This window comes from Afifella sp. IM 167, assembly GCF_020144925.1.
GTDB lineage: Bacteria > Pseudomonadota > Alphaproteobacteria > Rhizobiales > Afifellaceae > Afifella.
The window spans coordinates 277,461-332,863 of the sequence record NZ_NSLC01000001.1; the positions used below are offsets into that span (position 1 = coordinate 277,461).

Genomic DNA, 55,403 nt, shown 5'->3' on the forward strand with positions numbered 1-55,403 from the left:
GGGCGCAAGGCCCTTGCCTTTTCGCTCGGCGAGCGGCGCTGGTTCCGCGGCCTTGCCGCCTCGCTGGCCTTCGTCGCGGGCTCCATGCTCTATTACGACCTCTACGCCGCCCAGCCGCCCGCCCTCTCGCCGGCCGAACCGGTCGAGGTCGCCGCCGACGGCTATCTGAGGATTCCGGTCGAGACGGTAAGCGACGGCACCCTTCACCGCTTCGCCTACGTCACCTCCGACGGCCACCGCGTCCGTTTCTTCCTCATCAACCGCTTCGATGCCGACCATGTCGCCATCGGCGTCGTCTTCGACGCCTGCATGATCTGCGGCGACGACGGCTATATCCAGCGCGGCAACGAGATCATCTGCATCGCCTGCAACGTGCGCATCTTCCAGCCCTCGATCGGCAAGCCAGGCGGCTGCAATCCGATCCCGATGAAGCATGCGGTGGAGGATGGCCGGATCGTCATCGCAAAGGCCGAGCTCGAAAAGGGCTCTCGCCTCTTCACCGAGCTCGTCGAAATCGAGGTGGCCGATCCGGTCACGGGCGAGACGCTGATCAACACCCGCGCCCCCTATTCGACCGAGTTCGAGGGCCGCACCTATTATTTCTCCGGCCGCGATTCCTACGATACGTTCCGCGCCGACCCGCAGAAATTCGCCGCCGAGCCGCTCGCGCCGGCCGCCGTCCACTGGGACCCGGAGGTCTAGACGATGTTTTCTCGCCTCCTCACCCAGTCCTTCCGCCGCGACTGGCGCCGCAAGCTCCTCGCGATCCTCACCATCGCGCTGGCGACGACGCTGATGACGGCGCTCGCCTCGCTCTCCATCGACGTCGGCGACAAGATGGCACGCGAGATGAAGGCCTACGGCTCCAACATCCATGTCGTGCCGAAATCGGAATCGATCCCGCTCGTCATCGGCGGCGTCGACTACAACCCCCTGACGGGCCGTGACTTCCTCCAGGAGGCGGACCTGCCGAAGATCAAGGACATCTTCTGGCGCAACAACATCACCGGCCTGTCGCCCTTCCTGCCGGTCAAGGTCGCCATGACCCGCGCCGGCGACGGCGGCGACACCGGGTCCGAAGTGCAGCTCCTCGGCACCTACTTCAAGAAGCCGATCAAGGTGGAGGGCTCGGAAGATTTCATGACGGGCGTCACCACCACCAACGCCTTCTGGCGCATCGACGGCGCCTGGCCCGCCGAAGGCGCGCTTGATGAGGTCGCGGTCGGCGAGGGCCTTGCCCGCAATCGCGCCATCGCGGCGGGCGACACGCTGAGCCTCGCCGCCCAGGATGGCGGCGCGCCGCGAAAGGTGACGGTGACCGGCATCGTGACGGCCGGCGGTGCCGAGGACGGCCAGATCCTCGCCCCGCTCGCTCTCGCCCAGGACCTTTCCGGCCATGTCGGCAAGGTCGCCTCCGTCGACGTCACGGCGCTCACCATCCCGGAAAACGACCTTTCCCGCCGCGCCCGCCACGACCCGTCCGGCCTCGACGCGGAGGAATACGACACCTGGTATTGCAGCGCCTATGTGAGCGCCATCGTCCACCAGATCGAAGAGGCGCTGCCCGACGCCTCGGCGCGGCCCATCTGGCAGGTCGCCGATTCGGAAGGCGTCGTCATCGGCAAGATCCAGCTCCTCATGCTTGTCGTCGCGCTCGCCGCCTTCGCCTCCTCGGCGATGGTGATTTCCTCGCTGCTCAACACGGCGGTGATGGAGCGCAGCCGCGAGATCGGCCTGATGAAGGCGCTCGGCGCCTCGCGCGCCGCCATCCTCGCCCTCTTCGTCGGCGAAGCGGTCGTCATCGGCATCATCGGCGGGCTGATCGGCGCGGCCATCGGCGCCGGCCTCGCCCAGGTGATCGGCGTCACCGTCTTCGGCTCGGCGATCGCCTTCCCGGCCATCGTCATCCTGGTCGTCGTCGTCGGCTCCGTCCTCATCGCACTGGCCGGCTCCATCCTGCCCTCGCGCACCATCGCCGGGCTCGCACCCGTGGAGACCCTCTATGGCCGCCGCTGAGAAGATGCCCCGGAGCGGGGGTATGGGCCTCCGCCTCCTCTTCAAGGCGCTGACCATGCGCCGCGGCCGGGTGCTGGCCGCCGTTGCGGCGATTGCCGTCGGCGCGGCCGTCATCTCGGCCCTGTCGAGCCTTTATTTCGACGTCAGCGCCAAGATGAGCCGCGAGCTGCGCGCCTACGGCGCCAACGTCATCCTCGCCCCGACGGACCCGACGGGCGACAAGACCTTCTCCGCCGAGACCTATCGCAAGGCGGTGGTCGCCCTGCCGGCGGACAAGCTCGTCGCCGCCTCGCCCTTCCTTTACGGCGTCGTCAGTACCGGCGAGCGCGAGGCGGTGCTGGCCGGGCTCGATTTTTCCGGCGCGCGCGCCCTTTCGCCCTACTGGCAGGTGGAAGGCGCCTGGATCGGCGTCGATTTCGACGACCGCAACGCCATGATCGGCACGCGCCTTGCTGCGGCCCTGGAGCTGGAGCCGGGCGATTCCCTCACCATCGCCGGCAAGGATACGGGCGAGAGCGTGGAACTGACGATCAAGGGCGTCGTGGAAACCGGCGAGGCGGAGGACGACCAGATCCTGGTCAACCGCTCGCTCGCCGAACGCCTCCTCGGCATGTCCGGCAAGGTCAATCTCGGCATGCTCTCCGTCGCTGCCGAGGGCGAGGAGGCCGACGCCATCGCTGCGCGCCTCTCTGCGGCCTTCCCGGAGCTGGCCGTCCGGCCCATTCGCCAGGTCTCGCAGTCGGACGGCGCCCTCCTCGACAAGATCAAGGTGCTGATGGCCTTCGTCGCGGGCATCATCCTCGTCATCACGGCACTCTGCGTGAACACCACGCTGACGGCGATGATCGTGGAGCGCAGCCGCGAGATCGGCCTTGAAAAGGCGCTCGGCGCCGATGACGGGGCGATCCTGCGCCAGTTTCTCGCCGAGACGCTGGCGCTCGCCCTCCTCGGCACGCTGATCGGCCTCGTCCTCGGCTTCGGCCTTGCCCAGCTTCTCGGCCAGGCGGTGTTCTCCACCGCCATTTCCTTCCGGGCCATTGTCCTGCCGGAGACGCTTCTCGTCTGCCTGGCAGCGGCGCTTCTGGCCGCCATCGTTCCCATCCGCCGTGCGGTGCGCATCGTCCCCGCACAGGTTCTCAAGGGAGAATAGCCATGCTCCAAGGATCGATCGAGACATACGAGGAGTTCGAGGTCTCCGACCCCGAAAAGCCCCGCGCCGTGATCGAGACGAAGGGGCTGACGAAGTCCTTCGGCGCCCTGAAGGCGCTCGACGGCATCGACCTCGTCATCCGCGAAGGTGAGTTCGTCTCCGTCATGGGCCCTTCCGGCTCGGGCAAGACGACCTTCCTCAACATCATTTCCTGCCTCGATCGCTCGAGCGCCGGCACTTACCTCCTCGACGGTATCGACGTCTCCACCATGCGCGAGAAGGAGCGGGCCGTGATCCGCCGCGAGCGCATCGGCCTCGTCTTCCAACAGTTCCACCTGATCCCGTATCTCTCGGCGCTGGAGAACGTCATGCTCGCCCAGCACTATCACAGCGTCGTCGATACCCATGGCGCGCGCGCGGCGCTGGCGCGGGTCGGTCTCGCCGAGCGCGAGGCGCATCTGCCCTCGCAGCTTTCCGGCGGTGAGCAGCAGCGCGTCTGCATCGCCCGCGCCCTCATCAACGAACCCTCGATGATCCTCGCCGACGAGCCGACCGGCAATCTGGACGCAGAGAACGAGCGCCTCGTCATGGAGCTTCTGGCGACCCTCCACCGCGAAGGCCGTACCATCGTCCTCGTCACCCACAATCCCGACCTTGCCGAAAGGACGGATCGCACCATCCGCTTCGAGCACGGCCGGCGCGTCGACAATTCCGGCAGGCTCTGAGATGCGCCCCTTCCTCCCGTTCCTCGCGCTCGCGCTTCTCCTCGGCCTTGCCGGCTGCAAGGAGACGGCGGCGACGGCCGAGAAGGGCGAGGCCGCCCCGGCGCTCGCCGCGCTCGACGAGGCCAAGGACGTGGTCGACCTCTCCGCCTATCGCGGCAAGGTCGTCCTCCTCAATTTCTGGCGCGCCGAATGCGGGCCGTGCCTGCGCGAAATGCCGGAGCACGAGGAGGTCTACCAGGCGCTGAAGGATCGCGGCTTTGAGATTCTCGCCATCAATGCCGGCCAGAGCGAGACGGTGGTGCGCGGCGCCGGCCGCCGCCTCGGCGTCACCTATCCACTGCTCTCCGACGAGCTGGAGATCACCGCAAGGCGCTACCGCGTCGTCGCCGTGCCGACTTTGGTGCTGATCGACCAGCAGGGCGTGGTGCGCGAATGGCGGCCCGGCCCGATGCCGGCGGACGAACTGGAGGAGAAGGTCGTGGCGCTCCTCGGCGAAGGCGCCAGCTCCTGAGCTCCCCCGTGGGAGCCTGATGCGGGTGTCGCGCGACCCCTGCAGCCATTGCCCTTCCCCGGCCCTGCAACAGGTTCAGCTCTGAACGGCAGCCGCAAAGCCGCCGCAAGGAGAACCCATGCAAGCCGAAGCCCCGACCTCACCTGCCGCAAAGCGCGCCTGGATCACCGGCGGCTCGACAGGCATCGGCCGCGCCCTGGCGCTCAGGCTCGCCCGGGATGGCTGGCAGGTCGCCGTCAGCGCCCGCAGCGCCGACAAGCTGGAGGCGCTGGCGAAAGAGGCGGAGCCGCTTTCCGGCGCGATCCGCGCCTTTCCGCTCGACGTGACGGATGCCGAAGCCACCGCGCGCGCCTTTGAGAGCGTCGAGGCCGCGCTCGGCCCGCTCGACCTCGTCTTCCTCAATGCCGGCACCTTTTCGCCCTTCTCCGGCAAGGAGTTTTCCGTCGAGGCCTTCCGCCACACGATGGAGGTCAACGTCATGGGCACCGTCCATGGCCTCGGCCCCGTCATCCCGCGCTTTCTGGAACGTGGCGCCGGCCATATCGCCGTCGTCGCCTCCGTCGCCGGCTATGCCGGCCTGCCGCGTGCCGCCGCCTACGGCGCTTCCAAGGCCGCCCTCATCAACATGTGCGAGGCGCTGCGCCCCGACCTCGGCAGCAGGGGCGTCACCCTCAGCCTCGTCAATCCTGGCTTCGTCGACACCCCGATGACGGAGAAGAACGATTTCCCGATGCCCTTCATCATCCCGGTCGACAAGGCGGTCGACGCCATCATGGACGGGCTGGACAAGAAGCATTTCGAGATCGTCTTCCCCTGGCAGATGCGGCTGTCGATGAAGCTCTTCCGCCTCCTGCCCTATCCGCTCTATTTTGCCCTCACCCGCCAGATGCTGCGCAAGCGATAACGGCCGCCGGAAGGCACCCTGAAGCCAGCGCAGAGCTGCCATCCATTGGAAGCCCCCGCCGCGCCGTCCTATGTGCCGGGGCGAGGCACCCGAAGAGATTTGAGAACGAGACAGGAGAAAAGATGAGCCATCCAGAAAGCTCCTCCCTCCCGACGCGGCCTTTCGGCCGCACCGATATGGAGATCACCCGCGTCGGCTTCGGCGCCTGGGCCATCGGCGGCCCGGACTGGGCCGTCGGCTGGGGCGCGCAGGACGATTCAGAATCCGTTGCCGCCATCCGCCACGCCGTCGAGCGCGGCATCAACTGGATCGATACCGCCGCCATCTATGGTCTCGGCCATTCCGAAGAGGTGGTGAGGAAGGCGCTGGCCGAGATTCCGCAGGCCGAGCGCCCCTACGTCTTCACCAAATGCGGCCTCACATGGGACGAGGAAAACCCGAAGGCCATGCCGCAGCGTATCGGCGCCGCGAAGAGCATTCGCGGCGAGGTCGAGGCATCCTTGAAGCGGCTCGGCGTGGAGCGCATCGACCTTTACCAGATGCATTGGCCGGCCGAGGACGGCACGCCCGTCGAGGAGTACTGGCAGACGCTGCTGGACCTCAAGGCCGAGGGCAAGGTGCGGGCCGTCGGCCTTTCCAACCACAACGCCGCCCAGCTCGAAACCGCCGAGAAGCTCGGCCATGTCGATACCCTGCAGCCGCCCTTCTCCGCCATCAAGCGCGAGGTCGCGGCGGCCGAGCTTCCCTGGTGCGAGGCGCATGGAACGGGCGTCATCGTCTATTCGCCGATGCAGTCCGGCCTCCTCACGGGCCGTTTCTCCAGGGAGCGGGCCGAGAAGCTGCCTTCCGACGACTGGCGCTCGCGCGCAGCCGAGTTCACCGGCGAAAATCTCGACCGCAACCTGAAGCTCGCCAGAGCGCTTGAGCCGATCGCCGAGCGCCACAGCACCAGCGTGCCCGCCGTCGCGGTCGCCTGGACGCTTGCCTGGCCGGCCGTCACCGGCGCCATCGTCGGCGCGCGCAATCCCGGTCAGGTCGATGGCTGGCTCGACGCGGCCACGCTCGAGCTCTCGCCGGCCGACATCGCCGAGATCGCCGGCGCCATCGTCGCGACGGGCGCGGGCAAGGGCCCGACGGCCCCGAGTGGGGAAATGCGGGCAACCGGCTGAACGCGGTCTTCGCGAAGGAAAGGGGCGCGGCGCGGCCGCGCCTTTTTTTGCGGCCGCCGCCAGGCTCGGCGCGCGACGAGGATCCGGCTCGCCGCCGCGCCGAAGCGAAGGGCGAGCACACCGATCATCTGCCCCGCCTTTGCCGGGCACGGCCAGATACGATGGCGCGGGGCGCCTGATCTAGCCGCGTTCCAGCACGAACTGGCCGACATCGACGCGGCCGGAGGAAAAGCCCGTCGCGCAATAATTGAGATAATAGCGCCACAGCCGGCGGAAGCGCGCATCGAAGCCGAGCTTCTCGATTTCCGGCCAGCGCGCCAGGAACGCCTTCTCCCAGCGCATCAGCGTCTCGGCATAGTCGTGGCCGAAGAAGAAGGCATCGGCGAGGAAGAAGCCCGTCGCCCTCGCCTTCGCCTCGAAGGCCTCGCGCGAGGGCAGCATGCCGCCCGGGAAGACGTAGCGCTGGATGAAGTCGGCCCGCCGCCGGTAGCGCTCGAAGCGCCCGTGGTCGAGCGTGATCGTCTGGATCAGAGCGCGCCCGCCCGCCTTCAGCCGGCGATCGAGCACGGCGAAATAATCCGGCCAGTGCGCCTCGCCGACCGCCTCGAACATCTCGATGGAGACGATCTTGTCGTAGTGCCCGCCCGCGTCGCGGTAGTCTTCGAGGCGGATCTCGGCGCGCTCGGCAAGGCCGGCATCGCCGAGCCGCGTACGGGCATATTCGGCCTGTCGCGCCGACAGGGTGAGACCGGTGACATGGCAGCCGATGCCGGCCGCGTATTCGGCAAAGCCGCCCCAGCCGCAGCCGATTTCGAGCACGCTCTCGCCCGCCTTCAGCTCCAGCATTTCGGCGATGCGGGCATATTTCGCCGTCTGCGCGGCCTGCAGCGACATGTCGGGCTGGGTAAACAGCGCCGCCGAATAGGTCATCGATGGATCGAGCCAGGCAGCGTAGAATTCGTTGCCGAGGTCGTAATGCGCCGCGATGTTGCGCCGGCTGCCGGCGCGGGTATTGGCGCGTCTGGCATGCCGGAGCCGGTCGGCGCCTTCCTTCAGCCGGGCGAGCGCCAGCGCCGCTCCACCTTCCGGCTCGTTGACCATGGCAAATTCCAGGAAGGCCGGAAGGTCGGGCGAGGACCACTCGCCGGCGATGTAGGATTCGGCAAGACCCATCCCGCCGCCGGCAATCAGCCGGGCGACGAGCCGGCCGCTGTGAATGTGGATCGCCGCCGATGGCCCGGCCTCGCGCCCGCAGCTGCGGAAGATTCGCCCGTCCGGAAAATGGACTGCGAGCTCGCCCTTGGCGATACCGGAAGCGATGAGCCGCGCCAGAGGCTGCCAGGCCGGCTCCAGGAGGCGCCGGCGCGCTGCGGTTCGTTCCCCGGCATGACTCATGACGCTTATTCCCCCTGTCCGGCCGACTTTGCGCCCACGGGCGTGACGATCGTCGTTGCAATCCGCTCCGCCGCCGGAAGGTGCCGGAACACCGGCACGCCCTTCCACCAAAGGCGCAGCGCTTCGAAATGGATCGCACCGATCACCTTCAGCGTCATCAGTGGATAACCGAAAAGCGCGCGCATCAGCACACCGTCGCGCATCTCCCGCCGCTCCCCGGAAAAGGCAGCGACGAGGAGCGGTCCTTCCGCGTCCTCCTCGCCGATGCGGATCGTCACGCGCTCGCCCGGCGGCTCGATGCGGAAGCGGTAGTGGCACTCCATCGGGATGAAGGGCGAGACGTAGAGGAGCTTGTCGCATTCCTGCTCGATCGCCGGCCCGGCCCCCTCCTCCACCGGGATGACGTAGGTGCGTCTTTCCCCGAAAGTGTTGGAGACCTCGTAGAGGATGCCGGAAAGCCGGCCCGAGGCCGCGTGGCAGAAATAGACCGTCAGCGGGTTGAAGACGAAGCCGAAGAGGCGCGGATAGGCGAGGACGCGCACCGGCCCGCCCCCTTCGATGCCGGCCTCGGCAAGGTTCGCGTCGACCCACGCCCGCAGCTCTCCGGGCCGGCCGTTGCCGTGGTCGCGGTCGAGGAAGCTGATCGCCGCGCGCCGGTTGTGGCCGAAGAGCCGGAGCTTGCGGTCGAGCTCCGGCAGCTCGTCGAGATCGAGCAGCAACGAGAAGACTCGGTAGCTCAGCCGGTGGCGGCGCGGCTTCAGCCGGCTGTGCACCACCTTGCCGGCATAAAGGGCGGAAGCGTGTTTCATTCCGCCGCCAGAAGATGCGGCGCAAGGCTGATCCGGCCGGATTCCTCGGCGACGCTCCACGGCCGGCGCACGCCGCCCGCCGCCTCGGCCGCCGCCAGCCCCGCCTGCAGCGCGTCCTCGTGAAAGCCATAGCCGAAATACGAACCGGCGAAGAAGGTCCGCCGCCTTCCCTGCAGACGCCACAGGCTCGCCTGCGCCCCGATCGCCGGCGCGTCGAAGATCGGATGCGTGTAGGTGAACTCGGCGATCGTCTTTTCCGCCTCCACCGGTTTCGGTGGATTGAGGCTGAGGAAGAGCGGGTGGCGCGGATCGATATTCTGCAGCCGGTTCATCCAGTAGGTGACGGAAAGCGGCTTGTCCTCGTGCCCGCCGGTATCGCCGATGACGTTCCAGCTCGACCAGACGCGCCGCCGCTTCGGCATCAGCCTCTCGTCGCTGTGCAGCACCGCCCGGTTCTGCGAATACCGGAAGGCGCTGAGCCCCGTCCATTCCGTGGCGTCGGCGTCGCCAAGCAGCGCCAGCGCCTGGTCGGCATGGGTGGCGATCACGACCTCCGAGAAGCGGTCGGCATGGCCCCCCGCATCGGTCACCGTCACCCCGTCCTCCTCGCGGGTGACGCGCGCCACCGGCGCCCCGGCGCGCAGCTCCGCGCTGCAATCGGCGAGCATACGCTCCACATAGCGCCGACTGCCCCCCGAAACCGTGCGCCAGCGCGGCCGCCGCGAAAGCAGCAGCAGGCCGTGGCTGTGAAAGAAGCGCACGAAGGCGAGGGCTGGAAAGGCCCGGATCTCCGCCGCGCTCGCCGACCAGATGGCGCCCGCCATCGGCAGGAGGTGATCCTCGATGAAGGCGGGGCCGTAGCCGCCCTCCTCGAGATACTCGCCGAGCGTCAGCGCCTCGCTGCGACCGGCGCCGAGGAGGGCAGGCGCCTCGCGGTAAAAGCGCATCAGATCCTTCACCATCCCCCAGAAGCGCGGGCTCACGACATTGCCGCGCCGGCCGATCAGGCCGTTGATCCCGGTGCCGGAATATTCCACACGTCCGTTGTCCAGCGATACGGCGAGCGACATGTCGGAGGCCTCGGTGGCGACGCCGAGATGGGAAAAGAGCGCCACGAGGTTCGGGTAATTCGTCTCGTTGTAGACGATGAAGCCGGTATCGACCGCGAGCCCCTTTTCGGGAACGTCGACGGTGTTGCTGTGCCCGCCCGGGCGCGGCTCGGCCTCGTAGAGCACAACCTCGTGCCGCCCGGAAAGCAGCCAGGCGGCCGAAAGGCCCGCAATGCCGGAGCCGATGACGGCGATCCTCCGTCCCGGTTCTTCCATACCCGCTTTATCCATTCCTCGATTGCCCCCTGGCAGACTAACTATCGCCCTTGATACGGAGGGAAAGCCGCTTCGGATTGCGGGGCGACCGATTTTTCGGTCCCCGGGCCCCGAGATCCGCGCTTTTGCCGCGCGCGGGCGCGTGGCGCCCCTCGCCGAATCGAATGCGCAACCTATAACCCGTCGGCATGCGATTGGCGCATGAGGAGGAAAGCCGGATGCCGCAGACGATCGTCGCCTATCTTTCGACCGCCATCGTCTTCTTCGGTCTCGACTTCGTCTGGCTGAGCGTGATGGGCGGCACCTTCTATCGCTCCGCCCTCGGCGAGATGATGGCCGACAAGCCGAACCTTCCCGTCGCCGGGGTCTTCTATCTCGTCTATGTCGCGGGCCTCGTCTATTTCGCCGTCTCGCCGGCGCTCGCCTCCGGCTCCTGGACGACGGCGCTCATCGCCGGCGCCGTCCTCGGCTTCGTCGCCTACGGCACCTACGACATCACCAATCTCGCCACTTTGCGCAACTGGCCCGTCTCCGTCACCGTGGTCGACCTTGCCTGGGGCACCTGCGTCACCGGCTTTTCGGCGACGATGGGCTATCTCATCACGCGCTGGATCAGCGGCTAGGCCGCGCCGCGGGGCACATCTGCCCAAAGGCCTCAAGCAGCGCCTCACGCAGCGCTCCGGATTCCGGAGGCCCGTCGAGCATCCGCCCGTCACGCATCCGGAGGACGACGCGCGTTGCCGGCAGCGCCGGCAGGCCCACCTCCGGCCCGAGGATCTCGCACCCCTGGGGCACGTTGCGCGCTTCCAGGCACGCCACGCCGAGACCGGCCGAGACCGCCGCCTGCACGGCCGCCACGCCCGTCCCGACGAAGGCAGTGCGCCAGGCAATCCCGGTCGCGGAGAGGGCGCCGATGGCGATCTCTCGGATATCGCAGGGCGCCGACAGCGCCACCAGCGGCAGGGACTCTCCCCGCGCCGGCACGAGGCCCGCTGACGAGGTCCAGACGAGCCGGTCGGCAAGGAGGAAGACGTCGCTCTCCTCCTCGGCATCCGGCCGCCCGATGACCGCCTCGAAGCGGCCGGCGGCGAAGTCGCGAAAAAGCCCGGCCGATCGTCCGACCGTCACGGAAGGAGCGATCTCCGGCAGCCGCTGGCGCATTCCGGCGAGGAGTTGCGGCAACAGCGCCCCGGCGGCATGGTCGCTGACGCCGAGATCGAAGGAGCGCGGTGCGCCGCCCCTCATCCGCAGCACCGCCTCGTCGTTGAGGACCAGAATGCGCCGCGCATCCTCCAGAAACTCCGCCCCGGCCTGCGTCAAGGCGACGGAGCGTGGCGTGCGCTCCATCAATCTCCTGCCGAGCCGCTCCTCCAGCTTCCGGATACGCACGCTGACCGTCGACTGCGTCGCACCGAGCGCGTTGCCGGCCGCCGTGAAGCTTTTCGTGTCGGCGGCAAGCACGAAGGCCCTCAGGCAGTCGAGGTCAAGAGCTGGCAGTCCGATCATTTGCAATCCAAATTTCAGAAATAGCACAAATTCATTTTGTAAATCATAGATCGCTGCCTAGCCTTCGCCAAGCTCGATGAAGCCGGAAGGAGAGGAACGATGCCGGTAACGCGGATCGCGATACGGGCGGGCAAGCCCGCCACCTACAGAAAGGCGCTGATGCACGAGGTTTACGAGGCGATGCGCGACGTCTTCGGCGTACCGGAGGACGATTTCTTCATGGCGCTGTCCGAGCACGAGGAGGACACGCTCCTGTTCGGCCGCTCCTATCTCGGCATCGAGCGCTCGGACGATTTCGTCCTCATCCAGATCACCGCCAGCAACACCCGCAGCGAGGAGGTGAAGAAGGCGCTCTACCGGCGCATCGCCGAGCGGCTTTCCGCCTCGCCCGGCATCCGCGGCGAGGACGTCTTCGTCAATCTGGTGGAAGTGACCAAGGCGAACTGGTCGTTCGGACGCGGCGAGGCGCAACTGATCTAGCCGGCGAGCACGTCGAAAACGAAGTCTGCCCGCTCCGCAGGGCTGCTTTTCGGCAGGAGGACGACCTCATAACCGAAGCGCGGATAGGCCGCGTGGAGCCTGCCGTATTCCTCCACCGCTTCTTTCAGCCCGTGGCGCCGCTCGGCATCGCCGACGAAGATCTCCGGCCAGGGCGGGGCGAGAAAGATGCGCCGGTGATAGCGGTGCGACTGCACGGCCGGCTCGGCGCCCTGCCTCCCTGTCGCCGCGGCAAGCGCTGCGGCGGCATCGACGATCCCACGATCGAAGAACACCCAGCCCTCGCCGCGCGGCGCAGCCTCATGGTCGGCACGGGCGAGCTCCAGCGCGCACCGGGCAAAGCCTTCTGGATCCTGCCAGGGAAGCGCGGAGCCGCCGCGGGCGAGCTCGGCCTGCACGACCCGTCGCCCAGGCTCCTCCACCACCGCGTGCCCGCGGCGCGCAAGCTCTGCAAGCAGGGTCGATTTCCCGCCTCCCGAACAGCCGGAGATGACGACGAAGGTTTCCATGGACGGCACAGCACACGAAAAGAACCGGAAAGGGCGGCGACATGCGCGCCGATCGGAGATGCAGCGGAATGTGTCCGCTCTTCTGAACCAAGCCTTGGTGACCCCGACAGGATTCGAACCTGTGACCCTCAGATTAGGAATCTGATGCTCTATCCTGCTGAGCTACGGGGCCGCACCGCGAAGGCGGCCTGAGCGCGGCGGCGCTCCGGCGGGGCATCCGTCCCGCCACGGCGAAAATACCTATCCGCTCGGGCGGGGTCGGGCAAGTCCCGCTGCGGTCGCGCCGCCCCCAAGCCGCGCGACAACCCCGCGCCCCTTTTCCGAGCCGGCCCCCTCGTCCGCATCTCTCTGCCGGCGATACCCCGGCAGGCCGGCAGGCAAGTTTCGGCCCGCCTGGCGCCGGCCTTCTTCCCGAAAGAACGCCGTGATCCGTTGAATATTCGCTCTCCCGCGCCTTGCCGAATTCTCCCCGATCACCGTCCCGTGAGCGTTCATCCGACTGTTTGCGCAGCGTTTTGCTTGTATTCTTTCCGACAAGCGGCTCAGATGGCGAGGCAACAAAAGAGCCCACAAAGAGGGGCGATAAAATCCACCGGGAGAAAACGAAATGTCCGAGACAAAGAATCCTGTATCGCGCCGCTCTTTCCTCAAGGTCGGCACGATTGCTGCCGGCTCTGCCGCCGGCGCGCTGGCTGCACCTGCGATCGTCTCCGCCCAGGATACGATGACGCTGAAGATGCAGTCTTCCTGGCCGGCTTCCGACATTTTCCAGGACATGGCCAAGCAATATGCCGACCGCGTCGAGGCGATGTCCGGCGGAAGACTGAAGATCGACCTTCTGCCCGCCGGCGCCGTCGTGCAAGCGTTCCAGGTCCAGGATGCGGTGGCCGACGGCGTCATCGACGCGGCCCATACGGTCACGGCCTACTGGTACGGCAAGAACAAGGCCGCCTCGCTCTTCGGCACGGGTCCCGTCTTCGGCGCCGATGCCGGCCAGATTCTCGCCTGGATCCATTTCGGCGGCGGCAAGGACCTTTATCGCGAGCTCGTCCAGGACATTCTCGGCCTCAACGTCGTCGGCTTCTTCGCCCTGCCGATGCCGACCCAGCCCCTCGGCTGGTTCAAGGAAGAGATCACCTCCGCCGATCAGATGAAGGGCCTCAAATACCGCACCGTCGGCCTTGCTACCGACATCATGCAGGGCATGGGACTTTCGGTGACCCAGCTTCCCGGCGGCGAGATCGTGCCGGCGCTGGAGCGCGGCGTCATCGAGGCCTTCGAGTTCAACAACCCGACCTCCGACAGCCGCTTCGGCGCCCAGGACGTCTCCAAGGTCTACATGCTCGGCTCCTACCACCAGGCCGCCGAGTTCTTCGAGATCATCGTCAACAAGGACCTCTATGACGGGCTCGATCCGGACCTGCAGGCGATCCTGGAATACGGGGCGGAAGCGGCGAACACGGCCAATTACGGCCTCGCCATGGACCAGTATTCCAAGGACCTGCAGAAGCTCATCAACGAGGACGGGGTCAACGTCTACCGCACGCCGCAATCGGTCATGGCCGCCCAGCTGGAATCCTGGGACACGGTGCTCGCCGACCTCACCCAGGATGAGTTCTTCGGCAAGGTGGTCGACAGCCAGAAGGCATGGTCGGAGCGCGTGGCCTTCTACGCCCTGACCAACCAGGCCGACTACAAGCTCGCCTACGAGCATTACTTCCCGGGCAAGCTCGCCTTCTGATCGCCACGCGGAGAGCGGCCGGGCGCATCCCCGGCCGTCCTCCCCCCTCCCCTCGGGCACCGGTTTTCTGATGGAAGCCTACATCCGCTTCGCCGACAAGGTTTCCGCCTGGTTCGGCAAGGCCTTTGCCTGGTCGATCCTCGTCATGACCTTCGGCGTCGGCTACGAGGTCTTCGTGCGCTATGTCCTGCGCGACCCGACCAGCTGGGCCTTCGACATCTCCTACATGATGTACGGCGCGCTCTTCATGATGGGCGGCGCCTACACGCTGTCGCGCGACGGGCATGTGCGCGGCGACGTCGTCTACCGCCTCTGGCGGCCGCGCACCCAGGCGACCGTCGAGCTCGTCCTTTATTTCCTCTTCTTCTTCCCCGGCATCCTCGCGCTGATCTTCTCGGGCTGGAAATACGCCTCGCGCTCCATCGGCTATCTGGAAGTCTCCGTCATGAGCCCGGCCAACGTGCCGATCTTCCAGTTCAAGCTGATCATCGTGGCGGCGGGCATCCTTCTCTTCATCCAGGGCATCGCGCAGGTGTTCCGCTGCATCCTGTGCATCAGGCGCGGTTACTGGCCGCAGGCCGAGAGCGACGTGGAGGAGCTGGAGACGCAGCTCATCAAGCAGCACGAGCGCGAGATCCTGCATCACGGCGGCGAGGCGATCGATATCGTCCTGCCCGCCCATCACACGGCCGGGGAGTTCACCGGGCGCGAGGAGGCCGCCGACAGGCCGCGCGGCGGCGGCACGGGCGAAAACCGATGACCGACCCGCAAGTCGCCGTCGCCATGCTCGGCATCTTCATCTTCACCATCATGCTGGGCTTTCCGATCGCCTTCACGCTGATGGCTCTGGGGGTCGGCTTCGGCTACTACGCCTACTTCGACGCCGACCGGCAATGGCGCGCCTTCAACCGTGCGGTGGAAAGCGGGGCCGACCTCTTCACCCAGGCCGAGACCTGGGTGGGCGGCTTCCTCAACAACCGGATCTTCGATCTTTTCGTCAACCAGACCTATTCGGTCATGTCGAACGACGTTTTGACCGCGGTGCCGCTCTTTCTCTTCATGGGCTACATCGTGGAGCGGGCGAACATCGTCGACCGGCTCTTCTCCACCCTGCAGATCGCCGCGCGCCGCGTGCCGGGCTCCATGGCCGTGGCCGCGCTCATTACCTGCGCGCTCTTTGCCACCGCCACCGGCATCGTCGGCGCGGTCGTCACGCTGATGGGCCTCCTCGCCTTTCCGGCGATGCTGAACGCCCGCTACAATACGAGCTTCGCCTCGGGCGTCATCTGCGCCGGCGGCACGCTCGGCATCCTGATCCCGCCCTCCATCATGCTGATCGTCTATGCGGCGACCTCGGGCGTCTCCATCGTGCGCCTTTACGCCGGCGCGCTGTTGCCCGGCTTGATGCTGGCGGGCCTTTACGTCGTCTACGTCATCGGCCGCGCCTGGTTAAACCCGAAGATCGCCCCGCGCCCGCCGCGCGACGAGAACGCCGTCTCCGGCCTTGCCCTCGTCTGGCTTCTCGTCACCTCCTTCTTCCCGCTGGCGGTCCTCATCCTCTCCGTCCTCGGCGCCATCCTCTTCGGCCTCGCCACGCCCTCCGAGGCGGCGGCCGTCGGCGCCATCGGCGGCCTCGTCCTGGCCGCCGCCTACCGCGCCCTCACCTGGCAGCGGCTGCAGGAATCCGTCTATCTGACAGTCCGCACCTCGGCGATGGTCTGCTGGCTCTTCGTCGGCTCCTGGACTTTTTCCTCCGTCTTTTCCTATCTCGGCGGCGAGAAGGTCATCACCGATTTCGTCACCGGCCTCGACATCTCGCCTATCGTCTTCCTGATCCTGGCGCAGATCATCATTTTCCTGCTCGGCTGGCCGCTGGAATGGTCGGAGATCATCATCATCTTCGTGCCGATCTTCCTGCCGCTCCTGCCGCATTTCGGCATCGACCCGCTGTTCTTCGGCATCCTGGTGGCCCTGAACCTGCAGACCTCGTTCCTGACGCCGCCCATGGCGATGTCGGCCTATTACCTGAAGGGCATCGCCCCGCCCTTCGTGCAGCTCGTGGATATCTTCAGGGGCTGCATGCCCTTCCTGTCGATGGTGATCCTGGCGATGATCCTGATTTATGTCTTCCCGGAGATCGTCTACTGGCTGCCGAACCTCGTTTACGGGCGCTAGGGAGAGACTATGAAAGCCGCAAAGCCGCTGAGCGCCGTCGAAACCAGGGATGCCATCGCCCGCGGCGAGGTGAGCGCGGCAGAAGTCGCCGAGGCGTATCTTGCCCGCATCGCCGAGCGCGAGGACGAGATCGGCGCCTTCGCCTTCATCGACCCGGACTATGTCCGCGCGCAGGCCGCCCGCCTCGACGAATGGCGCAAGACGGGCCGTCCGCTCGGCCGCCTGCATGGCCTGCCGGTCGGGCTGAAGGACATCATCGACACCGCCGACATGCCGACCGAGAACGGCACAATGCTCGATGCCGGCCGCCGTCCGCGCCAGGATTCCTTCGTTGCCGCGCGCCTGCGCGCCGAGGGCGCCGTTATCCTCGGCAAGACGGCGACGACCGAGCTCGCCTTCCTCTCCCCCGCGAAGACGAAGAACCCGCACGATCCGGGCCGCACGCCCGGCGGCTCCTCCTCCGGCTCGGCCGCCGCCGTGGCAGCCGGCATGGCGCCGCTCGCCGTCGGCACCCAGACCAACGGCTCCATGATCCGCCCGGCTGCCTTCTGCGGCGTCGTCGGCTTCAAGCCCGGCCTCGGCGTCATTCCGCGCACCGGCGTCGTCGTCCAGGCCGAATGCCTCGACACGCTCGGCGTCTTCGCCCGCTCCGTGCCGGATGCCGCGCTCCTCGCCGAGGCGCTGCAGGGCTACGATCCCGGCGATCCCGAAACCCGCCCCACGGCGCACGACCCGATGCTCGCCGCCGCGCTCTCCCAGCCGCCCGTGAAGCCCCAGTTCGCTTTCGTGAAGACGCCGGTCTGGAACGAAGCGGCGCCCGACACCCAGGCCGCGATCGGCGAGCTCGCCTCCCTTCTCGGCGATCAATGCGACGAGGTGGAGCTGCCCTCCGAGTTTCTCAACGCCCACCCCGCCCATCGCCGCATCATGCTGGCGGGCTTTGCGCGCAGCCTGCGCCCCTGGGCCGAGCGCGGCTGGGAACAGCTGAGCCCGCAGATGCGCGAGGCGATCGCCGAGGGCCGTGAGGTGAAGGCCGCCGACTATCTCGCCGCGCTCGACTGGCGCAAGGTCCTCAATGCCGGGCTCGACGCCATCTTCGCCCGCTATGACGCCATCCTGACACCCGCCGCGCCGGGCGAGGCGCCCGAGGGGCTTTCCGCTACCGGCGATCCGATGTTCTCGACCATCTGGTCGCTCTGCGGCGTGCCGGCGATCACCCTGCCCCTCGCCGAAGGCGCGAATGGCATGCCGCTCGGCATGCAGCTGGTCGGCGCGCGCGGACAGGACGGGCGGCTCCTGAGGACGGCGCGCTGGCTGATGGAGCGGGTCGCGGCGGAGCCTCACATGGAGATCGCGGCGCAATGAGCACCTGGACCGACAGGATCATCGCCTTCCTCGCGCTGGCCTGCTTCGCCGCCTTCCTCTTCATCGTCGCCTGGTGGGTACGCGAGCCGGACCTCATCCTCGTCCTCCTCGTCGTCGTCGCCATGATCGCGTATGATTTCTGGATCCATCCCTGGCGGAGCCGGCGCGCCATTGCCCGAGAGCGCAAAGAGACCCTCCCGCCGAACGGCGCCTAGCCTCTATCTGGCGGCGGCGCTCCTTCTCTTTTCGCGCGCCTGCCTTGCCGCCGGCCCTTCCTGCACGGGCGAAGACGGCGAGCTCCTGGCTGCGCCGATCGCCGAGGATTTCCGCACGGTCGCCGCGCAGGAGCGGCGTTTCGTGCCGGCCGGCATCGCCCCGCCCTCCCTGCTCGATCCCGAGGCGCAGGACCTCGACGACATGGCGCTGGAGGCGATCTCCGCCTTCCTCGCGCGGGCCGAGATCCGGCTCACTCTCCTCTCCGAAAAAGCCGATCGCTATGGCAGGCGGCCGGCGCTTTTCTTCGCGCAGGGCAGGCTTCTTCAGGAGGAGCTTCTGGAGCGCGGCCTTGCCGTCGCCCTGCCCGTCGATCTCGGCGGGCGGCAGGAAAGCTGCGCGCGGCTTTTCCTTGCCGCGGAGGATCGCGCGCGGCGGGCGGCACGCGGCCTTTGGGCCAGGCCGCAAATAGTTCTAAATGCCCACGCGCCCGACGCGCTTTCGTCACAATATGGCCGTTACGTCGTCGTCGCGGGAACGATCATTTCCGTTGGGAACCGGCCCACTCGTACCTATCTGGACTTTGGCCGCATCTGGTCACGCGACTTCACGGCGGAGATTGCCGCCGAGCGCCGCGACGCCTTCGGAGGCGAAGCAGGCATCGAAAGGCTCGCGGGCCGAAAGGTGCGGCTCAGGGGATTCCTTGCCGAGAGGTCGGGCCCGATGCTGGAACTTGCGGCGCCCTGGCAACTGGAGATCGTCCCCGGGGATTGAGCCTGGAGGAATTGGCACGAGAATGCGGCGGGAAGCCTTGATTTGCGCCTCGATAGCGCGCATGGGCCACGGCATGCGTGGAACGGTTCTGGCTCTTTTGATCGCCGCTACGCTCGGCGGTTGCCAGCTCGCGCCGTCCGGCGGCCCTGCGCGTGTCGATCCTGTGGCGGCTCTGCCGCAGCGGGCACCGACGGTCTCCCCGGCCGAAAGCGCCATCGGCGCGCGCGAGCATACGCGCGTCATCGCCCAGTATGGCGGCGCCTACGGGGATCCCGACGCCCAGCGCGAGACGGAAGGGATCGTCCAGCGTCTGGTGAAGGCCTCCGACGAGCCGGGCCGCAGCTTCAAGGTCACCATCCTCAATTCGCCCGTCGCCAACGCCTTTGCGCTGCCCGGCGGCTACATCTACGTCACGCGCGGCCTCCTGGCGCTCGCCGACGACCGGGCCGAGGTCGCCGCCGTGCTGGCACATGAAATGGCGCACGTCCTTGCCCGGCATGCGATCGCCCGGGCGCAGAAGGCCCAGACCAGCGAGCTCGTCGAGCGCGTCGCCGCCGATGTGCTCTCCGATTCGCAGGCCGGCCAGTCGGCGCGCATCAATTCGCGCATGACGCTCGCCCAGTTCTCGCGCGAACAGGAAGTCGAAGCCGACCGCATCGGCGTCGGCATCTCCGGGCGCGCCGGCTTCGATCCCTTCGCCGCCTCGCGCTTCCTCGACAAGCTGCAACGCTACGCCGACTTCCGCTCCGCCACCGGCGAGAAGGACGATGCCCAGAACTTCCTGTCCTCGCATCCGGCGGCTCTGGAACGGCGCGCGCTGGTCATCAAGGAGGCGCGCCAGTTCGGCGCCCCCGGCATCGGCGAGCAGGGAAGGATCCCCTATCTGCGGGCGATCGACGGCATCATCTACGGCGACGACCCTTCGGAGGGCTTCGTGCGCGGGCGCGAATTCCTGCATCCGCGCCTCGCTATCGGCTTCCGCGTTCCGCCCGAATACCGGCTGGAAAACACCCGCGAGGCGGTTCTGGCCGCCGCCGGCCACGATACGGCGATGCGCTTCGACGGCGTCAAGCTCGACGAGGACCTGACGCCCGAAGCCTATCTCGCTTCCGGCTGGATCAATGGCCTCCAGGAAGGCTCCATCGAACGCGTCGAGGTCGGCGACATGCACGCCGCCACGGCGAGCGCCGTCGCCGGCGACTGGGCCTTCCGCATCGGCGCGATCCGCCTCGGCACCTCCGTCTACCGCTTCATCTTCGCCGAGCGCGGCGGCGCGGGCGATATCGATGCGGCGCTGAACCAGACGATGTCGAGCTTCCGCCGGCTGGCTCCAGCCGAGGTGGCGCGCCTGAGGCCGCTCCGGATCGACCTCCTCGTCACCGGCCCTCGGGACACGGTGGCGAGCCTTGCGCCGCGGATGAAGGGCGTGGAGAGGCAGGCCGAGCTCTTCCGCCTCATCAACGGCCTCGGAGCGGGCGAGGAGCCGGGTCCCGGCAAGATGGTGAAGATCATCACCGACTGAGCCGGGCGCCGCTTTTGGCACCGCCGCTCCCGGCGCGGCCGAACCGCGCCGCCTCGGAACCACGCGTCAGAGCGCGGCGAAGCGGTCGAAGGTCGCCACCACCTGACGGTAGACGTCGCGCTTGAAGGGGATGACGAGGTCGGGCGTGCGGTCGAGCCGCTCCCAGCGCCATTCGGTGAATTCCTGCGGATGGCCGTCGCGCGGCCCGATGTCGATCTCGCTCTCGTCCCCCTCGAAGCGGAAGGCGAACCATTTCTGCGTCTGGCCGCGATAGCGCCCCTTCCAGGCCGAGCGGCAGAGCTCCTCCGGCAGGTCGTAGGACCACCAGAGCGGCGCCTCGGCGAGCAGCGTCACGGTCCGCATCCCCGTCTCTTCCCAGAGCTCGCGGACCGCGGCCTCCTGCGCGTTCTCGCCCTCGTCCATGCCGCCCTGCGGCATCTGCCAGGCAAAGCCCTGCGCCACGCTCTCCTCGCCGCCCTTGCGGCGCCCGAGAAAGACGAAGCCGTCCGGGTTGAAGACGACGAGCCCGACGCACGGACGATAGCCGTCGAGCGGCTGACCGACGCCGTTTTGCTGATCCATGTGAAATTACTTCCTTTCTTCGGCGACCGCACTGACGGGCACGAAATTGACGCCCCGTGCCCGCGCTCCCGGCATCCAGGAGGAGATCGCTTCCACGACAGTCGGAAAGGCGGAGGCGACCACGACGGCGCTGCCCTTCCGTTTGGCGAGAATTTCGAGCTCGTTCAAGACCTTCTCGACCTCGTCGGCGCCATGGATGCCGTCGAGCGTGCGGTCGGCCGTGACGACCGGCGTGCCGACGGCGGCGCCGATCTGACGCGCCTTGCTGCCCTCCGCCGTGCCGTCGTCGAGATAAAGAAGGCCCCGCTCGCCGAGATGGGCGAGCAGCGCGCGCATGGCCTCGTCCTCGGAGGCAAAGCGCGTGCCGAGATAGTTCATGACGCCCGTATAGGCGCCGATCCGGCTCATGATCCAGGCGAGGTTGTCGGCGTTCCGGCCGCCTTCGGCGGAGACGAGGAGCGTGTGCTCGCCCGGATTGATGCCGGGATAGCCGAAAGGCTCCATCGGCGCCTGGATGAGCAGCTCGTGCCCGTCGCCGCGCGCCTTGTCGGCCCAGCGCTTGAGGCTGGAGCCGGTCGGCGCGAAGGCGAGCGTCACCGCCGGGTCGAGATCGCGCACGGCGCGCTGCGTGCCCGTCTGGCTGAGGCCGAGGCCCGAAACGACGATGGCGATGTTCGGTCGGTCGGGCGCAAGGCTCGCGGGCCTGGCATAGGCCTGGCGCGGCAGCGTCCCGTCCTCGCCGATCCGCGGCACCGGGCCGTAGGCGGATGCCTCGATCAGCGCGTCGATCGGCCCGGAGGCGGCGAGCGAGCTCTGTCGCGGCATCTGCTGCAACATCGCCTGCATGCGCTCGAAATCGCTTTGGGGTTCGCCCTGCGCCTCGCCGCCCGCCTCGTCCGCGGGGCTGCCCGCCGCACCGTCGCCGTAGGAGGCGGAAGCGTCGATCTGCCAGCCCGGGGCCGACAGGGCCTGCGTGCGCGCCGCGTTCACCGGGTCGATGTTGATGCTGCCTGTGGTCTGCGGCACCTCGGCGTTGTCGCCGATGCGCGCCACCGTGACGGCGCGCCCGCCATCCGGATCGTCGACCAGCGCCGTCCAGACAAGCGCCGTCACCAGCACCACGCCGGCAAGGGCCGGCGGCACCCAGTAAAGAGCGCGAAGCCGCCCCTTGCGGGGCGGCCGCTTCTTGCGCCTCAAAGGAGAATTCAGGTCTTCCGCCGCCATCAACCCTGCCGAACCGGCGTGGGAAGCGGGGCGGATGCCCCGCTGATTCGCCTAGTTAGGTATACCTTGCGAGGGGTCCGGCGGGAACCGGTTGTTGACCTGGATGCCGCGCAGGAGGTCGAGAGCATACTGAAGCTGCTTGTCGTCCTTCTCGTCGGCCGGCACGAAGGCGGAGGAGGCCGAGACCTTCTCCTCGTCGCCGTCCTCGCTGGAAAGATGCCCGCGCAGATTGGCCTCGCCGGTCGTCTCCTCGCGGCCCTTCAGCTCGTCCGGCAGGTCCTGCTTCACCTCGATGTCGGGCTCGATGCCCTTTGCCTGGATGGAGCGGCCGGCCGGCGTGTAGTAGCGCGCCGTGGTCAGCCGGATGGCGCCGTTGCGGCCGAGCGGGATGATGGTCTGCACCGATCCCTTGCCGAAGGAGCGCGTTCCGACAACGGTCGCCCGGCGATGATCCTGCAGGGCGCCGGCCACAATCTCCGAAGCGGAGGCCGAGCCGCCATTGACGAGAACGATCACCGGCTTGCCCTCCGCCTCGTCGCCCGCACGCGCCGTGGCGCGCTGGACGTCGTCGGCCTTGCGGCCGCGCGTGGAGACGATCTCGCCGCGGTCGAGGAAGGCGTCCGAAACGGCGATCGCCTGGTCGAGCAGGCCGCCCGGATTGTTCCTCAAGTCGAGGATGTAGCCCTTCAGCTTGTCCTCGGGGATATCCTTGGAGATCTTCGCAAAGGCGTCGTCCAGCCCGTCGCTCGTCTGCTCGTTGAACTGGGTGATGCGGATATAGCCGACATCGTCCTGCGTCTTCTCGCGCACCGAGCGGACCTGGATGATGTCGCGCACGATCTTGATCTTCACCGGCTCTGCCGTGCCCTCGCGGCGCACCGTCAGCGTGATCGGCGAATTCACCGGACCGCGCATCTTGTCGACCGCCTCGCGCAGCGACAGGCCGGCGATCGGCTCGTCGTCGAGATGCGTGATCACGTCACCGGCCCGCACGCCCGCCTTGTCGGCCGGCGTATCCGCGATCGGCGTGACGACCTTGATCAGATCGTCCTCCATGGTGACCTCAATGCCGAGGCCGCCGAACTCGCCGCGCGTCTGCACCTGCATGTCGCGGAAGTCCTTGGGATTGAGATAGCTCGAATGCGGGTCGAGCGAGGTCAGCATCCCGTCGATCGCCGACTCGATCAGCTTGTTTTCAGCCGGCTCCTCCACATAGTCGGCGCGCACCCGCTCGAACACGTCTCCGAACAGGTTCAGCTGCCGATATGTCTCGGAAGAGGCGGCCGTCGCGGAACCGTCCAATCCGACCTGGGCGACGGCACTCATGGCGAGCGCGCCAACCACCGCGCCCGCTGCGACGAGTCCCACTTTGCGCATCATCCTCGAACCTCTTGCTGCTCGCCCCTGTCCCACCACGGATCGGGGTCGATCGAGTGACCGTCCTTGCGGAACTCGACATATAAAATGGGCTGGGCGGAAGTGTGGTCAACTTTACCGATGCTTGCAAGGCGCTGCACGCCCATTCTGGCAACCGGTTCGCCGGCCAGCACGAACTGGCCGAGCGCGACGTCGATGCGGTCGAGCCCAGCCAGAACGACATGATATCCGCTGCCGACGTTGAGGATCAAGACTTGCCCGTAGGTCCGGAACGGACCGGCATAGACGATCCAGCCATCGGCCGGCGAAACCACGCGCGCGCCCTCGCGCGTGGCGATCGAAAGGCCCTCCGCATGCGCGCCGATCTCGTCGGTCTCGCCGTAGCGCGTCAGCACCGGCCCCGCGGCCGGCATGGGCAGAAGCCCGCGCGCCTTCTCGAACTCGATCGCCGGTGACATGCGCGCCGTGTCCTGCAGGGCCCGCTGTTCCTCTTGAGGGGTCTTGTCGCGCCGCGTTTCCTCGGCCTTGCGCGCCGCCTCGGCCGCCTGTGCGGAAGCTTCCACCTCCGCTTCCAGCGATGCGATCAGCCCTTCCAGGCTCTGGGCGTTCTCGGCGAGTTCGCCCGCCTTCTTCTGCTCGGCCTGAAGCGCCGCCTCCGTGCGCTGGTGCTCGGCGCGCTTGGATTCGATGAGAAGGTTGATGCGCGTCTGCTCCTCGCCGAGCGAGGCGTACTGCTTCTTCAATTCCTCGTGCTCTTCCTCGATCCGCGCCTTCAGCTGCGTCAGCTGGGAAAGGTCGGCGGCCAGCGCCTCCGCTTCCACGCGGATGTCGGGCAGCACCGCCCCGGCGAGGATGGAGCCGCGAATGGCGGCGAGTGCGTCCTCGGGCCGCGACAGGATCGGCGGCGGCGGCGTGCGGCCCATGCGCTGCAGCGCCGCCAGCACCTCGCCGAGCACCTCGCGCCGCGCCGCGAGCGAGCGCCGGACTCCCGCCTCGTTGGCAACGAGCCGGTCGAGCCGCGTCTCGATGTCGGCGATGCTGTTTTCCGCCCGCCTCAGGCGCTGGGCGGTGGAGATCAGCTCGCCGCTGAGCTTGGCCCGGCCGGCCTCGACAGCCTCGATCTCGCGCCTGAGCTGCTCCTGGCGCTTTTCGGAAACGCTGATGGAACGGCGGATCGCCTCCAGCTCCGCCTGCCGTGCCTTGGCGCGCGCCTCCGGCGAGCCAGGCACCGGCTCGGCGGGCACCGACATCGGCGCCTCGCTGTCGGGCAGGACGGTTTCCGTCGCATGCGCCGGCCCGGCCGCCAGCGCAACGCAGAGCGCCGTCAGTCCCGCCGCGCGGCCGGGGCGGAAAACAGCCTGTCGGGTAAAGTGATTCGACACGTATCCCACAATGCCAGCGATCGCCTGCCCCGCGCCATTGATTTTCAGATCGCGCCCATGGGCACAAGGCCCGTCTTGCGCGTCGTGCTCAGGCGCGGTGATAGGGATGGCCGGAAAGGATCGTCACCGCCCGGTAGAGCTGCTCGGCGAGCATCAGCCGCGCCATCTTGTGCGGCCAGGTCATCTTTCCGAAGGCGATGGTGGCCGCCGCCTGGTCCCGGAAGGCCGGGTCGAGCCCGTCAGGCCCGCCGATGACGAAGGCGAGCGAGGCTTCTCCGGCATCCGCCCTGCCGCCGACGATGGCGGCAAAATCCTCCGAGTTGAGGTTTTTTCCGCTCTCGTCGAGCGCCACGAAGGGCGAGCTGCCGATATGCTTTTTCAGCGCCTCGGCTTCCTCCGCCTTGCGGTCGGCGCTGCGCGCCGCGCCGGATTCGGCAAGCTCGCGCACTTCCACGCCGGCCATGCCGACGCTCTTGCCGGCCTTGCGGACCCGGTCGAGATAGCGCGCAGCAAGCTCTGCTTCCGGCCCGGACTTCATCCGGCCGACGGCGAGAATCAAAAGGCGCATGAGCCGCGGGCGGCTCAGCTACGGACGCGGCGCTCGGAATAGGGCTCCGCGGACCACATCTTCTCGATGTTGTAGAACTCGCGAACTTCGGGTCGGAAGATGTGGACGATGACGTCGCCGGTATCGATCAGCACCCAGTCGCAGTGGGGCAGACCCTCGACGCGCGGGATATGCTCCCCAAGGGCTTTGACGTCCTTGATCACCCGCTCGGCGATCGCGCCGACATGCCGGTGCGATCTGCCGGAGGCCACGACCATGTGATCTCCGAGAGCAGACTTGCCCGCAATGTCGATTGTGACGACATCCTCCGCCTTCGCATCATCGAGGCTCGTGAGGACGGTTTTCAGCTCATCCGCCGGAACCAGGCCGGCGCCTGCCTGAGCTGCATGAGGGCTGAGCACGTGAATGCTCGCCTCGGCTTGGCTTGTAGTCAGGAGTAGAACCCTCTTTTCCTTCCCAGCCGTATCAAGGAGTCGCCGGATCGAGGACGAAGCTCCTTTGTGACCCAATGCCACGTGTCAAAGATAGAAACGAGTGCATGACAGTTTCAAGTCCATAAGGCGCAAGAAATCCATTCGCGGCTTGTTGTGTCGTCGCAGCCACGTCCCGAAAGGCGCTTTTCGGCGTCGTTTCAGCTTGCCCTGGCGCGCAGCGCCGTCGAGGAGGCGACTGTCCGCGGCCCCTCAAGGGTGAGCCAGGCGGGCGGGTGAAGATCCGCCAGAACCGGCGCGAAGGCGCTCGGAATGCGGCTTCGGCCGAGCGCCAGGGCCGCCGGCGCGGAAAGCGGCGCGGCGAGCGCGCCCGGCCGCGGCATGACGGCGATCGGCACCAGGGCGGCCACCTCCTGCCAGGCTTCCCAGCGGTCGAAGGTTTTCAGATTGTCGCCGCCCATGATGAAGACGAAACGCGTCGCCGGGTCCCGTGCCGTCAGCCGGGCGAGGAAATCGGCGGTGTAGCGGAGCCCCCAGCGCGCCTCGATGCCGGTGACGGTCAGGCGCGGATGCGCCGCGAGGCGGGCCGCCGCCTCCATGCGCTCACCGAGCGGCTTCAGCCCATGCGCCTCCTTCAGCGGATTGCCGGGCGTCACCAGCCACCAGACCGCGTCGAGGCGGAGCCGCGTCAGCGCCACGAGGCTGACCTGCCGGTGTCCTTCATGCGGCGGGTTGAAGGACCCGCCATAAAGCCCGATGCGCTGCCCTGCCCCGTGCGGTGGGAGGCCCGCATAGATGCGGCTCGGCCTTCTCGTTGCGCTCAATACCGCTCTGCCGCGCTCAGGGCCGGATCTGGCCGCTGCCGTGGACGCAGTACTTGAAGCTCGTCAGCTGCTCCACGCCCACCGGCCCGCGCGCATGCATGCGGCCCGTCGCGATGCCGATCTCCGCCCCCATGCCGAATTCGCCCCCGTCGGCGAACTGGGTGGAGGCGTTGTGCAGGACGATGGCCGAATCGACGAGCTCCATGAAGCGCTGCGCCGCCGCCTCATCGGCCGTCACGATCGCCTCGGTGTGGCTCGAGCCGTAGCGCGCGATGTGCCCGGCGGCCGCCTCGAGCCCGTCGACGATCTTCACGGCGATGATCTTGTCGAGATATTCCTTGGGCCAGTCCTCCTCGCGCGCCGGCACGGCGCCGGCAAAGCGCGCAACCACCTCCTCGTCGCCGCGGATCTCGCAGCCGCCCTCACTGAGCGCGGCGAGGATGGGCTCAAGATGCGTATCGAGGACGGCCCGGTCGACCAGCAGCGTCTCGGCGGCGCCGCAGATGCCCGTGCGCCGGAGCTTGGAATTGAAGACGATCTCCTTCGCCATTTCCAGCTCGGCCGCCGCGTGGACGTAGACGTGGCAGACGCCTTCCAGATGCGCGAAGACCGGCACCCGCGCTTCGCGTTGCACGCGCTCCACCAGCGAGCGTCCCCCGCGCGGCACGATGACGTCGATATTGCCGGAAAGGCCGGTGAGCATCTCGCCCACGGCCGCCCGGTCGCGGGTCGGCACCAGCTGGATCGCATCCTCCGGCAGGCCGGCCTCCTTCAGGCCCTCCTGCAGGCAGCCATGGATCGCCGCCGAGCTTTCCAGCGAATCGGAGCCCCCGCGCAGGATGACGGCGTTGCCGGCCTTGAGGCACAGCCCGCCCGCATCGGCCGTCACGTTCGGCCGGCTCTCATAGATGACGCCGATGACGCCGAGCGGCGTCCGCACCCGCTCGATCCTGAGCCCGTTCGGCCGCTCCCAGGAGGCGATCACGTCGCCGACCGGGTCGCGCAATTCCGCGATCGCCAGAAGACCGGAGGCGATGGCCTCGATGCGCGCGCGGTCGAGCCTCAGCCGGTCGAGCATGGCGGGCGAAAGCCCCTCGGCCTCGCCGCGCTGCATGTCGAGCGCGTTCGCCAGCAGGATCGGCTCGACGCGCCGGCCGATCGCCTCGGCCATCGCCACGAGCGCGGCGTGCTTCTGCTCGGCGCTCGCCAGCGCCAGCGGCCGGGAAGCCGCCCTTGCCCGGCGGCCCATCTCGGCCATCAGCGTGGCGGGATCCTCGTCAGCCCTGAGAGCTGCAACGCTCATCATCGTCTCCCTCGGCGGAACGTTCCTGATAGCCCGGCGCGGGCGAAAGCGACAAGGCCGCCATCTTCACGCCTCCCCCACGGCGGTCTCGCGCAAGAGCATGTCGTCCCGGTGGACGAGCGCACTGCGGCGCACATAGCCCAGAATCTCGGCGATCTCGTTGGTCTTGTGGCCGATGATTCTCGCTGCCTCCTCGCAATCGTAGCCGACGAGGCCGCGGCCGATCTCGGTCCCCTCCGGATCGAGGAGCATCACCGTGTCGCCGCGGTGAAACTGCCCGCTATGGCGGGTGACGCCGGCGGGCAGCAGCGAACGGCCGGCGCGCAGCGCCCTGACCGCCCCGGCATCGAGGAAGAGCGTTCCCTTCGGCTCCAGATGTCCCGCGATCCACGCCTTGCGGGCCGAGGCGGGCGTTCCCTGCGGCCGGAAGAGCGTCGAGGGCGCGCCCTCGGAGATCCGCTTCAGCGGGTGGAGATGGTGGCCAGAGGCGATCACCATCGCGGCGCCGGCCGCCACCGCGATCTTCGCCGCCTCCACCTTGGTGCGCATGCCGCCCCGCGAGAGCTCCGAACCCGCTTCGCCCGCCATCGCCTCGATCTCCGGCGTGATGGCCGGCACGTCCTCGATGAGACGGGCGGAAGGATCCTGTGCCGGCGGCGCCGAATAGAGGCCGTCGACGTCGGACAGGAGGACGAGAAGGTCGGCGCCGACCATCGCCGCCACGCGTGCCGCCAGCCGGTCGTTGTCGCCGTAGCGGATCTCGTTGGTGGCCACCGTGTCGTTCTCGTTGATCACCGGCACCGCCTGCATGGTGAGAAGCGTCGTCAGCGTGGCGCGGGCGTTGAGGTAGCGCCGCCGCTCCTCCGTATCGCCGAGCGTCAAGAGCACCTGTGCGGCATGGATGCCGTGCGCCTGCAGCTTTTCCGACCAGGCGCGGGAGAGGCCGATCTGCCCGATGGCGGCGGCCGCCTGCGCCTCTTCCAGCTTCAGCTTGCCCGAAGCAAGTCCGAGCCGGGCGCGGCCGAGCGCGATCGCGCCGGAGGAGACGACGAGGCATTCCGCACCGCCCTGCCGCAGGTCCGCGAGATCGGCGACAAGCGAATCGAGGAACGCGCCGCGCACGTCCCCGCCCCGTTCCACGAGGAGGGCCGAGCCGACCTTCACGACGATGCGCCGATAGGAGGAGAGCTTCTTCATCGCCTCATTCCAGCGGGCTCCAGCCCGCCTCCTCGGCGGTCTCCGCCCCGTCCCCCTCCTCGCCCTCTTCCGCGACCTGTCCGGCCCGCGAGGGAAGCAGCTGGAGGCATTGATCGAGCACCGCCTCAAGCCCCGACCCCGTCGCCGCGGAGAGCGCAAAGGGCAGCCGGCCCGCCGCGCCGGCGAGCGAGCGCTTGGCTTCGGCGAGCATCGTCTCGTCGGTGAGGTCGGTCTTGGAAAGAACCAGGATCTCCGGCTTTTCGCCAAGGCCGTGTCCGTAGGCGGTCAGTTCCTGGCGCACGGTGCGATAGGCCTCGGCCGGATCCCCCGTCGCATCGACGAGATGGACGAAGGCGCCGCAGCGTTCGATATGGCCGAGGAAGCGGTCGCCGATGCCCGCGCCCTCATGGGCGCCCTCGATGAGGCCGGGAATGTCGGCGAGCACGAAGTCGCGCCCCTTGTGGCGCACCATGCCGAGATTGGGATGGAGCGTGGTGAAGGGATAGTCGGCGATCTTCGGCTTTGCCGCCGACACGCGCGCCAGGAACGTCGACTTGCCGGCGTTGGGAAGCCCGACGAGCCCGATATCGGCGATCAGCTTCAGACGCAGCCAAACCCACATCTCGTCGCCGACGAGGCCGGGATTGGCACGCCGCGGCGCCTGGTTCACCGAGCTCTTGAAATGGGTGTTGCCGAAGCCGCCATTGCCGCCGGTGAGGAGCTTCACCCGCGCCCCAAGCGTATCGAGATCGGCAATCAGCGTCTCGTTGTCCTCGGCGAAGACCTGCGTGCCGACCGGCACCTTCAGCGTCACGTCCTTGCCCCCGGCGCCGGTGCGGTTGCGCCCCATGCCGTGACCGCCCTTTTCCGCCTTGAAGTGCTGCTGATAGCGGTAGTCGATGAGCGTATTGAGCCCGTCCACGGCCTCGATCCAGACATCGCCGCCGCGCCCGCCGTCGCCGCCGTCAGGCCCGCCGAATTCGATGAACTTCTCGCGCCGGAACGAGACGGCGCCAGCGCCGCCGTCGCCGCATTTCAGATAGACCTTGGCCTCGTCGAGGAATTTCATGCCGTTTGTCCTTCAAGGCCTTTGCTATTGGCGCCGGCCCGCCGAAGGAAGGCATGGCGCGTGATCTGCATGTCGTCGACCTCCACCTCCGCGTGCCGGGACACGCAGGGGAGCCGGTAGCCGCCGGCGCGCGAAAAGCCGAGCTTTTCCAGAACCCGCCGCGAGGCGGGATTGTCGGTGAAGACGCCGGCCCCGATCCGCTCCGCCGGCCCGCTGTCGCCGGAAAGCCCCGGTCGCGTGAACACCGCCTCGACCAGCGCGCCGAGCGCCTCGCTCGCATAGCCCTTGCCCCAGTAGCGACGGCCGAGGAAATAGCCGAGCCGCGCCATCTTGCGCGCCGGCTCGCCCGAGCCCGCGCGCTTCAGCGTGATCTGTCCGATCGGCGCGCCTTCCAGGAGCACGGAGAAATGAAGAAGCCCCGGCGTTGCCTCCGGCTCTCTTTGGCTGGCGACGAGCGGCCAGGGAACGTTCGCGAGCATGCGCACGATCTCGAAATCGTTCTTGGCCGCAAAGAGCGCCGCCTCGTCCTGCGCCACGGTCGGCGCCAGGATCAGCCTTTCGGTCTTGATGGCAGGTATGGCGGACATGCTCTCGGGCCCGGAATCGAAAAGGGGAAGCGGTCGCCCGCTTCCCCTTCTGAAATCATTCGCTCGGATAGGCGGGATGCCGCCGGAGGCGGCTATTCGGCGGCCTCCTGCGGCGGCAGGACCGAAATGTAGGTGCGGCCCTTGAGCCCCTTGTGGAACTCGACCTTTCCCTCGGTCAGCGCGAAGATCGTGTGATCCTTGCCGAGGCCGACATTCTGGCCAGGGTGCCACTGCGTGCCGCGCTGGCGCACGATGATGTTGCCGGCGAGCACCTTCTCGCCGCCGAACTTCTTCACGCCGAGGCGCCGGCCGGCGGTATCGCGACCGTTGCGGGACGAACCGCCTGCTTTTTTGTGCGCCATCTTATTTCTCCTTCGTCTCGTCAGCGAGGGCCTTGGCCTGCGAGACCCAGTCCTCGCTCTCGGCCTTGCCCTTCAGCTTCAGCTCCTCGTCGAGGCGCTGAAGGTCATCCTTCGAAAAGCCGGCGATCTGGTCGTAGCGGGTGACGCCGATCGCGTTCAGCTTCTTTTCCATGGCCGGCCCGACGCCGCTCAGCTTCTTCAGGTCGTCCGCCGGTCCCTCGGGCGCGGTGAACGCACCGGCATCGGCCTTCGCCTCGGCGGCCTTCGGAGACGTCTCGGACGCCTTGGCAGCCGTCTTCTTCGGCGCCTCGTCCTCGGCGGCGGCCTTCGGGGCCTCGTCCTTCGCGGGCGCCGCCTTCTTCTTGGCGGACGGCTTCTTGCCGTCGGTCAGGATCTCGGTGACGCGCAGCAGCGTGTATTCCTGGCGGTGGCCGTTCTTGCGGCGCGAATTCTGCCGGCGGCGCTTCTTGAAGATGATGATCTTCTTGCCGCGCTTCTGCTCCAGGATCTCGGCGGCGACGCAAGCGCCTGCGACGAGCGGCGCGCCGATCGTGGGCTCGCCTTCCCCGCCCACCATGAGGACGTCCTCGAAGGTGACGGTGTCGCCCGCCTCGCCGGCGAGCCTTTCGACCTGAAGTACGCTTTCGGCGGCGACGCGATACTGCTTGCCGCCGGTTTTGATGACTGCGAACATTTCAACCTCGTGTTCGGTCCCGCCCTGACGGTTGCCCGCCGGATCGGCTTTTTGTTCAGTCTGACCGGTTTGCCCGTGGGCCCTTTGCGGACCGAACGGAGAAAGGCGCGGGCAGGGCCCACGCCGATTGCGGGGCAGATGCCTCATGACGCGCGCGAAGTCAAGGGCGAGCGCCGCGCGGCTCCCCTGCCCTGAGGCGATGCGTTTCCGCCACCCGCGCATCCGCGGCGGCGGGTTTCCGCCAGGAAGAGCTTTTGCGAATATGGGACGGGCAGGCCGCCGGCGCCAGCCCCGGACCGCAGCACGCAACACGCCCGCAAGCGGTGCCCTTCAGCCATCGCGCGCGCCGCAGAGCGCGAGTATTGCGCGCGTCCTGGGCGGGGCTTGCACGCAGCAATTTCGCCTCCCAAGCCTCTTGCCAGCGGCTTCCGTCATGCGTAGATACGCCCCGCCTTGCTCAAAGCGCGGACGGAGGGGTGCCGGAGCGGTCGAACGGGGCGGTCTCGAAAACCGTTGTGCGCGCGAGCGTACCCAGGGTTCGAATCCCTGCCCCTCCGCCACTGCCAACGAGAAAGAACAGCCGGTCCATTTCGCCAGGCTCCTCTACAGCGCAAGGGCGCGCATCGAGCAGACCATCGGCGGCATCCTGCAAAAAATCGGATAACGGGGGTGAAAACGCTGGCGGAAACTCGTCTGCGGCACCCCTCTGAAACACCCCGCTTGTATGCGTATCCTGCAGAATCGGACCTCACAGGTCACCGGATCTGTCAATGTGCGCGCATTCCATTGAAGAGCAGGTCCACCAGATGGGCAACGCGCGGCGCTGGTGCGGTCTCCTTCTCGACCGCGATGGATATTGCGCTGACAACGCAGATGATGTCGTCGAAGCTGGCGTCTTCACGCACGATCCCGGCCTCCTTCGCGCGCCGAAGCAGTCGGTGCCCTTCCTCGGTGATCGCGTTACAGCCGGGCGTCCCGTGTTGGATGACGGTCCCGAGCGACGCGGCGAGGCTCCGGTAGACGCTCGTGTTCAGCGCGAGCTCCTCGAGAAAATGACGGAGCGCCTCCTCGGGCCCATGATCCGCATCGCGCGCGCGGCTCGCCTCCGCGACCGACGTGAAGCGTTCGTTGCTGGTGGCCGCCAAAAGCGCCTCTCGCGTCGGGAAGCGGCGGTAAAGCGTGCCGGCCCCGACCTTGGCTCGTTTGGCCACCTCATCCAGCGAGACACTGGCGCCCCGTTCCAGAAACAGCGCCTCCGCCGCGACGAGAATGCGTTGGCGGTTCCGTTCCGCATCGGCGCGTAGACCAGATTCGCTCATTTTTTCTCCCCCGGCTTGTTAAGTGGAGACACTCTCCATATAGTAAGTGGAGACTCAGTCCACTTATATGAATGGATGATATGATGGCGAAACGGTTCGAAGACAAGGTCGTGGTGATCACCGGTGGCAGCGACGGCATCGGCTTGGCGTCCGCGCAGCGCTTCGCGGAAGAAGGCGCCCGGGTATACATCACCGCACGGCGGCGGGAGTTGCTCGATCAGGCGGTCAGCCAGATCGGTCACGGCGCGATCGGCGTGCAGGGAGATGTCACGAACCTCGCCGACCTGACGTCGCTCTACGAGCGCGTCGAGCGTGACCACGGCAGGGTCGATGTCGTCTTCGCCAACGCTGGCATGCACCAACCCATCCCGCTTGAAGCGATCGAGGAAGCACATTTCGACTCGACGTTCGGCCTCAACGTGAAGGGTCTGATCTTCACGGTGCAGAAGGCATTGCCGCTGATGACGCAAGGGGGCGTGATCGTTCTCAACGGCTCGGTCGCTGGAGCGAAGGCCTACGCCGGACAGTCACTCTACAACGCCAGCAAGGCGGCGGTGCGCTCCTTCGCACGGAGCTGGACCCTCGACCTGAAGGAACGCGGCATTCGCGTGAATGTCGTTTCTCCCGGCGCCACCGAGACCCGGCTGATGCGGGACCACTTCGACTCAGGGCGGGGGGCGGAGGAAGAGGTGATCAAGAGAGTTCCGCTCGGACGCCTGGGGCACGTCGAAGAGGTCGCGAATGCCGTCTTGTTCCTGGCGTCGAGCGAAAGCAGCTTCGTCGCGGGCCATGAGCTCTTCGTCGATGGCGGGGTCGCGGCGGTCTGACCGCGCGCCGGTTTCCGGGAAGCGGTGGGAACGAAACTCGTTGCGCTCCAGCAAATCCGGAAGGTCATGGAATGTCCATGATGAGAACTCTGGCTGCCACCCTGCTGGCGCTGTCGGTTGCAGGCCCCGCCTATGCCGAGGGGCCTGCCAACGCCCAAGTACCCGACAAGGTTGTTGCATCTGCCAACGCCCCCGCAACCAATGTCGTTCTTGTGCATGGTGGAACGACCCATGTCGTCGATCTCGACAAACCGGAGCTGTTCGTCAGGGAGATCGACAGCTTCTTCCAAGGTAAATGACGCAATATTGAGGGCTTGGCTGACTGGCCTGCTCTGGTCCATTGGCGGCCAAGCGACATGGTAGAGCCAGATCACGCCAAGAGAGATTTTACTCATCTTGTCAGATATTTGGGCTCCGTGCTTACGAGGGGTTTGGGAAGGCTATAGCGTGGACGTAGTTCTCATCGCTATCCCGCATGCCCCGCCATTTCCGCCGATCGCCAGCCTGGCGAGGCGGTCGCAGGTCAGTCCATTTCCGAAAACGCGGCGACGTTTCGCCGGAGCCAGACGACGAGGTCGCCGAATATCGCGGCCGCGGCCGCGCGGTAGCGTACGGCGATATAGGCCTCGCCCAGCGGCAGCGCCTGTGTGTTCGCCAGCACCAGCGATCCGTCCTGCAATTCGCGCTGGATGAGCGGCCCATGGGCCATGGCGATGCCGACGCCGCCCTGCGCGGCCTGCACCGACAGGCTCGTCGTCTGCAGGTAGATCTCGGCGTTGAAGCCGATCTCGCCGCCGAAGGCATGCGCCACCCATCGCGGCCAGCATCCGGGCCAGTTGAGGGCGTGGAACACCGTCGCCCGCGCCGCCGATTCGGCCGTCAGTTCGCCGCCGAGAAAATCGAGATAGCCGGGCGAGCATACCGGCAGGGCGAAGTCGCGCGCCAGTTCATACGTCTCCACCGCCCGGGGCGGCGGGCCGAGGTCGGTCCACCGGATCTCCACATCGATCCCGGAGAGGCCACGATCGGTCTGGCTGTCATATCCGCCGATCCAGCTGATCACCTCGAAGTGCCAGCCCGGAAAGGCGTCGATCAGCGCCCCCATCCGCGGCAGCAGCCAGAGGCTGGCGAAGGCCTGCGATGTCAGGATGCGCAACGTCCGTTCCCGGCCGGAGAGGTTGGATGCCTTCTCGGCCAGCTGCTGCAGGTTTTCGATGATGAGCCGGGTATCGCCGACGAGATCGGCGGCAAAGCGGGTCGGAACGATGCCGTCCGGCCGCCTTTCGAAAAGCTCCACGCCGAGCACGCCCTCGAGGGACTTGATCGTGTAGCTGACCGCCGATGGCGAGAGGTTCAGCCGCTTCGAGGCTCGAAGAAACCCGCCCTCGGCCATGACGGCGTTGAAGGCCTCAAGCATTGATGTGGTCGGCAATTTCGCGCCCATGGCCTAGGATGAAAATTCCTGAGCCTCGGAGCAAGGAGAATCCGTTTGCGGCGGGAGCGAAGGCAGGTCGACACTCTCAAACCGTGACCCACTCACCACGAGGCGAATGACATGTCCTTCCGCATAGCGCGCCGCAGAGTACTCACCGCAGCCCTTGCTGCCAGCGTCTTCCTCGGTGGCTCCCTGAGCCTCGCGATGGCGCAGGAGTCAGCACCCCCCTCAGGCAGTCCCGAGGTCGTTCCCTATCTCAACGGTCTCAGTCCTGAAGAGCGGCTTGCCGTTCTCGAACGCGAGGCAAAGCGCGAAGGAAGCGTCGTCGTCTACGGCGCCCTCGGCATCGACCGCGCCAACGTCTTCATCAGCGCCTTCAACAAGCGCTACCCCGACATCAAGGTCGATTTCGTCCGCCTGCGCGAGCCGGAGCTGGTGGAGCGGGTGAACCTTGAAGTGAATGCCGGCCGCCCGGGCGGCGACCTCATCATCTCCAACGTGCCGTGGCTCGACCAGCTGAAGGATGTCATCGTCGGCTATGTCCCGACGACCTGGGACAGCTTCGCCGACAACTACCGCTTCGGCAGCGCCGAAGAAGACTGGACGGCGATCGCCTACGAGGCGCTTCCCTCCACCATCGCCTGGCGGACCGACCGCGTCTCCGCCGACGAGGCACCCCACTCGCTCGCCGATCTCACGGACCCGAAGTGGAAGGGTCGCCTGGGAACGACACGCCAGATCGAAGCGCTGATCGACGGCCTTGATGCCGCGCTCGGCGAGGAGAAGGCGGCAAAGCTCGTCGACCAGCTGGCCGCGCAGCAGAACCGCATCTACCCCAGCATGGCCTCGCTCGCCGACGCCCTCAGCTCGGGCAATGTCGACGTGGTCTGGAACATCGGCGGCCACCGGCCGACGCGCCTCAAGGCGCAGGGTGCCCCGATCGACTTCGTCATGCAGGATCCCCTGCTGGCGCTCGGCATCACCGTGTCGCTCGTCAAGGGCGCGCCGAACACCTACGCCGCGGCGCTGCTGATGGAGTTCATCACCGAGCCGGAAACGCTTGAGGCGCTCGACCAGGCCGAAGGCGGCCGCATCTTCGGCGTCAAGGATGCAAACTTCAGCATCGACACCGCCAACCTGCCGCCGGTGACTTTCTTCCGGCCGATCGATCCCGATCGCTTCGCCGACCTCGCCCGCGAGGCCGAAGGCAAGTTCCTTCGTCAGTAAAAAAAGAAGCCTAAAGGAGACAACAAGATGCGTCTTGCCGCCCGTCGACCGCCCAATCGCAGCCTGGCCTTCATCGAGGGCGACCGGGTCTTCGACTTCCGCGCCACCTATGCCCTCTATCTCGATGAGGTGGAGCGGAACCGGGACGGCGGACGCATCGCCTCCATCTGCGTCCCCGAGCACCTGAACGACTTCATCCGCCTCCATCAGGGCTCGATGCGGCGCTTCGAGGGGCTCGCGGCCTATGCCGGCGAGAACGCCGAGCGGCTCGAGGGCTACGGCCTCGCCGAGCCGCTCGCGACGGCGCGGCTCTTCCCCGCCAATCCCCTTCCCCGCAAGATCGTCTGCTGCGGCAATTCCTATGCCCGCTACCTGCGCGAATGGGGCCTTCCTGAAGACGAGTGGCCGCAGGACGTGAAGATCTCCTTCCTGAAGTCGCCCGCCTCCCTGATCGGTCACGGCGACACGATCGAGTTCCCGCCGGATTCCGAACAATGGGATTACGAGAACGAACTCGCCATCGTCATCGGCTCCTACTGCTCCGACGTGAGCGAGAAAGAGGCGCCGGCGCACATCTTCGGCTACACCGTGCTCAATGACGCCTGCGTTCGCGACATCCCGTCCTGGACCGGCCGCTACGATTCCCCGCGCGGCAAGGCGCTCGACACCATGGCCCCGCTTGGACCCTGCATCACCCCGTCGGAGTACCTCGGCCGCTCCCCCAACGATCTTGAGATCCTCACCAAGGTCGACGGCGAGGTCCGCCAGCACGACCGGACGTCGGGCCTGCTGTGGCCGATCGAGCGGATCGTCTCCTTCGTCTCGCGCTACATGACGCTGGAGCCGGGCGATATTCTCGCGACGGGCTCCACGAGCGGCAACGCGCTCGTCTGTGGCAAGTGGCTGAAGGAAGGGCAGTCGATCACCTGCGAGATCGAAGGTATCGGTACCTTGGAAAACAAGATCGGCGTGCGCCGCTGGCGCGACATGCCGGCGAAAGCGGCGTAACGCCATATGGTGAAAGACCGGGGCGCCGGCACCATGCGCAACCCGCTTTTCGGCCGCACGGCCGGGCAGTTGGCCGTGCTCGCGCTCGTCGCCGCCCTGGTTCTGCCGCCGATCTCGGCGCTTTTCGTCGGCGCCCTTTCGCGCGGCCGGCCAAGCCTCGATTTCGAATTCTCGCTGCTCAACATTCAGCGGGCGCTGTCCAACAGCTACATCGTCGGCTCGCTCGTCAATTCTCTGATCTTCGCGACCCTGGCGGCGACCATCGTCGTCGCCATGGGCACGGCGATCGCCTGGGTTGTGGAACGCACCGATTCCCGCTTCCGCAAATGGGCGCAGGTCTTCTCGCTCATCCCCATCATCATTCCGGCCGTCACGCTGGTGAGCGCCTGGATCATGCTCCTCGGCCCCCGCGGCGGTCTCATCAACCTGATCTGGCAGGAAGTGACGGGCAGCAGCGAGCCGCTCTTCAACGTCTTCTCCTTTGCCGGGATGATCTGGATCGCCACGCTGCAGGAACTGCCGCTGGCCGTCCTCTGGCTGCTGCCGGTCTTCCGGGCGATGAACCCCGAACTGGAGGAGGCCGGGCGCACCGCGGGCGCTTCCAGCGCCAGGGTCCTCTTCCGCATCACCCTGCCGCTCCTGCGCCCGGCTCTCGCCGGCGCATGGATGATCTTCTTCATCTACTCGCTCGGCGCCCTGTCGGTCGCCATCCTCATCGGCATGCCGGCGCGGATCTTCCTCTATTCGACGGAAATCTACCTCGCGACGACGCGGATGCCGGCCCAGTATGGGCTCGCGAGCCTCTACAGCCTTCTCTTCCTCGTCGTCACCATCGTCTGCATTGCCGTCTATTACCGCCTGATCGGCGACACCGGCCGCTTCGCCACGGTCGGCGGCAAGTCGTTCCGTCCCCGCATCATGCCGCTCGGGCGCTGGCGCCTCGCCGTCGACGGCGCCCTGCTCTTCCTGGTCCTGATGATCGCCGGCCTGCCGATCATGATCCTGCTGTGGAATGCGGTGATGCCTTTCCCGCAGATACCCTCCTGGGAGGCCCTCGACCGTTTCACGACGAAAAATTTCGGCGCGGCCCTCGCCTACGGCCCGGCCATGCGCGCGGTCTGGAACAGCCTCTGGATCGGAACGATAGCCGGTATCGGCACCTCGCTCCTGGGCACCGCCATCGCGTGGATGCGCCTGCGCCAGACCGACAGCTACGGGCTGGTCTCGATCACCGAGCAGGCCGCCATGGCGCCCATGGCCGTTCCCGGACTCATCGTCGGCGTCAGCCTGCTCTGGTTCTTCCTCGCCGTCCCGGTCGGCATCTACGCGACGCCCTGGATCCTCGTCATCGCCTACGTGATCCTGCATCTGCCCTATGCGGTGCGCATCACCTCCTCCGGCCTCATGCAGCTCCACGTCGAGCTGGAGGAAGCCGGCCGCGTCTCCGGCGCGGGCACCGGCCAGCTGCTTCGCCTCATCGTCCTGCCCCTGGTGGGCCCGACGATCCTGTCGGCGATCGTCTACACCTCGCTGCGTGCGTTCCGCGAATATTCCGCCTCGATCTTCCTGATCTCTCCCGGAAACGAGGTGTTCTCGGTGGTCGTCCTCGACATGTGGCAGGGCGGCAATTCCAACCTGCTCGCCGCCTACACGGTGATGGTGATGGCCCTCCTCGTCATCCTCCTCGTCGCGGCGAACATCGTGACCAAGCGCCTCGGCGTCAGAAGCGAGGCCTGAAGGAAAGAAGGATGAAAATACTGAAGACTGCCCCCGGCCTGGATCCGCACGGCCAGCTCGCCCAGGCACTGGGGCCGGAGCACACCGTCGCGGAAGCCGATTTCGGCAAGCCGCTGGAGGCGCAGGTCGCCGATGTCGACGTATTCCTGACGCGCGACGTGCCGATCACCGACAAGGTGATCGATGCGGCGCCGAAGCTGCGCCTCGTCCAGCGCTACGGGCACCATGTGGTGAACGTCTGCGTCGAGCATGCCGCCAGCCGTGGTGTCCCGGTCGCATCCATTCCCTCCAGCGTCTCCGGTTCCAATATCGCCGTCGCCGAACACGCATTCTTCCTGATGATGGCGCTCGCCAAGCGGCTCGTGGAAAGCGACCGGGCGCTTGCGGCAAACCGGCTCGGCCGGCCGGAAACGACGATTCTGTCGGGCAAGGTTCTCGGCCTGGTGGGCATCGGCGGCACGGGCGCCGAACTCGCCCGCATGGCGCGCGCTTTCGGCATGACCGTCATCGCCACCAAACGCGACCTGACCAATCTGGACGGGGCGGAACCGCACCTGGCCGAAACCATCCCGCTCGATCGGCGGGCCGAGCTCCTGGCGCGCGCCGATTACGTCTCGATCCACCTGCCGCTGAACGCCCACACGACCGGCTATGTCGATGCCGCCTTCCTGGAGCAGATGCGGCCCGAGGCCTTCCTCGTCAACATCGCCCGCGGGGAAGTCGTCGACCGCGACGCGCTCCTTGCAGCGCTCACCAGGGGCACCATCGCCGGCGCCGGCATCGACGTCTTCTGGGACGAGCAGAACTTCGACTTCGCCGCGTTCCGCGACGTCCCCAACCTGGTGGCGACCCCCCATATCGCCGGTGCCAGCGTCGACTGCCTGGCGCGCCTCGCCGAAGCGGCCGCGACGAACATACGGCTCGTCGGCGAGGGACGCCCTCCCCTTTACGAGGTGAATTCCGGATGATCACGGTCGCCAGTCTCGTCAAGCGCTACGGCTACGCCCCGCCCGTTCTCAAGGAGGTGTCGCTCGAAATCGCCGAGGGCGAGTTCTTCACCCTCCTCGGCCCGAGCGGATGCGGCAAGACCACCCTCCTGCGATGCATTGCCGGTCTGGAGAACGCCGAGGGCGGAAGCATACGGCTGGGCGAGACGACGGTGCTCGATGGCGCACGCGGCATCTTCGTGCCGCCCGAACGCCGCAACATCGGCATGGTCTTCCAGTCCTACGCGATCTGGCCGCATATGAGCGTGCTGGAGAATGTCGCCTTCCCCGCCCGCGTGCGGCGTCTTGCCGATCCGAAGAAGCTGGCCGAGGCCGCCCTCGAAATCGTCGAACTCGGCCATCTGAAGGATCGCGCGGCAACCCGCCTGAGCGGCGGCCAGCAGCAGCGCGTGGCGCTGGCGCGCGCCATCGTCGGCAAGCCGACCGTGCTCCTGCTCGACGAACCGCTGAGCAACCTCGACGCCTCGCTGCGCGACCAGATGCGCCGTGAGGTCCGCAAGCTCCAGCGCGAGCTTGGCATTACGGCGATCCTCGTCACCCACGATCAGACCGAGGCGCTCGCCATCTCCGACCGCATCGCCATCATCCGCGATGGCGTCATCGAGGAAGTGGGCGCGCCGGAATCGCTCTACCTCAAGCCGGCAAGCGCCTTCACCGCCGGTTTCCTCGGCGATTCCCTCGCCATTCCCTCCACCTACGAGACGGAGGGCGGCGAACCCCGGCTGGTGACGCCGCTCGGCACCTTCCCCGTTCCGGCCGAGGTGCAGGCGCGCGGCGGCACGCCCGGCGTCCATCTGAGGCCCGACCTGCTGCGGCTGCGTGCCGAGCGCATCGACAAGGGCCTGGAGGCGACGATCCTGGCGCGCCGTTTCGTCGGCAACGGGTTCGAATATGACATCAGGCCCCGTTCGGACGGGACCATGACGCTGCACCTCACCCAGCCGACGCAGGCCGAGCAATTCTCGACCGGGGACACGGTCTTCGTCGAGATCCCTGCCGACGCCTGGGTGATTGCCTGAACCATTCGCCTTGTCTCGGTCGCCGGCGCGCAACATGCGCGCGGTGACTGTTTCACGGCTCCACAAAGGAGGAATTTGTCTTGGATCTTGAGATTAAGGACCGCGTCGCTGTCGTTCTCGGTGCCGGGGGCGGGCTTGGAAGCGCCGTCGCATCGCGCCTGTCCGCCGAAGGCGCGCGGGTGGCGCTGTGCGACATCAACGAGGACGCCCTTGCGGCGACGGCGGCGGCGATACGCGAGGCAGGCGGCGAGGCCGAGACCTTCGTCTGGGATCTGGGCGAGTCGGACCGGGCCGCCGAGGTCATGGCGTCGATCAAGTCCGCGATGGGCCCCATCGACATCCTCTTCAACAATACCGGCGGCCCTCCGCCGACGCCCGTCGCCGGCCAGGACGCCGCTCTCTGGACGAAGTCCTTTTCCGCCATGGTCCTTTCGGTGATCCAGGCGACGGATGCCGTTCTGCCGGATATGCGCGCCCGCGGCTTCGGCCGCATCGTCACGAGCACCTCCTCCGGCGTGGTCGCGCCGATCCCCAATCTCGGCCTCTCCAACACGCTCCGCGCCTCGCTCGTGGCATGGTCGAAGACGCTCGCGCGCGAAGTCGGCGGGGACGGCATCACCGTCAACGTGGTGGTGCCGGGCCGCATCGGCACGGCGCGAACCGCCTTCCTCGATTCCAAGAAGGCGGAGCGCGAGGGGCGGTCGGTCGACGAGGTCTCCCGCGACAGCTGCGCCCTCATTCCGGTCGGCCGCTACGGCGATCCCGCCGAATACGCTTCCGTCGTCTCCTTCCTGGCAAGTGGCCTCGCCTCCTATGTGACGGGCAGCGTCGTGCGGGTCGACGGCGGCCTCCTGGCCAATATCTGAGGCGGCTCTTCGCTCTTTGACTTCTCAGCGCTCGCGCCCCTTCGGCGCGGGCGCCGCTCCCGCATCGGGCGAACCTCGCCGCCGGCCGGGCGGCGGATCGGAGCGATCCTTGAGCAGGCCGGCCGTTTCGTGACATGTGAGGAAGCTGCCGACGCCTTCCTGCGCCGGCCGGCGGAGGGCTGAAAGGCCCGCATCCGCGCTCCGCGCCTTGCGCCGCGATCAGCGCGCCTCGCCGCCATCCCCTGCCAGACCTTCGCGCCGGCCCCGCAAGCGCGAGCGTCAAACGAACGGAGCCGAATTGACCCGACCGCCATCAGAGCCCAGCGGATCCGCCGACGAACTCCTCCAGATGCTCGCCGCGCGCACCTCCTGCCGCATGTTCGACGGCTCCTCCATCGACCCCGAGACGCTGAAGGCGATCGTCAGGGACGGCACCGAGGCGCCCTCCTCCTGCAACCAGCAGCAATGGCATTTCATCGTCGTCACGGACCGTGAGAGGCTGGAAGAGGCGCGCGCCATCTCCGGCGGCAACCCGCATTTTTCCCAATGCAGCGCCCTCATCTTCATATGCTTCCAGAAGGGCTGGACGCACAACAACTACTCGGTGATGCAGTCGGTCGCCGCCGCCACCTACCACATGATCCTCTCCGCCCATCTGCGCGGCCTCGCCTCCATCTGGAACGGCGGCATCGGCGATACGGAAGCGCTGCGCGAGATGCTTCAGCTGCCCCAGACCTTCGACGTCATCGGTGCGCTCGCCATCGGGCGGGCCGCCGAAACGGCGCCGCGGCTGAAGGCGCCCCGACGGCCGGTCGAGGCCGTCATGTCTATGGAGACGTTCTCGCGCCCCGCCGAGATGGTCTATCCGGCAAAGCCCGCGCCCGCCTACCCGGCAAAGCGCATCACCAACACCGACAATCCCTTCGCCGAATGGGACCCGTCGAAATGGAGCTGGGCGCAGATCGGCGATTTCCGCGGCTATACGGTCTGGGCGAAATCCCCCATCGCCGGCGTCTTCGTCTCGCGCCGCAACGCCGAGGCGGGCGAGCGCGAGCTCGACCTCCTGCCGAAGCTTTCGCCGGGCGCGCGCGTCGCCGAAATCATGCCCTGGGGCGGCACCTCGACGGTCTGCCTGAAGAAGCGCCTGCCGGCGGGCGTCTTCCTCGACATCGCCGAATTGTCGGACGGAAACATCCGCTTCATCGAGGAGCGGCTGCGGCGCGAAGGCCTCTGGGACGACGAGACGCGTCTCGTGCGCTTTGCCGAGGGCCGTCTTCCCCATGAAGACGCCTCGCTCGACGCCGTCGTCCTGTCGCAGACGCTGGAGCACGTCCCCGACCGCAAGGGCGTCCTTGCCGAAATGCGCCGCGTCCTCAGGCCCGGCGGCGCCCTTCTCGTCAGCGCCCGCAACATGACCTCGCGCTACGGGCTCCAATGGCGCCGGCATGAATCGAAGGGCCAGGTGCCCCTGCAGGGCCCGTTCACCCCCATCGCCGTGCGCAAGCTGCGCGAGGAGATCGGCGAGGGTTTCGATATCGGGGAAGAGATCGGCATCGGGCTCGAAGCCGGCTACGACGCGGCGGTGAAGACCGGCTGCGCGGCCTATCGCTGCCGCCTCTATGCGATCAGGGCCGTGCCGAAACCATAGGCGCCAGGCCGCCCTTCCGGCCACCCCTTCCGCCACCGGCCGCCTCCGCCTCCGTACGAACCCTCGCCGCGGCGAGACCGAGGCCCGCATCGGCCCGGGCCCGGCCCCATGCGCGACCGCAAGGCGAATCAGGGGCCGCTGCGACGACGTTCCTCAACCTGAAGACGGCTCTTTCCACGCATCCGGTGTGTCCCGGATGCAACTTGCCGGTGCCGCCGCACTAGCGCGGGCGGCGCCGAAGCGAGCCTCGCCTCTGCGCACGGGGCGACCTGCCGGCGCGTTCGCCACCGCTTGAGCGTTTCGCTCCCGAGCCAATCTCTTGAGCTTTGTATTCTTTTACATAACTGTGTCTGTAACACCGGCCGGAAAAGGCACGGACGGGATGAGGGGAAGGCAGCAAAAACACATCCAGAACTGTCAACAGTTGACGGATCTGCCGGCGCTATGCGTTTCGCGGGGCGCGACGATCAGCTTTTGCTATCGCACGCGACGGAATGATATCAGGAGTTTACTTGGGCCCGCAGCGTCCAGCCGGCGGCGGTGGCGGCGCGGATGAGGGCGACGGGAGGCGAAAGCTCTATGGTGACACAGATCAGACCCACCTCGCTCGCGTCGGAGGCATTCGACCGGGTCGTGGCGGCCATCACTTCCGGCGAGTTCGAGCCCGGCGAGAAGCTGTCGGAGGCCGATCTCGCCCGCCGCCTCAACGTCAGCCGGGGTCCCGTGCGCGAGGCCCTGCAGCGCCTGGAGGGGCGGCTCGTCTCGCGCGTCCCGCATATCGGCGTGCGCGTCATCCAGTTCGGCAAGGAGGAGTTGAAGGAGCTCTTCTACCTGCGCGAGGCGATGGAGGGCATGGCCGCGCGCCTCGCCGCCACCAACGGCTCCGATCGCTGGCTGAAGAGCCTCGAGGAGCTGTTGGAAAAGCACCGAAGCGCCATCCGGAGCGGCGGCGGCCGCATTTACCGGCAGAAGAGCGCCGACGAGGACTTCCACTTCGCCATCGCCAATGCCTCCGGCTGCCGCAACATCAAGCGACTGCTCCTTGGCGAGGTCTATTATCAGCTGCGCATCCATCGCCTGCGCTCTTCCTCCCAGCCGGGCCGCGCCGAGGCCGCGCTGCAAGACCACCGGGAGATCCTCCAGCAGCTGAAGAATCGTGATCCGGAAGGCGCCGAGGCCGCGATGCGCCGGCATATCCAGGCCGCGCGCGAAAGCGCCATCGCAGCCCTGGAGAGCGCCGCCGCCACGCGCGAGCTCGCCGAGGTGAATTGAGAACTCCCGACAATTTTCCATGGCGGCGGGCGGCCGCCTTCCTGGGCAGGTATCTGCCTTTCAACATGAGGCAAATGTGACCGGAAAGATTTCGCGCAGCGAAGACGCCTATCAGAAGCTGAAATCCGCCATCCAGTCCGGCACCCTCGGGCCCGGCACCCGCATTCGCGAGATCGAGATCGCCGATCGCTTCAGCGTCAGCCGCACCCCTGCCCGCGAGGCGATCCGCCGGCTGGAATCGGAGGGCCTGATCTCGTTCGTGCCGCGGCAGGGCGCGATGGTCTCCCGTCTCGATCACCAGGAGACGATGGAGCTCTACGATCTGCGCGAGGTGCTGGAAGGCACGGCCGCCGGCTTTGCCGCGCGCCATGCCTCCGAGGCGGAGATCGAGGAGTTGAAGGAGATGGTCGCTTCCGAGGTCGAGATCCGCGACTCCCCCACAAAGCTCGCCGATCTCAACCGGCTCTTCCATTCCGTTCTCTACCGCGCCGCACACAACCGCTATCTGGAACGCTCGCTTCTCGGGCTGCGCGATTCCCTCACCCTTCTCGGCGGCACCAGCCTGCGTGTCGCAGGCCGCTATGAGACGGCGCATCGCGAGCACACGGCCATCATCGACGCGATCGCCGCGCGCGATCCGCAGACAGCCGAGGCTGCCGCCCGCGTGCACATCCACAATGCCCAGCGCGCCCGCCTCAAGCTGATGCGCGAGGACCTCTTGGCGGAGACCGCAACCGACAACCTGGCCTGAGGTGAACCCGCATTCGGGCCACCTCACGGCCTCGCGTCGAGCGCGCGCGAGGCCGCTGGCTTGACTTGGCTTTTTTCCTGTATACATCCGCATACATCGTAGAAACGTCAGAGACGCAGAGCCTTTGCCGGAGCCTTCAGAACTCTTCTCGCGTTCCTGGGACGTCCTTGTCGCCGGTGGCGGGAATGCGGCCCTTTGCGCCGCGATCGAAGCCGCATGGTCCGGCGCCAGCGTCCTCGTCGTCGAGGCCGCGCCGAAATTCTATCGGGGTGGCAACACCCGCCACACCCGCAACCTCCGCTGCGCCCATGACGAGGCCAACGAGGTCCTCACCGGGCCCTATCCGGAGGAGGAGCTGTGGGAGGATCTTCTGCGCGTCACCGGCGGCGAAACGGACGAGGAGCTCGCCCGCTTCACCATCGCCCGCTCCAAGGAGCTCTGGGACTACATGAACGCGCAGGGCGTGCGCTTCCAGCCCTCGATCGGCGGCACGCTCAGCCTCGGCCGCACCAACGCCTTCTTCCTCGGCGGCGGCAGGGCCATGCTGAACGCCCTTTATCGCCGCGCCGGCCGGCTGGGCGTCAAGGTGGTCTACGATGCCCCTCTGACCGGACTGGAGATCGAGGACGGCGTCTTCCGTTCCGCCACCGTCGCCCATGGCGGGCGCGATTACCGGGTGAAGGCGAAGGCCTTCGTCGGCGCGGCCGGCGGCTTTGAGGCCAATATCGAATGGCTGAAGGAGGCCTGGGGCCCGGAAGCGGAGAATTTCCTCATTCGCGGCACCGCCTATAACCGCGGCGCCGTTCTGCGGCTTCTCCTCGACGCCGGGGTGAAATCGATCGGCGATCCGCGCCAGTGCCACGCCGTCGCCATCGACGCCCGCGCCCCGAAATTCGACGGCGGCATCTCAACCCGGCTCGACTGCGTCGTCTTCGGCATCGTCGTCAACCGCGACGGTGAGCGCTTCTATGACGAGGGCGAGGATTTCTGGCCCAAGCGCTATGCCATCTGGGGCCGCCTCGTCGCCGCCCAGCCCGACCAGATCGCCTACGCCATCATCGACAGCCGCTCGATCGACCGGTTCATGCCGTCGATCTTCCCGCCCATCGAGGCAGGCTCTTTGGAAGAGCTGGCGGCAAAGCTCCAGCTCGACGCGGCAAGGCTTCGCGCCACGATCGAGACCTTCAACGGCGCGGTGAAGCCCGGCAGTTTCGATCCGGCCGCGCTGGACGATTGCCGCACCGAAGGGCTCTCGCCGGAGAAGACGCATTGGGCGCGGACCATTTCCGAGCCGCCCTACTACGCCTATCCGCTGCGGCCCGGCATCACCTTCACCTATCTCGGCGTGCGCGTGGACCGGAATGCCCGCATGATCATGGAGGGCAGCGCCCCCTCCCCCAACATGTTCGCCGCCGGCGAGATCATGGCCGGGAACGTGCTTGGCAAGGGCTACCTCGCCGGCATCGGCATGACCATCGGCGCCGTATTCGGCCGCGTCGCGGGCCGGGAAGCAGGACAACATGCACGCAACTGAGGATCTCGCCGAAGCCGACCGCCTGATGCGGATCTGCAATGCCTGCCGCTATTGCGAGGGGCTGTGCGCCGTCTTTCCGGCGATGGAGAAGCGCCGCTCCTTCGCGCAGGGAGACCTCAACTACCTCGCCAATCTCTGCCACCAGTGCGGCGCCTGCTACTTCGACTGCCAGTACGCCCCGCCGCACGAATTCGCCGTCAACGTGCCGAAGACCCTGTCGAAGGTGCGCTCAGGCTCCTACGGGCTCTATGCCTGGCCGCGGGCGCTGGCGCCGCTCTTCGAGCGCAACGGGCTCGCCATCGCCCTCGTCGCCGCGTTCTCCGTCGCCGCCTTCATCTTCGGCTTTGCGGCATGGACGGATGCGGGCGTGCTGTTTTCGGCCCATCACGGCGAAGGCGCCTTCTACCGGATCATGCCGCATGCGGCGATGGCATGGCTTTTCGGCGCGGCCTTCCTCTATGCCGTCGTGGCGTTGGTCATGGGCTTTCGCGCCTTCTGGGCCGATATCGGCGCCGGCGGCACTCGCCCGCAGGGCCTGTCGGTCTGGCAGGCGATCCGCGATGCCGGCCGGCTGCGCTATCTCGACGGCGGCGGCGTCGGCTGCATGAACGAGGACGAACAGCCGACGGATATGCGCCGCCACTACCACCACGCCACCTTCTACGGCTTCCTCGCCTGCTTCGCCTCCACCCTCACGGCGACCTTCTTCCACTATGCCTTCGGCTGGGAGGCGCCCTATTCCTGGTACAGCCTGCCGGTCGTCCTCGGCACCCTCGGCGGCATCGGCCTGGTGGTCGGGCCGCTCGGCCTGATGCGCGCCAAGAAGACGCGCGACAAGACGATGACCGACACCTCCCGTTTCGGCATGGATGTCGCCTTCCTGGCGATGCTCTTCGCCATCGGCGCGACCGGGCTCCTGCTGCTTTTCCTGCGTGCCACGCCGCTCATGGGCACGCTGCTCGCGGTCCATCTCGGCTTCGTCTTCGGCTTCTTCCTGACGATGCCCTACGGCAAGTTCGTCCACGGCCTCTACCGCTTCGGCGCGCTGGTGCGCTACGCCATGGAGGAGCGGCAGGGCTATCCGGTGCCGGCGCCCAAGCGCAGGGCCGCCTAGGCCGCTGCCCGGCTCTCTTCCTCCTCGGCGACCGCCTCTTCCGCCGAGTCGCGTTGCGGCGCGCGCCGCGCCTCCGCCCGCGCGCGGCGCGACAGTTTCGGGCGCCAGACCCCCAGCACGACATTGAAGACCGAGAGCGCCATGACGATCCACAGCGTCGCCCATTCATGCTCGATCGCCTTGGCGAGCAGCCCGGCCACAGGCTCGCCATCGGCAAGCCTGCGCGAGATGCTGGCGGCGTAGCCGGCATTCGCGCCGATGACGACGAGCACACCCTTGAACATCAGGATGCCGAAGGCCGCCTTCAGCAGCGCCCAGCCCTTGTCCTGATAGGGCCGGTGGACGGCCATCGACAGAAGACCGGAAACCAGTGCCACCGCCAGCGAGGGCAGAAGAATGTAGTCGCTGATGGCCGCGATCGCCTGCCTCAGATCGGCGTAGGTCTCGGCGCTCTCCTGCGGCGCATAGACGAGCAGGATCATGTAGCAGGCAAGACCGCCGATCAGCCCGCATGAGGCGAGGGAGTGAAGGACCTTCAGGAATTTGCGCATCTCTGGCAACCACCGCTTGTATCCGCCACGCGATCGCATCCACCGCACGATCGGGGGCGAGTGTAGCGCTGGCCGGGACGCTGGGTCCATCCGCCCGGCTCAGCGCCAGATATAGACGGGGCTCGTCCAGGCCCGCGTGCCGTCCTCCTGGGTGAGCCGGATATAAACGGCGTTGTCGCCCTCGGGCCGGAGCGGCACCTTCTTCGTGAAGGAAAGCCGGCGATGCGGGTTCTCTTCCGGCAGCCGGAAGACCTTCACGAAGCGCGGCAGCTCGCCGGAGTTGTCGAAGACACGGTCCTCGTAGCCGATCTCGGCGAGCGGCACCTCGAAGGAGACGAGGGGCGTCTTCAGGCTGAGGACACCCGCCTCGGCGCTCTCAAGGCTGACGTCGAAGCCGCCGAAATTGCCCGTCGTCAGCGCCTTCCAGAAGAGCCCGTCAGGGCCCTGTCGCTCCAGCGTCTTGTCGCGGTTGAGGAAGTTGACCGGGCGGGCGGAAAGGATGCGGTTGCCCTCGAACGTCGCCGTGCCGTCCCAGATCACCTCGCGGAAGCGGCCGCGATATTCCGCGCCCTCCCACAGAAGACGGATGCGCGCCCCGAGATCGGCGTCCGCGAAGGGGCGGATCGTCTCGACGAGCTCGGCGCCGTTGAAGATATCGACCCGCTCGATCGGCGAGCTGGCGAGGACGGAGACCGAAAGCTCCGCCTCGCCTTCGGGCAGGTGGACGAGGTCGCCCATCAGCGCCTCGCGCGCCGGCCTGCCCTCGGCGGCAACGAGGGCCGGGTCGTCGTGATAGAGCGTGCCGGTGGCCGAAAAGCGCGCCGCAAGGTCGATGACCGGCCGGCCGCCCGGCCCGCCCGTCGTGCCGTAATGGTGGCGCTTCCTGAGGCAGTCGAGGAGCGCGGGGCGCGACAGCTCCTCCATCAGGTAGCAGGTGAGCCCCCCGATGGCGCCGAACTTGCCGGCGCCGGGATAGCTCGCCCCCGGCCTTCCCTTGTGCCCGTCGGAGTTGGCGACGACGCCGACGCGGTAGCCGAACTTCAGCGCATCGGCGAGGAGCCACTCGAAGGTGCCCCAGGAGGAATGCACCTCCACCGACTTCTCGAAGCGCCCGTCATGGGCGAGCCCGATATCGGCGTAGCGCCCGCCGCAATGGGCAAAGCAGACGACGTCGAACTCGCCCGCCTCGGCGAAGGCCTCGAACAATTCGCCGGCCGTGGTGCAGTCGTATCCGGCGGTGGCGCGATCCTCGATGAGGGCGTGCGAGGAACGCCGGATGATCCGGTCCTCGGTGGGGAAGAAGACGTTGCGGTCCCCGCCGAGCGCCGTGTTGCCGGACCATTCGTAGCCCGGCAGGGCGACATAGCGGCCCGGCTCGTCGAATGCCTCGGTGATGCGGTTGAGCTCGTCCCAGAATGCGTCGCTGATCTGGAAGTCGTTGCCCTGGTGTCCGCAGACGTCAACGAAGGCGCGCTCGCGCGCGAAGGAAAAATACGCCCGCGCCGACCCCGTCCCGATCGTTTCTTCCGACTGGCCGTGGATATCGCCCCAGAAATGCACCAGCGACGTGTCCTCCACGACGAGCGGATTGGTCTCGGCGAGGACGTTGCCCGCCTCGTCCCGGAGGCGGACGGCCGCCTCGCCCGCTCTTGCGAGCGACAGCCCGCCGAACTCGAAAGCGAAGGGGCCGGGCCGCAGCTCGATCTTCTCCGGCAGGCCCTCGATCGGACCCACCGCCTCCACCTTCAGCCGCGCCTCGCAGCGGTCGGAGGGATTGCCCCATTTGTCCTCGCCCTTGACCTTGAGGGCGAACGTCTCGCCCACCCGCCGCCGCGTCGGCAGGACGGCGACATAGCGCTCCGGCCGGCCGGGCACGATGGAGATCATCGGCTGCTCGGGCAGGGTCTGGAAATTGAAGGTGGCGATCGGATCGACGAGGACGCGGAATTCGAACGTCTCCTCGCAGAAGGTCTGCAGGCGCATGCCCGGCCCGCCATGGTCGGTCACGCCGAAGCGGATGACGATCCGGTCGCCTTCCTTCAGGTAGCCCTTCACCACCTTGATCCACAGCGTGCGGTCCCAGGGCCGCACATTGCCTTTCGGATCCCATCTCAGCTGCAGGACGGCGCCGTTGGAGGCCTCCACCGTGCAGAAATTGGGCCCCGACGGATTGTCGAACTGCGGGTTGCCCTGGTCGGAGGCGAAGCGGAAGCAGACGCGCAGGCTGCCGGAATCGTCGATCCCGAAGGTGCCGGCCGTATAGGTCAGCATGAAGGAGGCGTAGGAGCCCGCCTCGAAGGCGCCGGTCGGCGCAATGCGCGCATGGCCGAGATCGCAGGCGGCGATCGGGGCGCGGATGACGCCGCTGTCCATATCCTCCCAGGGCCGGCGGCTTGGCCGCTTCTCGGCATTGTTCTCGTTCACGGGACTGACCTGTTCCTGGCTCTGGGCGGCGCCGAAGGCGCAGCCGGTTGGGTTTTCGGTCCGGGCAGACCGGGCTCACTTGAAGGCGTTCACCAGTGTCGTGGAGGCGCGATCTCCAGGACGCGGTCGCTCGGCGGCAGGAAGATGCGCTGCCAGGTCACCGGCGCGTCGCGGTAGCTCATGCCGCAGATCGACCAGACGATGCCGTACTGGCCGGCCGGCACGCCGATGAGCCGCGTCACGCGCGGCGGCAGCGCCTGGCACAGCATCGTCTGGCGGATGTTGAGCGTCGGCGCGTTGAAGCGCTCGGCGAGCATGTCGCGGATGGAGACGCCGTCGAGCATGGAGCCTTTCATGCGCGCGACCTCGCCGAAGCGGTCGGCCGGCAGGTAGACTTCGCTGAAGGCCTCGAATTCCCGGTTGACGGAGGCGATGCGGCGGATGCGCACGAAGCTCGTCCCGCAGAGAAAGGCCTGCCAGGGCCCGTTCTCCTCGGTCGTATCGATCTCCAGGATGTTGAAATAGACCGGCAGGAGCTGCGCGCCGCCCTCGGCGAGGAAGCGGAAATGCCTCAGATGCCGCTCCGGGGCGCGCGCTCCCGAGACGAAGGTGCCGCGACCGTGATGGCGCTCCACCACCCCTGTCTCGACGAGGTTGCGGAGCGCCCGCTGCACCGTCCCGAGGCTGGCACTCGTCTCGGCCGCGAGCTGCTCCTCGGAGGGAAGCTGGTCACCGGGCCGCCACTTGCCGATTTCGATCTCCGACAGGAGACGTTCGGAGATGAGCCGGTGCTTGGCCTTGCCCTCCCGGGTCTCGGGACTGTCGCTCTTGTCCGTCACGCGCCCTCCAGAAAATGCCCGTCAGGGGGAATTGGGCGATGAAAGCTGACGCAAGCCGCAAGGGTCGTCAACTCCTATAGAGGAGAATGGATTTCGTCGGAGCAGCGAGCCGAAGAATTCAGCTGCCCTTCGGCCCTATCACGACAGAAAGCCCCTCATCTCGCTGAAAGCCCAAGCAATGCACCCGGCGTACGTGTCCCTGCCGCCCTTCTCGCTTTTGCAGCCACTCTCTAGAGAGGCGTGACCGGAAGAATATTCATATAGAGGACTTGGGGAAGCGGGATCGCCGAGCGATGTTCCCCGCGGAGTGCGGAACTGCTTTCGCCGGAGCGGCGTTGCAGGCGGGTACAACCGGGGAGCCGCGTCATCGCCACGACACCTTCGCAATCGCTGAGATGGGGAGCCCGCGCCGGATATGCCGCGCGAGGCATGGTCTATCTCATCGTCGGCGGCTTCGCCGTCCTCGCCGCCATCGGCTCCACCGATGCGCAGGACACGCAGGGCGCGCTGAAGCAGCTCTTCCACCAGCCGCTCGGCGGGGTGCTTCTCGCCATCGTGGGGCTCGGCCTTCTCGCCTTTGCCCTTTGGCGCTTCGCCCAGGCGCTCGGCGATGTGGACAATCACGGCCTCGACGCCAAGGGGCTTCTCATCCGCTTCAGCCTCTTCTGCAGCGGGCTCATCCATCTGGCGCTCGCCGTCTTCGCCGCCACCATCGTGGTCACCCTCGACACCTCCAGCGGCGGGGGCGGCTCCGATCCGACGAGCGGCTGGCTCGGCTGGCTTTTCGGCCAGGGCTGGGGCCGCTGGGTGGCGCTTGCCCTCTCGCTCGTGCCGGTCGGCATCGGCATCGCCCATATCGTCAAGGGCTGGAAGGCCGGCTACGATAAATATCTGCGCCTCGACGATTCCGCCTCACGGCTGGTGCGGCCGATCTGCTCCTTCGGGTTGATCGCCCGCGGCGCGATCTTCATCGTCATCGGCATCCTCGCCTTCTATGGCGGCGGCATCTACGACGCGCAAAGCGCGCCGGGCCTGGAGGACGCGCTCAGCTACATCCAGGACCTGCCCTTCGGCGCCATCCTCCTCTTCGTCACCGCCATCGGGCTCGTCGCCTTCGCCGCCTATTGCTTCATCGAGGCCGCCTTCCGCCGCATTGCGGTAGAGGAGATCGTGCCGGCGAACGACTTCGGCTGAGACGCTGGCCCGCTGGGCGCCCGCGGCTTGACCTACGAGCGCTGACCTACGAGGGCTGGTGATGCGCCGCCTTCTCGAAGGCGTCGCCGACGATGCGCGCCACCGGCCGGTCGGCGAGCGAGGCATGCATCAGGAAGCCGATGGTGCGGAACAGCGGCGGATCGCCGAATTCGAGCGTGCGCACGGAAGGGTCGTCGCCGCCCTCCGCCACCGCCGGAATGATCGAGACGCCGAAGCCGAGGCTGACGAGAAGCCGGATGGCGTCGATCGACTGCAGTTCTGCCGTGGTGGTCGGTTCCAGCTGCATTTCGCGCAGGCGCCGGTCGATGAGCGGCGCCACCCAGGCGGAGCGGTTGAAGCGGATGTAGGGCTGCACGGCGAACAGCGAGACGAGATCGGCCTCGCGCGATGTGCCGGGGGCGATGACGACGATCTTCTGCCGCTTGATCTCCCGCCAGACGAGACCCGGCCGCATTTCGGCCGGCTTGTGGATGAGCGCGGCATCGAGTTCCCCGTGCTCCACCGCGGCCGCCAGATCGCCCGAGAGCGCCGAGATCACCGTCACGGTGGGCGCCGCCGTGCCGCGGTTGCGCAGCGCCATCAGCCCGGCCGGAAGCAGGTTGGTCAAAACGGTCGGGATGACCCCGATCCTGAGCGCCCCGCCATAGGCGTATTCCTCCGACAGCGCCTCGCGCATGGCGTCGTACTCGGCGACGACCTTGCGCGCATGGGCGAGCACCACCCGTCCCGCCTCCGTCAGCCGTGGCGGCCGGTGCGAGCGGTCGAACAGCGTCACGCCGAGACTCTCCTCGAAGCTGGTCACCTGCATGCTGATCGCGGACTGGGTGATATTGAGCCGGCTAGCCGCCGCCGCAAAGGAGCCGTGATCGGCGATCGCCTGCACCGCCCGGCACCGCCTGACCGACATGTCCGCCTCCTAACTTCAACTAACCTGAATCTAACACCAAGTTTTTGCACTTCCAAGGCGGAGGCTGGGCTTGTTAGCATCAAAATCCAATAACTAGGCCTCGCCATCCAACGAGCGGGCCCAACAGGAGGAAGCCAATGTCCATGAGCGGATGGAGGAAGACCTTTATCGGGGCCTGCGGGCTCGCATTGCTCGCCGCGCCGGTCGGCGCGGCCGAGATGCTGGAAAAGCCAGACGGCTACGGCAACCGGCCGATCACCATCATCGTGCCCTACGGCGCCGGCGGCGGCTCGGATCAGCTGGCGCGCGCCTGGGCCGATGCGGCCGAGAAGGTCGCGGGCCTCACCTTCCAGATCGTCAACAAGCCGGGTGGCGGCGGCACTGCGGCCATCCCCGATTTCATGCTGGCCCGCCCGGATGGCTACACCATCATGGAGGCGATCGACGACGCCGTCTCCGCCTACGCTTCCGGCGACATCAAGGAAAACCCGGCCGAGGACTGGAGCCCGATCTGCATGACGCAGATCACCTTCAATCAGATCTACATCCGCTCCGACGACGACCGCTTCTCCGACTGGAAGAGCTTCGTCGCCTACGCCGAGGCGCATCCCGGTGAGGTCACCGTCGCCAATCTCGGCAAGGTGCAGTCCATGGAGCGGATCACCATGGCCCAGCTCGAGGAATCGACCGGCCTCAAGTTCAAGCAGATCCCCTTCGACAAGCCGGCCGAGCGCTACGGCGCGCTGATCGGCGGCCATGTCGACGCGCTCTTCGAGCAGCCGGGCGACGTCAGGAA

At 67.4% G+C, this 55,403-nt stretch carries 55 protein-coding genes and 2 tRNA genes (2 of these 57 cut by a window edge); 32 read left to right on the forward strand and 25 right to left on the reverse strand.

Annotated features, from left to right (window positions below):
• The 7 genes from CLD20_RS01370 to CLD20_RS01400 form a co-directional block, all read left to right on the forward strand.
• Positions 1-702: the final stretch of a Fe-S-containing protein gene (locus CLD20_RS01370; protein WP_224404796.1), read on the forward strand. The gene continues 780 nt to the left of window position 1, outside the view; the window shows 702 of its 1,482 coding nt (coding positions 781-1,482); its start codon lies off the left edge, out of view; the stop codon is at positions 700-702.
• Positions 703-705: 3 nt separating this feature from the next.
• On the forward strand, positions 706-2,016 hold the full coding sequence (locus tag CLD20_RS01375) for an ABC transporter permease (RefSeq protein ID WP_224404797.1): 1,311 nt from the start codon (positions 706-708) through the stop codon (positions 2,014-2,016).
• A gap of 22 nt (positions 2,017-2,038) precedes the next feature.
• On the forward strand, positions 2,039-3,166 hold the full coding sequence (locus CLD20_RS01380; protein WP_224404798.1) for an ABC transporter permease: 1,128 nt from the start codon (positions 2,039-2,041) through the stop codon (positions 3,164-3,166).
• A 2-nt stretch (positions 3,167-3,168) separates the two neighbouring features.
• Entirely contained in the window at positions 3,169-3,891 is a 723-nt protein-coding gene (locus CLD20_RS01385; RefSeq protein ID WP_224404799.1) for an ABC transporter ATP-binding protein, read from the forward strand.
• Between the two features lies 1 nt (position 3,892).
• On the forward strand, positions 3,893-4,402 hold the full coding sequence (locus CLD20_RS01390; RefSeq protein WP_224404800.1) for a TlpA disulfide reductase family protein: 510 nt from the start codon (positions 3,893-3,895) through the stop codon (positions 4,400-4,402).
• A 118-nt stretch (positions 4,403-4,520) separates the two neighbouring features.
• Complete coding sequence (locus CLD20_RS01395; RefSeq protein ID WP_224404801.1) at positions 4,521-5,306, forward strand: SDR family NAD(P)-dependent oxidoreductase; 786 nt, start codon at positions 4,521-4,523, stop codon at positions 5,304-5,306.
• A gap of 122 nt (positions 5,307-5,428) precedes the next feature.
• Positions 5,429-6,475 carry an aldo/keto reductase gene (locus tag CLD20_RS01400; protein WP_224404802.1) on the forward strand — a complete coding sequence of 349 codons (1,047 nt, stop codon included), beginning with the start codon at positions 5,429-5,431 and terminating at the stop codon, positions 6,473-6,475.
• Positions 6,476-6,655: 180 nt separating this feature from the next.
• Here CLD20_RS01400 and CLD20_RS01405 read toward each other — a convergent pair whose 3' ends face one another.
• Genes CLD20_RS01405 through CLD20_RS01415 form a run of 3 tightly spaced genes read right to left on the reverse strand, consistent with a single transcriptional unit; the run spans position 6,656 to position 10,004 of the window.
• A complete protein-coding gene (locus tag CLD20_RS01405) occupies positions 6,656-7,870 on the reverse strand; it encodes a cyclopropane-fatty-acyl-phospholipid synthase family protein (RefSeq protein WP_224404803.1) in 1,215 nt (404 codons plus the stop codon).
• 5 nt (positions 7,871-7,875) lie between these two features.
• Complete coding sequence (locus CLD20_RS01410; protein ID WP_224404804.1) at positions 7,876-8,679, reverse strand: DUF1365 domain-containing protein; 804 nt, start codon at positions 8,677-8,679, stop codon at positions 7,876-7,878.
• Positions 8,676-10,004 carry an NAD(P)/FAD-dependent oxidoreductase gene (locus CLD20_RS01415; protein ID WP_224404805.1) on the reverse strand — a complete coding sequence of 443 codons (1,329 nt, stop codon included), beginning with the start codon at positions 10,002-10,004 and terminating at the stop codon, positions 8,676-8,678. The genes CLD20_RS01410 and CLD20_RS01415 overlap by 4 nt, the downstream gene beginning before the upstream one ends.
• Before the next feature lie 218 nt (positions 10,005-10,222).
• On the opposite strand from CLD20_RS01415, the gene CLD20_RS01420 reads away from it, so the two are divergent.
• Complete coding sequence (locus CLD20_RS01420) at positions 10,223-10,627, forward strand: DUF2177 family protein (protein WP_224404806.1); 405 nt, start codon at positions 10,223-10,225, stop codon at positions 10,625-10,627.
• On the opposite strand, the gene CLD20_RS01425 is transcribed toward CLD20_RS01420, so the two are convergent.
• Complete coding sequence (locus CLD20_RS01425; protein ID WP_224404807.1) at positions 10,617-11,510, reverse strand: LysR family transcriptional regulator; 894 nt, start codon at positions 11,508-11,510, stop codon at positions 10,617-10,619. The genes CLD20_RS01420 and CLD20_RS01425 overlap by 11 nt on opposite strands.
• A 99-nt stretch (positions 11,511-11,609) precedes the next feature.
• Between CLD20_RS01425 and CLD20_RS01430 the strand changes: the two genes are divergently transcribed.
• The gene (locus CLD20_RS01430) at positions 11,610-11,990 is read left to right on the forward strand and encodes a tautomerase family protein (protein WP_224404808.1); all 381 of its coding nucleotides are present in this window, start codon (positions 11,610-11,612) and stop codon (positions 11,988-11,990) included.
• On the opposite strand, the gene CLD20_RS01435 is transcribed toward CLD20_RS01430, so the two are convergent.
• Complete coding sequence (locus tag CLD20_RS01435; RefSeq protein ID WP_224404809.1) at positions 11,987-12,517, reverse strand: AAA family ATPase; 531 nt, start codon at positions 12,515-12,517, stop codon at positions 11,987-11,989. The genes CLD20_RS01430 and CLD20_RS01435 overlap by 4 nt on opposite strands.
• A gap of 95 nt (positions 12,518-12,612) precedes the next feature.
• Positions 12,613-12,689, reverse strand: a tRNA-Arg gene (locus CLD20_RS01440).
• A 435-nt stretch (positions 12,690-13,124) separates the two neighbouring features.
• Here CLD20_RS01440 and CLD20_RS01445 point away from each other — a divergent pair.
• The 7 genes from CLD20_RS01445 to CLD20_RS01475 all read left to right on the forward strand — a co-directional run bounded on the left by CLD20_RS01445 (position 13,125) and on the right by CLD20_RS01475 (position 20,307).
• Positions 13,125-14,258: a TRAP transporter substrate-binding protein gene (locus CLD20_RS01445; RefSeq protein ID WP_224404810.1), complete on the forward strand. Its 1,134-nt coding sequence runs from the start codon at positions 13,125-13,127 to the stop codon at positions 14,256-14,258.
• A 70-nt stretch (positions 14,259-14,328) separates the two neighbouring features.
• Positions 14,329-15,018 carry a TRAP transporter small permease subunit gene (locus CLD20_RS01450; protein WP_224404811.1) on the forward strand — a complete coding sequence of 230 codons (690 nt, stop codon included), beginning with the start codon at positions 14,329-14,331 and terminating at the stop codon, positions 15,016-15,018.
• Complete coding sequence (locus CLD20_RS01455; protein ID WP_224404812.1) at positions 15,015-16,433, forward strand: TRAP transporter large permease subunit; 1,419 nt, start codon at positions 15,015-15,017, stop codon at positions 16,431-16,433. Before CLD20_RS01450 ends, CLD20_RS01455 begins: the two co-directional genes overlap by 4 nt.
• Before the next feature lie 9 nt (positions 16,434-16,442).
• Positions 16,443-17,798, forward strand: coding sequence for an amidase (locus CLD20_RS01460; RefSeq protein WP_224404813.1), 1,356 nt, complete (start codon positions 16,443-16,445; stop codon positions 17,796-17,798).
• A complete protein-coding gene (locus tag CLD20_RS01465) occupies positions 17,795-18,013 on the forward strand; it encodes a hypothetical protein (RefSeq protein WP_224404814.1) in 219 nt (72 codons plus the stop codon). Before CLD20_RS01460 ends, CLD20_RS01465 begins: the two co-directional genes overlap by 4 nt.
• Positions 17,970-18,785, forward strand: coding sequence for a thermonuclease family protein (locus CLD20_RS01470; protein WP_224404815.1), 816 nt, complete (start codon positions 17,970-17,972; stop codon positions 18,783-18,785). The genes CLD20_RS01465 and CLD20_RS01470 overlap by 44 nt, the downstream gene beginning before the upstream one ends.
• A 73-nt stretch (positions 18,786-18,858) precedes the next feature.
• Positions 18,859-20,307: a M48 family metalloprotease gene (locus tag CLD20_RS01475; protein WP_224404816.1), complete on the forward strand. Its 1,449-nt coding sequence runs from the start codon at positions 18,859-18,861 to the stop codon at positions 20,305-20,307.
• A 66-nt stretch (positions 20,308-20,373) separates the two neighbouring features.
• On the opposite strand, the gene CLD20_RS01480 is transcribed toward CLD20_RS01475, so the two are convergent.
• From CLD20_RS01480 to CLD20_RS01540, 13 genes are all read right to left on the reverse strand, one after another.
• Complete coding sequence (locus CLD20_RS01480) at positions 20,374-20,889, reverse strand: RNA pyrophosphohydrolase (RefSeq protein ID WP_224404817.1); 516 nt, start codon at positions 20,887-20,889, stop codon at positions 20,374-20,376.
• Between the two features lie 6 nt (positions 20,890-20,895).
• Complete coding sequence (locus CLD20_RS01485) at positions 20,896-22,086, reverse strand: divergent polysaccharide deacetylase family protein (protein WP_224404818.1); 1,191 nt, start codon at positions 22,084-22,086, stop codon at positions 20,896-20,898.
• 78 nt (positions 22,087-22,164) lie between these two features.
• Entirely contained in the window at positions 22,165-23,493 is a 1,329-nt protein-coding gene (locus tag CLD20_RS01490) for a S41 family peptidase (RefSeq protein WP_224404819.1), read from the reverse strand.
• A complete protein-coding gene (locus tag CLD20_RS01495) occupies positions 23,490-24,872 on the reverse strand; it encodes a peptidoglycan DD-metalloendopeptidase family protein (RefSeq protein WP_224404820.1) in 1,383 nt (460 codons plus the stop codon). Before CLD20_RS01495 ends, CLD20_RS01490 begins: the two co-directional genes overlap by 4 nt.
• 88 nt (positions 24,873-24,960) lie before the next feature.
• On the reverse strand, positions 24,961-25,440 hold the full coding sequence (rlmH, locus tag CLD20_RS01500; protein WP_224404821.1) for a 23S rRNA (pseudouridine(1915)-N(3))-methyltransferase RlmH: 480 nt from the start codon (positions 25,438-25,440) through the stop codon (positions 24,961-24,963).
• Between the two features lie 14 nt (positions 25,441-25,454).
• Complete coding sequence (rsfS, locus tag CLD20_RS01505) at positions 25,455-25,841, reverse strand: ribosome silencing factor (protein WP_224404822.1); 387 nt, start codon at positions 25,839-25,841, stop codon at positions 25,455-25,457.
• Positions 25,842-26,071: 230 nt separating this feature from the next.
• Positions 26,072-26,695, reverse strand: a complete 624-nt coding sequence (locus CLD20_RS01510) for a nicotinate-nucleotide adenylyltransferase (protein WP_224404823.1) — start codon at positions 26,693-26,695, stop codon at positions 26,072-26,074.
• Between the two features lie 16 nt (positions 26,696-26,711).
• Positions 26,712-27,998: a glutamate-5-semialdehyde dehydrogenase gene (locus tag CLD20_RS01515; RefSeq protein WP_224404824.1), complete on the reverse strand. Its 1,287-nt coding sequence runs from the start codon at positions 27,996-27,998 to the stop codon at positions 26,712-26,714.
• Between the two features lie 66 nt (positions 27,999-28,064).
• Positions 28,065-29,195, reverse strand: a complete 1,131-nt coding sequence (proB, locus tag CLD20_RS01520) for a glutamate 5-kinase (RefSeq protein ID WP_224404825.1) — start codon at positions 29,193-29,195, stop codon at positions 28,065-28,067.
• Between the two features lie 4 nt (positions 29,196-29,199).
• On the reverse strand, positions 29,200-30,264 hold the full coding sequence (obgE, locus tag CLD20_RS01525) for a GTPase ObgE (RefSeq protein WP_224404826.1): 1,065 nt from the start codon (positions 30,262-30,264) through the stop codon (positions 29,200-29,202).
• Positions 30,261-30,851, reverse strand: coding sequence for a GNAT family N-acetyltransferase (locus CLD20_RS01530; RefSeq protein ID WP_224404827.1), 591 nt, complete (start codon positions 30,849-30,851; stop codon positions 30,261-30,263). Before CLD20_RS01530 ends, obgE begins: the two co-directional genes overlap by 4 nt.
• 92 nt (positions 30,852-30,943) lie before the next feature.
• Positions 30,944-31,213 carry a 50S ribosomal protein L27 gene (gene rpmA, locus CLD20_RS01535; protein WP_224404828.1) on the reverse strand — a complete coding sequence of 90 codons (270 nt, stop codon included), beginning with the start codon at positions 31,211-31,213 and terminating at the stop codon, positions 30,944-30,946.
• Position 31,214: 1 nt separating this feature from the next.
• The gene (locus tag CLD20_RS01540) at positions 31,215-31,907 is read right to left on the reverse strand and encodes a 50S ribosomal protein L21 (RefSeq protein WP_224404829.1); all 693 of its coding nucleotides are present in this window, start codon (positions 31,905-31,907) and stop codon (positions 31,215-31,217) included.
• 470 nt (positions 31,908-32,377) lie between these two features.
• Between CLD20_RS01540 and CLD20_RS01545 the strand changes: the two genes are divergently transcribed.
• Positions 32,378-32,467 (forward strand) — tRNA-Ser (locus CLD20_RS01545).
• 207 nt (positions 32,468-32,674) lie between these two features.
• On the opposite strand, the gene CLD20_RS01550 is transcribed toward CLD20_RS01545, so the two are convergent.
• A complete protein-coding gene (locus CLD20_RS01550) occupies positions 32,675-33,226 on the reverse strand; it encodes a TetR/AcrR family transcriptional regulator (protein ID WP_224404830.1) in 552 nt (183 codons plus the stop codon).
• A gap of 83 nt (positions 33,227-33,309) precedes the next feature.
• Here CLD20_RS01550 and CLD20_RS01555 point away from each other — a divergent pair, with 83 nt between their 5' ends.
• Both CLD20_RS01555 and CLD20_RS01560 read left to right on the forward strand, forming a co-directional pair.
• Positions 33,310-34,053 (forward strand): SDR family NAD(P)-dependent oxidoreductase, encoded by a 744-nt coding sequence (locus tag CLD20_RS01555; RefSeq protein WP_224404831.1) that lies wholly within the window; start codon positions 33,310-33,312, stop codon positions 34,051-34,053.
• A 71-nt stretch (positions 34,054-34,124) separates the two neighbouring features.
• Positions 34,125-34,352 carry a hypothetical protein gene (locus CLD20_RS01560; protein ID WP_224404832.1) on the forward strand — a complete coding sequence of 76 codons (228 nt, stop codon included), beginning with the start codon at positions 34,125-34,127 and terminating at the stop codon, positions 34,350-34,352.
• A 224-nt stretch (positions 34,353-34,576) separates the two neighbouring features.
• Here CLD20_RS01560 and CLD20_RS01565 read toward each other — a convergent pair whose 3' ends face one another.
• Positions 34,577-35,470 (reverse strand): LysR family transcriptional regulator, encoded by an 894-nt coding sequence (locus CLD20_RS01565; protein WP_224404833.1) that lies wholly within the window; start codon positions 35,468-35,470, stop codon positions 34,577-34,579.
• Between the two features lie 222 nt (positions 35,471-35,692).
• Here CLD20_RS01565 and CLD20_RS01570 point away from each other — a divergent pair, with 222 nt between their 5' ends.
• The 11 genes from CLD20_RS01570 to tcuB all read left to right on the forward strand — a co-directional run bounded on the left by CLD20_RS01570 (position 35,693) and on the right by tcuB (position 48,671).
• Positions 35,693-36,715 carry an ABC transporter substrate-binding protein gene (locus CLD20_RS01570; protein ID WP_224404834.1) on the forward strand — a complete coding sequence of 341 codons (1,023 nt, stop codon included), beginning with the start codon at positions 35,693-35,695 and terminating at the stop codon, positions 36,713-36,715.
• Between the two features lie 27 nt (positions 36,716-36,742).
• Complete coding sequence (locus CLD20_RS01575; protein WP_224404835.1) at positions 36,743-37,723, forward strand: fumarylacetoacetate hydrolase family protein; 981 nt, start codon at positions 36,743-36,745, stop codon at positions 37,721-37,723.
• Positions 37,724-37,729: 6 nt separating this feature from the next.
• Entirely contained in the window at positions 37,730-39,460 is a 1,731-nt protein-coding gene (locus tag CLD20_RS01580; protein WP_224404836.1) for an iron ABC transporter permease, read from the forward strand.
• Positions 39,461-39,471: 11 nt separating this feature from the next.
• Positions 39,472-40,428 carry a D-isomer specific 2-hydroxyacid dehydrogenase family protein gene (locus tag CLD20_RS01585; RefSeq protein WP_224404837.1) on the forward strand — a complete coding sequence of 319 codons (957 nt, stop codon included), beginning with the start codon at positions 39,472-39,474 and terminating at the stop codon, positions 40,426-40,428.
• Entirely contained in the window at positions 40,425-41,486 is a 1,062-nt protein-coding gene (locus CLD20_RS01590; protein ID WP_224404838.1) for an ABC transporter ATP-binding protein, read from the forward strand. Before CLD20_RS01585 ends, CLD20_RS01590 begins: the two co-directional genes overlap by 4 nt.
• A gap of 80 nt (positions 41,487-41,566) precedes the next feature.
• Positions 41,567-42,352 carry an SDR family oxidoreductase gene (locus tag CLD20_RS01595; RefSeq protein ID WP_224404839.1) on the forward strand — a complete coding sequence of 262 codons (786 nt, stop codon included), beginning with the start codon at positions 41,567-41,569 and terminating at the stop codon, positions 42,350-42,352.
• A 298-nt stretch (positions 42,353-42,650) separates the two neighbouring features.
• Positions 42,651-44,000, forward strand: coding sequence for a nitroreductase family protein (locus CLD20_RS01600; protein WP_224404840.1), 1,350 nt, complete (start codon positions 42,651-42,653; stop codon positions 43,998-44,000).
• 579 nt (positions 44,001-44,579) lie between these two features.
• Entirely contained in the window at positions 44,580-45,272 is a 693-nt protein-coding gene (locus CLD20_RS01605; protein ID WP_224404841.1) for a GntR family transcriptional regulator, read from the forward strand.
• Between the two features lie 76 nt (positions 45,273-45,348).
• The gene (locus CLD20_RS01610; protein WP_224404842.1) at positions 45,349-46,023 is read left to right on the forward strand and encodes a GntR family transcriptional regulator; all 675 of its coding nucleotides are present in this window, start codon (positions 45,349-45,351) and stop codon (positions 46,021-46,023) included.
• A gap of 124 nt (positions 46,024-46,147) precedes the next feature.
• Entirely contained in the window at positions 46,148-47,557 is a 1,410-nt protein-coding gene (gene tcuA / locus CLD20_RS01615; protein WP_224404843.1) for an FAD-dependent tricarballylate dehydrogenase TcuA, read from the forward strand.
• Positions 47,544-48,671 carry a tricarballylate utilization 4Fe-4S protein TcuB gene (tcuB, locus tag CLD20_RS01620; RefSeq protein ID WP_224404844.1) on the forward strand — a complete coding sequence of 376 codons (1,128 nt, stop codon included), beginning with the start codon at positions 47,544-47,546 and terminating at the stop codon, positions 48,669-48,671. The genes tcuA and tcuB overlap by 14 nt, the downstream gene beginning before the upstream one ends.
• Here tcuB and CLD20_RS01625 read toward each other — a convergent pair.
• The 3 genes from CLD20_RS01625 to CLD20_RS20340 all read right to left on the reverse strand — a co-directional run bounded on the left by CLD20_RS01625 (position 48,668) and on the right by CLD20_RS20340 (position 52,485).
• Entirely contained in the window at positions 48,668-49,222 is a 555-nt protein-coding gene (locus CLD20_RS01625) for a hypothetical protein (protein ID WP_224404845.1), read from the reverse strand. The two genes, tcuB and CLD20_RS01625, sit on opposite strands and share 4 nt — an antisense overlap.
• Positions 49,223-49,321: 99 nt before the next feature.
• The gene (locus tag CLD20_RS01630) at positions 49,322-51,646 is read right to left on the reverse strand and encodes a DUF3604 domain-containing protein (protein WP_224404846.1); all 2,325 of its coding nucleotides are present in this window, start codon (positions 51,644-51,646) and stop codon (positions 49,322-49,324) included.
• Positions 51,647-51,735: 89 nt separating this feature from the next.
• A complete protein-coding gene (locus CLD20_RS20340; protein WP_224404847.1) occupies positions 51,736-52,485 on the reverse strand; it encodes a GntR family transcriptional regulator in 750 nt (249 codons plus the stop codon).
• A 390-nt stretch (positions 52,486-52,875) separates the two neighbouring features.
• Between CLD20_RS20340 and CLD20_RS01640 the strand changes: the two genes are divergently transcribed.
• A complete protein-coding gene (locus CLD20_RS01640; protein WP_224405045.1) occupies positions 52,876-53,679 on the forward strand; it encodes a DUF1206 domain-containing protein in 804 nt (267 codons plus the stop codon).
• A gap of 46 nt (positions 53,680-53,725) precedes the next feature.
• Here the strand turns inward: CLD20_RS01640 and CLD20_RS01645 are convergent, their stop codons facing one another.
• Positions 53,726-54,607 carry a LysR family transcriptional regulator gene (locus CLD20_RS01645; protein ID WP_224404848.1) on the reverse strand — a complete coding sequence of 294 codons (882 nt, stop codon included), beginning with the start codon at positions 54,605-54,607 and terminating at the stop codon, positions 53,726-53,728.
• A 143-nt stretch (positions 54,608-54,750) separates the two neighbouring features.
• Here CLD20_RS01645 and CLD20_RS01650 point away from each other — a divergent pair, with 143 nt between their 5' ends.
• Positions 54,751-55,403 carry the 5' portion of a tripartite tricarboxylate transporter substrate binding protein gene (locus tag CLD20_RS01650; protein ID WP_224404849.1) on the forward strand. It continues 337 nt past the right edge of the window, so the window shows 653 of its 990 coding nt (coding positions 1-653); it begins with the start codon at positions 54,751-54,753; its stop codon lies beyond the right edge, outside the window.

What these genes read in the sequence shown, in the direction of transcription:
- CLD20_RS01530 (WP_224404827.1), bottom strand. Translation starts at nt 30,851, where the DNA reads ATGTCCGCCATACCTGCCATCAAGACCGAAAGGCTGATCCTGGCGCCG.
- CLD20_RS01590 (WP_224404838.1), top strand. Translation starts at nt 40,425, where the DNA reads ATGATCACGGTCGCCAGTCTCGTCAAGCGCTACGGCTACGCCCCGCCC.
- CLD20_RS01420 (WP_224404806.1), top strand. Translation starts at nt 10,223, where the DNA reads ATGCCGCAGACGATCGTCGCCTATCTTTCGACCGCCATCGTCTTCTTC.
- CLD20_RS01410 (WP_224404804.1), bottom strand. Translation starts at nt 8,679, where the DNA reads ATGAAACACGCTTCCGCCCTTTATGCCGGCAAGGTGGTGCACAGCCGG.
- CLD20_RS01490 (WP_224404819.1), bottom strand. Translation starts at nt 23,493, where the DNA reads ATGATGCGCAAAGTGGGACTCGTCGCAGCGGGCGCGGTGGTTGGCGCG.
- CLD20_RS01480 (WP_224404817.1), bottom strand. Translation starts at nt 20,889, where the DNA reads ATGGATCAGCAAAACGGCGTCGGTCAGCCGCTCGACGGCTATCGTCCG.
- CLD20_RS01385 (WP_224404799.1), top strand. Translation starts at nt 3,169, where the DNA reads ATGCTCCAAGGATCGATCGAGACATACGAGGAGTTCGAGGTCTCCGAC.
- CLD20_RS01395 (WP_224404801.1), top strand. Translation starts at nt 4,521, where the DNA reads ATGCAAGCCGAAGCCCCGACCTCACCTGCCGCAAAGCGCGCCTGGATC.
- CLD20_RS01465 (WP_224404814.1), top strand. Translation starts at nt 17,795, where the DNA reads ATGAGCACCTGGACCGACAGGATCATCGCCTTCCTCGCGCTGGCCTGC.
- CLD20_RS01415 (WP_224404805.1), bottom strand. Translation starts at nt 10,004, where the DNA reads ATGGAAGAACCGGGACGGAGGATCGCCGTCATCGGCTCCGGCATTGCG.
- CLD20_RS01645 (WP_224404848.1), bottom strand. Translation starts at nt 54,607, where the DNA reads ATGTCGGTCAGGCGGTGCCGGGCGGTGCAGGCGATCGCCGATCACGGC.
- CLD20_RS01540 (WP_224404829.1), bottom strand. Translation starts at nt 31,907, where the DNA reads ATGTTCGCAGTCATCAAAACCGGCGGCAAGCAGTATCGCGTCGCCGCC.
- rpmA (WP_224404828.1), bottom strand. Translation starts at nt 31,213, where the DNA reads ATGGCGCACAAAAAAGCAGGCGGTTCGTCCCGCAACGGTCGCGATACC.
- CLD20_RS01605 (WP_224404841.1), top strand. Translation starts at nt 44,580, where the DNA reads ATGGTGACACAGATCAGACCCACCTCGCTCGCGTCGGAGGCATTCGAC.
- CLD20_RS01400 (WP_224404802.1), top strand. Translation starts at nt 5,429, where the DNA reads ATGAGCCATCCAGAAAGCTCCTCCCTCCCGACGCGGCCTTTCGGCCGC.
- CLD20_RS01390 (WP_224404800.1), top strand. Translation starts at nt 3,893, where the DNA reads ATGCGCCCCTTCCTCCCGTTCCTCGCGCTCGCGCTTCTCCTCGGCCTT.
- CLD20_RS01560 (WP_224404832.1), top strand. Translation starts at nt 34,125, where the DNA reads ATGTCCATGATGAGAACTCTGGCTGCCACCCTGCTGGCGCTGTCGGTT.
- CLD20_RS01565 (WP_224404833.1), bottom strand. Translation starts at nt 35,470, where the DNA reads ATGCTTGAGGCCTTCAACGCCGTCATGGCCGAGGGCGGGTTTCTTCGA.
- tcuB (WP_224404844.1), top strand. Translation starts at nt 47,544, where the DNA reads ATGCACGCAACTGAGGATCTCGCCGAAGCCGACCGCCTGATGCGGATC.
- proB (WP_224404825.1), bottom strand. Translation starts at nt 29,195, where the DNA reads ATGAAGAAGCTCTCCTCCTATCGGCGCATCGTCGTGAAGGTCGGCTCG.
- CLD20_RS01570 (WP_224404834.1), top strand. Translation starts at nt 35,693, where the DNA reads ATGGCGCAGGAGTCAGCACCCCCCTCAGGCAGTCCCGAGGTCGTTCCC.
- CLD20_RS01585 (WP_224404837.1), top strand. Translation starts at nt 39,472, where the DNA reads ATGAAAATACTGAAGACTGCCCCCGGCCTGGATCCGCACGGCCAGCTC.
- CLD20_RS01555 (WP_224404831.1), top strand. Translation starts at nt 33,310, where the DNA reads ATGGCGAAACGGTTCGAAGACAAGGTCGTGGTGATCACCGGTGGCAGC.
- CLD20_RS01450 (WP_224404811.1), top strand. Translation starts at nt 14,329, where the DNA reads ATGGAAGCCTACATCCGCTTCGCCGACAAGGTTTCCGCCTGGTTCGGC.
- CLD20_RS01425 (WP_224404807.1), bottom strand. Translation starts at nt 11,510, where the DNA reads ATGATCGGACTGCCAGCTCTTGACCTCGACTGCCTGAGGGCCTTCGTG.
- CLD20_RS01625 (WP_224404845.1), bottom strand. Translation starts at nt 49,222, where the DNA reads ATGCGCAAATTCCTGAAGGTCCTTCACTCCCTCGCCTCATGCGGGCTG.
- rlmH (WP_224404821.1), bottom strand. Translation starts at nt 25,440, where the DNA reads ATGCGCCTTTTGATTCTCGCCGTCGGCCGGATGAAGTCCGGGCCGGAA.
- CLD20_RS01455 (WP_224404812.1), top strand. Translation starts at nt 15,015, where the DNA reads ATGACCGACCCGCAAGTCGCCGTCGCCATGCTCGGCATCTTCATCTTC.
- CLD20_RS01430 (WP_224404808.1), top strand. Translation starts at nt 11,610, where the DNA reads ATGCCGGTAACGCGGATCGCGATACGGGCGGGCAAGCCCGCCACCTAC.
- CLD20_RS01445 (WP_224404810.1), top strand. Translation starts at nt 13,125, where the DNA reads ATGTCCGAGACAAAGAATCCTGTATCGCGCCGCTCTTTCCTCAAGGTC.
- obgE (WP_224404826.1), bottom strand. Translation starts at nt 30,264, where the DNA reads ATGAAATTCCTCGACGAGGCCAAGGTCTATCTGAAATGCGGCGACGGC.
- CLD20_RS01435 (WP_224404809.1), bottom strand. Translation starts at nt 12,517, where the DNA reads ATGGAAACCTTCGTCGTCATCTCCGGCTGTTCGGGAGGCGGGAAATCG.
- CLD20_RS01575 (WP_224404835.1), top strand. Translation starts at nt 36,743, where the DNA reads ATGCGTCTTGCCGCCCGTCGACCGCCCAATCGCAGCCTGGCCTTCATC.
- CLD20_RS01375 (WP_224404797.1), top strand. Translation starts at nt 706, where the DNA reads ATGTTTTCTCGCCTCCTCACCCAGTCCTTCCGCCGCGACTGGCGCCGC.
- CLD20_RS01475 (WP_224404816.1), top strand. Translation starts at nt 18,859, where the DNA reads ATGCGTGGAACGGTTCTGGCTCTTTTGATCGCCGCTACGCTCGGCGGT.
- CLD20_RS01550 (WP_224404830.1), bottom strand. Translation starts at nt 33,226, where the DNA reads ATGAGCGAATCTGGTCTACGCGCCGATGCGGAACGGAACCGCCAACGC.
- CLD20_RS01580 (WP_224404836.1), top strand. Translation starts at nt 37,730, where the DNA reads ATGGTGAAAGACCGGGGCGCCGGCACCATGCGCAACCCGCTTTTCGGC.
- CLD20_RS01380 (WP_224404798.1), top strand. Translation starts at nt 2,039, where the DNA reads ATGGGCCTCCGCCTCCTCTTCAAGGCGCTGACCATGCGCCGCGGCCGG.
- CLD20_RS01460 (WP_224404813.1), top strand. Translation starts at nt 16,443, where the DNA reads ATGAAAGCCGCAAAGCCGCTGAGCGCCGTCGAAACCAGGGATGCCATC.
- CLD20_RS01515 (WP_224404824.1), bottom strand. Translation starts at nt 27,998, where the DNA reads ATGAGCGTTGCAGCTCTCAGGGCTGACGAGGATCCCGCCACGCTGATG.
- CLD20_RS01405 (WP_224404803.1), bottom strand. Translation starts at nt 7,870, where the DNA reads ATGAGTCATGCCGGGGAACGAACCGCAGCGCGCCGGCGCCTCCTGGAG.